Raw genomic sequence first — 57,671 nt, 5'->3', positions numbered from 1 at the left:
AGCGGCTTGTTAATCTGGAATTGGTCTCAAACGGTATTATTTAAATCAACGGCATTAATTACCAATCATAAGCCATTAATCAGGCAGCCAAATTTCCCCCCGGCAATTTTGCCGGTAGTCACGACGACGACGGGGCTCATTCACTTTTTCTTAGCATTGCCGGTGTTACTTATCTTTCTGGCAATTGATGGCGCTCCTCTGAATGCAGTGCTCTTGTTGTTGCCGCTACTGATGATTATTCAGTTTTTCCTGACAGTTAGTTTTGCTTATCCCCTTGCCGCTTTGAATGTCACTTTCCGCGACACTCAGCACACTTTGGGAGTAGTTTTGCAGATGCTGTTTTACCTGACTCCGATTTTCTACGACATCAGCAGCGTCCCGGACAAATTTAAGATTTTTTATTACTTAAATCCAATGGTGCCCCTGATTGAAGCTTACCGCGCCATACTTCTTAAAGGTATGCAGCCGGATTGGTCTGCTCTGTTAATTTTGAGCTTGGCTGTGGCGGCTCTTTTACCCATCGGACTGGGAATTTTTAGACGGCAAAGCGCTCATTTTGTGGAGGAAGTGTAAATGCGTGAAGCAATTATTGTCAAAGGTTTGGGTAAGCGTTTTAACCGCTACTCTACCGCGAAACCTCATACGATTATGGAAGCCGCTTTGTCCGGTTGGTGGAAGCTGAAGCCGGAGGCGAGTTTTTGGGCGCTGCGTAATATAAATTTTACTGTTTCTCCGGGCGAAATGCTGGGAATTCTTGGCAAGAATGGCGCGGGAAAATCAACGCTGCTGCAACTTGTCGGCGGTATTTGCCGGGCTGAGGAAGGCTCTATTAAAGTTAACGGCAGAATTGGCGGCTTGTTGGATTTGGGTGCGAGTTTTCACACGGATCTAACGGGCAGAGAAAACGTGTTTGTGGGTGCTGTGGTGGCCGGTTTGACTCGCCGGGAAGTGGCGCGCCGGTTTGACGATATTGTGGAATTTGCAGAGTTAAAACAGTTTATTGACAGCCCGATGCGGACTTACAGTACGGGGATGAAAATGCGGCTGGCTTTTTCGGTGGCGGTGCATACCGATCCAGAAGTGCTGTTAGTTGATGAACATTTGTCGGTTGGTGATGTTGCTTTTCAAACTAAATGTTTGAATAAGATAACTGAGTTTAAGAATCAAGGATGTGCAATTGTTTTGATTTCTCACACCGCGTCGCAAATTCAGAAAATGTGCGATCGGGCTTTGTGGCTAAAATCAGGTGAAATTGTGGCTTATGGGGAACCGGAAGTGATAGTCGGTCAGTATTTGTCAGAAATGCGATCGTCCACAGAAAATCGCAGTACCCTGCCTGCTGCGGAAGCTACAAGTAGCCAGTCACCACTGCTAGGTAATCAGAATCGGTTCGGTTCTTTGGAAGTAGAAATTAGCGATGTCAAAGTGTTTCCCAATTCGGAAATAGATAGCGGTGATGCTATTAGCATTGAAATTAATTATTCGGTGTCTCAGGAAATTTCGGCGGCTATTTTTGCTGTGACAATCAGCAGGGATGATGGTCAAAGTTGTTTTGAGACTAATACTAATCAAATGGGCAGACTGCTCCCACTGGTGAAAGGGAAAGGCAAAATCCGGCTGCAAATAGACAGACTGGATTTAGGAAACGGTCAGTATTACGTGAATGTTGGGGTTTACGAGGAAACTTTGGCTTACGCCTATGATTATCATTGGCAGGTTTATCCGCTGTACGTGCGATCGACTGTCAACCAAAAAACGATTCTTTGTCCGCCGTACCGCTGGGAATTTGAGGGCAAAATGCCACTTCTGGATTTACCGGAACCAGCCACTACAACTTACGATTTGAATAAAAATAATCCCGGCTACGTCAATGCTTCAAATCAGTTGGGACTTAAGCAAAAACCTGATTTTTTAATTATTGGCGCTCAAAACTGTGGCACGGAATCTCTCTACGGCTATCTCGCAAAGTACTTGCAAATTAAAGAAAATTCCCGCGAAATTCACTTTTTTGATGTGAATTATGAGCGTGGTGTTGATTGGTACAGCCAACAGTTGGCTCGCACTGTAACTGGTGAAAAGGTGTTGCTGTGGGAGATGACTGCTTATTATATTTATCATCCTTTAGTGGCCGAGCGGGTTTACAAGTGTTTCCCGGATGTTAAGCTGATTGTGATGCTGCGAAACCCGGTAAAACGAGCATGGATGCACTATCATTTAGAAGTGGCGAGTGGCTGCGAAAAGTTGGATTTTGAAAAGGCGCTCGCTTCTGAACCAGATCGGCTCAAAGGTGAGATTGAAAAAATGAAAGCCGATGAAAATTATTACAGTTTTAATCACCAGCATTATTCCTATTTGTCGCGGGGAATTTATGTAGAACAAATTAAAAATTGGCTTGATTATTTTCCCAGGGAACAGTTGCTAATTCTCAAAACAGAAGATTTTTACGCAAATCCCGGCCAAGTCTTTTCGGAAGTATTGAATTTCTTAGATATTAGTGAGAGTGCAATTAAAGAATATGAAATTAATCATGTAGAGCTATACAGCCAAATGCCGCCTGAACTCGAACAAGAATTGACTAATTATTTCACACCTTACAATCAGGAACTTTCGGATTTGTTAAAAGAAAATTTTACGTGGAGTTAAGCAAATATTTGAGTCCAGCTAAAAAAGAGATGTTGACAAATGATTTATAATCATACATCAATTAAATCTCTTTCTTCTCTTACTCTGTGGGCTTAGCGCTCTCTGTGTTTCCCTCAAAAAAATGTCATTCACAAACCATTTATGAGGTATAAAAATGAAAAGGATATTTTTAGTAGGCTCTCCGAGGAGCGGCACAACCATGCTTCAAAGTTTGTTAGCCGCTCATCCTGAAGTTATTTCTTTTCCTGAATCTAAGTTTTTTCACTATTTGCTGTACAAAAAATTTGTGCGAAAGTTTCCTAGTAGGATGGAAGCTTTTTTTAAGGATGAGATTAATCGCCCTGAACTTTTGCAAGGTTTTGATGATAGTCAAACTGTAGGCACTAAAGTTAGGTGGTTTGTCGAAATTTTGGATGGTTTGGCGACGGAACAAAACAAAAGTATTTGGTTGGAAAAAACGCCAGAACACATATATTTTATTGAGGATATACAGCGGTTGTTGCCGGATGCTAAATTTATACATATTTTACGAAACAGTATGGATACCATAGCTTCTCTGCATGAGGCTACTAGAAATTCTCATGATTTATGGGGGCCGGGTTGGGATTTAAACCACTGTATAACTCGCTGGAAAGAGGCGATGTTAATTAGTCACAAATATGCTAAAAAATCTAATCATATATTAGTCAAGTATGAGGAAATTCTAGATAATAAACTCAAAAAATTAGAAGAAATTTGTGATTTTATGGAAATTGAATATGATGATAGAATGCTAAAATTTTATCAAGAAAAAGCTGCTCATCTCAGTTTAAATCTACCTTGGCACCAAGGGATCGAGAGAGAGGTTAAAAGTAATAAAGTTCAGAAATATCATAAAATTTTTAAAAGCAATGAAATCAGATATATTTTAGATAACATTAAGCGAGTCAAGGGTGAAATTGCCTGGAAGTTGACGGTGGAAGTGAGCGAACCAATTTCCGATATTTGCGCTCTTCCGCAAATACACGATCGCCTGTGCTCTACGATCAAACTAGAAGGAATTAAACTCGGTATTATTGAATTGCCGATTTGCAATGGCATGGTGGCGGCTGCGGTTTTGACGGATGCGATCGCAGCCCAGTTTGCGTGGCAAATTCTCGATCGCTTCTTTCAACGCAATCGCTGCGAAAAAGGCAATAGATTGTGGCAAACTTTGCTGGAACCATTGCAGCCTAAACATGACTGGACGCTATTTTTGCAAGAATTATGGGGGCGTCCGCATTGGCATTTGGAGGATTTCTACAATCCTGAAATAGCTGAGGAAGTCCCAACAATTACGCTCGAAAAAGATTTGATGGCTGTAGAAGTTAGCGAGGAATTTACTAATATAAAAGTTGAGCTTCCTGAAATAGACGTGCTGGTGAAAGTAGGCGGCGTTGCTGTCGGTATTGTCAGTGTTGCGGTGGAAAATAATTTTGTTTCGGCTCAAAAATTGCGATCGACAATTACTCGAAATAGCGGTTTTGAGTTGTGCGTCGTCGCCGTGCGAGAAGCTTTGTTGGGAAAACCACTCAACGGCAAGCAAGGGCTGCGATCGCGCTTAGCCTCTTGTGCTCAACAAAGGTCGAATTTGCCCGACTGGTTGAATGCACCGGGTGCTGGGGGCATTTATCCCCAAAATGCGGTGATATTCGGCAGGCGATCGGGTGCGATCGGAACGAGTGTCAGCCGCCGAGCCGCACTCCCGGCGGCAGCGCTGCAGGAAATCGCGTCAGCGGCAGCAATCGCGGGGGAACCGACAATTGAAATTGCCCCAGAAAACGAGTTTCCAAAGCAAGTATTTTACGCACCGGAAATCATTGGCTCAAAATCTTCTTATCGGGAAGTTTCTCGCTCGGTGAAACCTCAAGTTTTTAACAATTATAGCGTTACACAAAGGCTGCCGATTCTCGCCTACCGTCGCATTTCTCCTGACGGTTTAGACGCAGTTACTCCGCAGGTTTTGGAACAACAGTTGCAGTATCTCAAAGATCGCGGTTATTATAGTGCGAGTTGGGAAAATTGGCAAAGTGCGAAACGGGATAAAACTCCTTTACCCGGTAAAGCTGTATTGATGACTTTTGACGGTGGCTATCTCGACTTTTTCCAATATGCTTGGCCTCTGCTAAAACGCTTTGATTTTACAGCGACTGTTTTTCTTGTAGCGGAGTCGATAGGAAAGACAAATAGTTGGGAAAAAGCCGAATTTGAAGAAGTGCAGTTAATGGGATGGCAGGAAATTCGGCAACTGCGGGATGCAGGAATTGAAGTCGGTTCGATGTCTGCTACTCATCAACCTCTTACTGCATTGTCGCCGACAGAAATTGTGCGGGAGGGGGCGAAATCCCGTGCTATCTTGGAACGGGGATTAGAGAAATCGGTTAAATCTTTTGCCTATCCTTATGGGGATGTCGATCCAATCGTAGCGCATTTAATTGGAGCGAGTGGGTATACTTTTGGTGTATCGTATAGGTCAAATTTTAGCAGTTTTGACGATGCTTTACTGTCGCTACCGCGCATTAAAGTTACAGCAGAAAATTTTCTATGGCAATTAGGTTTGTAGGGTGAGTCAGCCAGCGATATTTTTCCCTCAATTAACAATTTCTCAACAGACGCACCTTACAAGTGAAATCGCTTAATCAATCCCTTGATTTTCCGCTGCAAATAACCGCCTAACCCTCTGGAAATCTTCTCAAACTTATAATAAAATAAAATATCCATAACATCTTCAGTTTTCATATACTTTAAATAAGAAATCATTTTATCGGTCAGTTGATCGTTAACATCATCGATATATTTTCTCACCGCCAACCTTTCCGAAATATTCCATTTCTTATCAAACTTGCGGTGCATTTCCGTCTCATAATCCCGAAAATCTGAAATTTTCCCCTCCAAATAGCTTTGAATATATTTCCCGGCGATTTGGGCACCATCCATCCCGTGTCTAATCCCTTCCCCACCCAAAAAATTTACTGTCGAAACACTATCGCCGATCGCAATTATATTATCCTTACAATAAATATCCTTCAAACCAGGACTGTATTTCAGCGTCGAACCGTGTTTGTCAATAATTTTAAAATTTTTAGAATTCAGATATTCATCAATCAGTAAATCAATATATTTTTTCAGCGGCGACAAATGCTTCACCGTTTTCGGATCTAAAAAAATGCGCCCCGCACCAACTTTCAGCCTGTTTTGTTCCATTGGGAATATCCAGGAATAACCCTTCGGCATCCATTTATCGCCCAAAAAGAAGATTAAATCACCGCTGTATTTATTGTAAACTTCTGGCTCTACTTCAATTAAATATTCGATTCCGGTTCCCGACAAAAAATCTGGCTTATCATTCTCTTTTTCGTACATAATCGCCCTAGCAAAGCCAGTAGCATCAACCAATACTTTCGTGCTAACTTTGATAATTTGACCGTCGGATAACTGTTTGAATTCAACTATTGTTTCGCTGTTTTCTTGTGAGTGTCGAATGTAGCGATAACCAAGCCAAACTTCACCGCCAAATTCCTCAACTTCGCGTGCTAAAAATGTTCTAAATTTAGCAAAGTTGAGAACCACTCCCAAGCTTTCGGGAGACTCCCAAGTTTGACTGACTTTGCTAGTTTCAATAGTAAGTTTGTGCCAAAAACTGCCGATAACGGATTCGGGCAAATCAAATTTAGAGAGGGTTTCTAGAGGCGTGGCGGCACTAGAAAAGTCATTTTTATTAAAATTGTCGTTTTGCTCTGCCAGCAAGACTTTGTGACCGGATTTGGCTAGGATTCTCGCGCAGTGACCGCCTGCAGGGCCGGCTCCTACTATTACTATGTCAAAACTTTTTAAATTCATTTTGCTTTTAACTCGCTTCCCATGTCACAATACCTGCCGACATATCAACTACTAACCGCCGATTTTTTAGCCACTGGCGGCCGATTAAAATTTAAGGTACGATTTGGTTTCACGTTAGTCATTGTTTTTCTCCCTTATCCTCAAGTCTTCCTTCAATCCTGCTGCTCGGATCTCGAAGGGTAAGGTGCGCTAGGCGCACCCTACAATTCGAGCTATTTACACGCTAACAGGAGACTGTTTGCGGCTGAATGTGGCTAAGATACGATCGCACATTTGCGACGGATTTAATCCCAAACTGGCAAATGATTGTTCAGGCGTTGCATGATCTACCAAGGTATCGGGTACACCCAACCGCATCAGTGGCACGAGAACATTATTGTCGAGCAAAGATTCAGCTACTGCTGAACCAAAGCCGCCCATCAAACAGCCTTCTTCCATTGTGACAACTTTGCCGATTCGCTGTGCTAAAGGCAAGATTAATTCAGTGTCCAAAGGCTTGACAAAACGCGCATTGATGACAGTTGCTTCAATACCGTGCTCGCTCAGAATCTGGGCGGTTTGCATTGCCGGATAAACCATTGAACCGTAACCCAAGATCAGCAAATCGTCGCCGTTGCGGAGAATTTCGGCTTTGCCGATCGGCAATTCTTCCCAACCTTCCTCCATCAAAGGTACGCCGTAACCGTTACCGCGCGGGTAACGCATCGCGATCGGGCCGCTGGTGTGGTTGATTCCTGTGACGACCATCCGCTGCAATTCTGCCTCATCTTTTGGCGCCATAATTGTCATATTTGGCAGACACCGCAAGAAAGAAATGTCGTACATTCCTTGGTGGGTGGGGCCGTCAGCGCCAACTATTCCGGCGCGATCCAAACAGAAGAAAACTGGCAAATTTTGGATACAGACATCGTGAATTATTTGGTCGTATCCCCGCTGCACAAATGTCGAGTAAATTGCCACAACCGGGCGCATTCCTTCGCAGGCTAAACCAGCGGATAAAGTCACGGCGTGTTGTTCGGCAATGCCGACATCAATGTACTGTTTCGGCAGTTTTTCATGAAGTTTATCCAGACCTGTTCCGGTTGCCATTGCAGCGGTAATGCCGACAATTTTGGGATTATCTTCTGCTAGCTTGACCAGGGCGTGGGCAAAGACTTTCGAGTAAGCTGGAGGCTTGGGTTTGGTGGAGGGAATGCCTTTGCCGGTGGCTAAGTTAAAGGGATTTTGGGCGTGATATCCTACTTGGTCTTTTTCGGCGATCGCATATCCTTTGCCCTTCACCGTCACAACGTGAACCAACACCGGCCCTTGAATGGTATGAGCTTGTTTGAAAGTGGCAATTAACTCTTCCAAATTGTGTCCATCTACCGGGCCCATGTAAGTAAAGCCCAATTCTTCAATTACTGCTCCAACTTTCGAGACTGCCAAGCGTTTCATCCCTTCTTTGAGGCGTTCCATTTCTGGAGTAAAAGTTTCGCCGACAAAGGGAATGTGTTTGAATTGTTCCTCTAAGTTATCTTTGAGAAACTGCACCGGTGGCGACAATCGCATCTTGTTCAGATAGCGGGTAATTGCGCCGACGTTGGGCGAGATTGACATCTCGTTGTCGTTGAGCACAACTAACAAATTGGTTTTCGGCATATGGCCCGCGTGGTTAATCGCTTCGAGTGCCATGCCGCCCGTCAAGGCGCCGTCGCCGATGACTGCTACAGTTTTAAAGTTTTCTCCCTTGAGGTCGCGCGCCATTGCCATTCCTAGTGCTGCGGAAATGCTTGTGGAAGCGTGACCTGCACCGAAGTGGTCAAATTTGCTCTCGCAGCGCTTGAGATAGCCTGCAACGCCGTCTTTTTGGCGCAGGGTGTGGAATTGGTTGTAGCGGCCGGTGATTAATTTGTGAGGATAAGCTTGGTGGCCGACATCCCAAGTAACTTTGTCGCGATCGAGGTCGAGTGTTTGGTAGAGTGCTAAGGTCAGTTCGACTACACCCAATCCTGGGCCGAGGTGGCCGCCGCTAGCGGCTACAGTTTCTAAATGCTTTTCTCGAATTTGTCGGGCAATTTGTTCGAGTTGATGAATCGAGAGGCCGTGTAATTGGTTTGGGTGAGTCAGTTCGCTGAGATGCATATTTTAAAATCTTGCTCCTGTGAATCAGGACGAATCCTTAACAGATATAGGTTGTGCCTGCGAGGTTGGCTACGCGCAAACGTTAGAATAGTTTAACGGTTATTTGAGAAAAACTGTTAGGCGTAAGATTTTTGTTATTTTTGGCCTGGTAATTATAGTTAATAAATTGTGCGCCGTCAAGATAAAAAAAGCTTATGTTGTTAGTTGCTAATCGCTAATTGTTAGTTGAACTGGAATTATTAGGAATTTTAAACTGCTTTTTGTAGCGATGGCTGACTTTTTAGCCATCTTGTTTCTGCCAGCGGACTATGATACAAAATCATTAACTGTGATGGAGCATCTCATATTTGTAAAAACACTTCTTCTGGCTCCTTCCTTCTGCCTCTTTCCTTCTGCCTCAAATTAATTCAATAGACCTCTTGCAAAAATAATTAGGACGGGCTCTGGGGCCCATCAATTGAGGAAAAGGATTTTTGCAAGAGGTGTAATCTCCCTTACTCCGCTGATGGCGGAGTTTCCGTTTCTTCGGGTGGCGGAATTTCCGCAGGAGTTGATTCGGGCGACGGCGAGAGACTCTCGCTAGCGGGCGGCGGAATTTCCGCAGGAGTTGATTCGGGCGACGGCGAGAGACTCTCGCTATCGGGCGGCGGAATTTCCGCAGGGCTCGATTCGGGCGACGGCGAGGGACTCTCGGCACCGGGCGAGGGACTCTCCGAAAAACTTGGGGCGGGAGTTTCCGGCGGTGGCGGAAGTGGTGCGGGCTCTGGCTGGCGGCTTTGGAGGCTTTGCACCCACAAACCTAAACCGCCGCCGGCTAATATCAGCCCCAACACCCCCAGTAGGGGAAGCGGCAGCTTGGATCGCCGTTGTTGAACGGGTTCCGGGGCGGGGGAAGTTTCGGGGTATAACAACTGTTTGGACGATTCTGAAAGCTGAGATTCTGGAATCCTCCCGGACTTCTGGAGGGACCGCGGCAGGGACGGCGGCAGCGACACCGAGGCGGACGCTGGCGCTGACGCCGGCGCTGACGCCACCGCCGGATCAAACAGTACCAATCTCTCCGGCGACATCCGACAGTGAGTGGCCACCACCGAGGTGTTGTCATAACCGTTTTTCTCGTTGGCGAGACGAATCCAAGACTGAACTGCAGCTTCCAAAGACATTTTGCCATCGAGCACCTCTGGGCCGTAATTCTCCCAAGATTTCTCTACCCAGTCGTTGTCGCTCAAACCGTCGGAACACAGCAGCAGTAAGCCTTCCTCTTCGACAATAAATCGCTGAATCGTCGGGCGCAGGAAATCGCCGTCCCGCGTTCCCAAAGCTTGAGTCAGGGCTCCTGCATCGGCTCGCAGTTGAGTTTCCCAGTATAAACAGTGTCCTAGCTGGACTTCCCTTGAGGCTACGTCGTCGTCCACAGTCAGCCGGTGACAGTAATTTTTGCCAATCCAATAAGCCCGGCTGTCTCCAACATTGACCAAATAAAGTTCGTGACTGTTATTCGAGGGCAAATCCTCGGAAATTTTCACTTTTTGAGGCAACTGGAGGGCCATCACCAAAGTCGTCCCCATCCGCTGTCGCAACTCTTTTCCCTGCTCGTTATTTTGAGCGGAAATCACATTATTCACAACTTTCACTATTTCTTCGAGTTGCTTGATGACCATTGTAGGCGTCATCAACTCTTCTTGTTCAGCAATTTCTGCGAGCAAATTTTGGATTAAAGCTTTCATGGACTGGACGGCTAATTGACTGGCAACTTCTCCTCCTTCGTGGCCTCCAACCCCGTCGCAAACCATTGTCAAGTAAGGAATTAGTTTCTCGCCCCCTGAAGTTTTGCTAAATTGAAAATCAGTAGCAACCGGATAGCAACTGTCTTCATTTTTGGAGCGCTGCGGCCCGGTATCGGTCATGCCGACTACTTCTAAATGTAGAGGCAATTTAGCGGCTTGTTCTAATAATAAATCGTTTAGTTCCAGGGCGATCGCGTCGAAATTCATGCTGCTGCGGCGCATAAACTGACAAATCTCTCCGAGTTTCGACTGCACCTCGGGTTGCGCTGATTCCACCAAACCTGACCACACATCTCCCAAATCCCGCAGCGTCGGTACAAAATTGCCCCGGTGCAGTTCCAGCAGGCGTACCCGCCAACCTTCCACCCGCAAATTTTCCGGTACCAGCAAACTCGAAGCTACTCCTTGTTCCGACAGCGGCGCCCACAGTTGGAGCATTTGCCACAGCCAGTAAACTTGGCGCGCGGCGCTTGTCCCCGACCAAGATTCTAAAATAGAAGGATACAGGCGACCGAAATTATTGATGGGCACATTTTCCAACAACAGCACCTCTGTCGCTTCCGGTGCTTCCCCTAGCGCACAAAAACCGTATACTTCCGGCGTATGCAGCCGTTGGGGATACAAATGCAGGTAAGGCATAATGCTATCCGGCAGTTGTTCCGGGACGCTGGGAGGCACAACTGGACGGCTGTCGAGCCAGATTTGGGGTGCAATGACAAAGTATCGATCGGCTATTACCTTACCCACCGGCACTTCCTCGGCTGCTTGCCCCACCACCCACACATAGCGATAAATTAAATCGGTTTCGCAAGCTGCACAGTGCTGGCGGCCAAAGGTATTGCGGGGATCGGCACAGCTAAGATTCGGGCAATAAATGGGTTCGGAGAAACTGCTGATCATATCGAAATAGTTTGTGTAAAAACATTCTGAAGATATATGATTCGCAAGCCCAAATTCATGAGCTTGAGAATAAACTGATTTTAGCCCCTATCAATTTCTTAACTGCCTTTGGGCCCCTAGAAATTGTAGTTTCTGCCAGTCTGCACCGGCTTAAATTGTAATTTAAGTTAGTGAACTCTGACTTGGAGTAGGATGGAAGCCTCAACCTGGTAAGGCAGCGCGAAAAATCGCTCTGAGCGGCTGCAAGTCGCAAACCCTTGCACAGTCAGTTGTTGGCAATTCTTAAATCTTAAATTTCCAATCTAAGATCTAAATAGTATCACCTATTCTTTTTATGATCTTGACTCCGACGCTCCTTTGGCTGCTAGCTGGGTCTTTGCTCTGTTTGGCAGAGCTATTTCTCCCGACTGCTTTTGTCGCTTTTATGATGGGACTGAGCGCCTTCGCCGTAGCTGGATGCTCTCTAGTTCTACCTTACGTTAATTTACAAATATTCCTGTGGATGGTTTTTTCGACAGTTTTTGTGATGCTGTCTCGGCGGTTGATACCAAAAGGCACCGCAAGGGCGATCGCAGATTCTCAGGAAGCAAAAACTTTGACAGAAATTCCCCCCGGAGAAGCCGGCAGAGTCATTTATGAGGGGAATTCTTGGCAAGCTCGCTGCGAAGACACGAAGGCCACTATCCCCCCCAACCAAAACGTAATTGTCGTGGGACGGAAAGGCACTACTCTGATAGTTTTGCCAGAAAATCTCTTGCATTCTTAAACAAAATGCGTAATTAATCACAGGCAATTAGTAGTTAGTCATCAGTCATTAGTCAACATAGAACAGTCAACAGTCAACACTCTATATTTATAGGAGACGACCGTGGAACAATTTTTTTTACTTGTATTTTTAGCACTCGGCGGCTCAGCCCTCGCAGGTTCCGTCAAGATTATCAATCAGGGAAATGAAGCGCTGGTGGAAACTTTAGGTAAATACAGTGGCAAGAAACTGGAACCCGGTTTGAATTTTGTCAAGCCGTTTCTCGATCGCGTCGTGTACGAGCAAACAATTCGGGAAAAAGTCTTAGATATTCCTCCGCAAGCTTGTATTACCCGCGACAACGTTTCCATCACCGTTGATGCTGTGGTTTACTGGCGCATTGTAGACTTGGAAAAAGCTTGTTACAAAGTAGAAAATCTCCAGTCAGCAATGGTAAATATGGTGCTGACTCAAATTCGCGCCGAAATGGGTCAACTGGATCTCGAACAAACCTTTACTGCTCGTTCTCAAATTAATGAAATCTTGCTCAGAGATTTAGATATTGTTACCGATCCTTGGGGAGTGAAAGTAACGCGGGTAGAATTGCGCGATATTATCCCTTCTAAAACTGTACAGGAATCGATGGAATTGCAGATGGCAGCCGATCGACGCAAGCGGGCGGCAATTCTGACATCCGAGGGCGAACGCGAGTCAGCAGTTAACAGCGCCAAAGGTAAAGCAGAAGCGCAAGTTCTGGATGCAGAAGCGCGCCAAAAAGCGACTATTTTGGAAGCGGAAGCTCAACAAAAGGCGATCGTCCTGAAAGCTCAAGCAGAACGCCAAAGTCAGGTTTTGAAAGCTCAAGCTACTTCTGAGGCCTTGCAAATAATCGCCAAAACTCTGCAAAATGACCCCACTGCTCGGGAAGCTTTACAATTTTTGTTAGCTCAAAACTATCTGGATATGGGTCTAAAAATTGGCACCAGCGACAGCAGCAAGGTGATGTTTATGGACCCGCGCAGCATTCCCGCTACGCTCGAAGGAATGCGATCGATCGTTGGAGAAGGTAATAATAATGAGGTGAAAAAGTAGGGGAGCATCTCATATTTGTAAAAACACTTCTTCTGGCTCTTTCCTTCTGACTCTTTCCTCCTGCCTCAAAACTCCAATTTCTAGTTTGGCTGCTTTCATTGAGATGCTCCCAAAAGTAGGGGAGCATCTCATATTTGTAAAAACACTTCTTCTGGCTCCTTCCTTCTGACTCTTTCCTCCTGCCTCGAAGCAATAGAGCCTCCTGCCTCAAAACTCCAATTTCTAGCTTGGCTGCTTTCATTGAGATGCTCCCCTTGGTATTTGGTATCTATTTAAACATCGATATTCAGGCAAATTCTCTTCGCCGTTAACCTAATAACTCGACACAGTTAAAACGATCGCCTCCCTATCTCCCAACACCAAACCATACTCCAAACCCTCAACAACCGCCTGATAAGAAGCATCCAAAATATTACCAGAAACCCCCACAGTCGTCCAGCGGTCTTGACCGTTGCTAAACTCAACCAAAACGCGAGTTTTAGCAGAAGTTCCCGCACATCCGTCCAGAATTCGCACCTTATAATCTGTTAAGTTAAAATCAGTAATTGCCGGATAAAAATTCCGCAAAGCCTTCCGCAAAGCCGCATCAAGTGCCGAAACAGGCCCGTTCCCTTCCGCGCATTCCAGAATATCTTGACCGTTAACAGTCACTTTCACGGTTGCTAAAGAATTAACTGTCTCCTCCTTACCTTTATCGCAGTGAACTTGGAAACCTTTGATTTCAAATAAATGCTTGCGCTTTCCCAAAGCCTCTCGCATTAACAATTCAAAAGAAGCCTCAGCACCCTCAAATTGATATCCCTGGCTTTCCAAATTTTTCAATTTTTCCAAAATTTGGCGGCAAGCAGGATTTTTGCGATCGAGATCCATTCCAAAAGTGCGCGCCTTCGCCAAAACATTGCTCAAACCGGCTTGATCCGAAATCACAATTCGCCGCCTGTTGCCAATTTTTTCCGGTTCCAAATGTTCGTAAGTTAACGGATTTTTCTCAACAGCCGATACGTGGATTCCGCCTTTGTGAGCAAATGCCGAAAGACCGACAAAAGGAGCACGATCGTCAGGAGCAAGATTGACAATTTCACTAATCGAGCGACTTACTTGAGTTAATCTAACTAATTGCTCGTTTTCAATGCAATTATGACCCAACTTTAGCTGAAAATTAGGAATTAAGGAACATAAATCGGCATTGCCACAGCGTTCGCCGTAACCGTTAATAGTTCCCTGTACCATCGTCACTCCTTCCCGCACAGCAGCCAAAGCATTAGCAACCGCAACTCCCGAGTCGTTGTGAGTGTGAATTCCTAATTGTAAAGATTTTTCGCGATCGGTTCCTAAAGCTTCTAAAACATCGCAAACAACCTGACTGACTTCGTGAGGTAAAGTACCCCCGTTAGTATCGCAAAGCACTAGCCATTCTGCACCGGCATCGGCAGCTACTTCTAAAGTTTTAATAGCATAATCTGGATTGTGTTTGTAGCCGTCAAACCAGTGTTCGGCATCGTAAATAACGCGCCTTCCCTGACTCCGCAAATATTCAATTGTATCTCGAATCATCGCCAAATTTTCTTCTAGTGTCGTCTTCAAACTTTCAATAACGTGCAAATCCCACGACTTGCCAAACAGCGTCACCCAGCGAGTACCGGCGGACAAAATAGCCTGCAACATTTCATCATTAGCTGCTGTAGTTCCCGGCCGCCTAGTCGAACAAAAAGCTACAACTTCTGCTTGAGTTAGGGGCTGTTCTTTGAGACGCCAAAAAAATTGTACGTCTTTAGGATTCGCCCCCGGCCAGCCGCCTTCAATAAAGGGAATTCCTAAACTGTCTAACTGCCGAGCAATTCGCAGTTTGTCTTCGAGAGATAAGGAGAGTCCCTCACACTGAGCACCGTCTCGCAGCGTGGTATCGTAGATCCAGAGCCGATTTGTCATGGGAAATTGCGATCGAGAAATTGGTAATATATCACTTACCATATTAGATGAATTTATTTGAATTTAATGCGATAATATATAGGAAAATTAACATAAATCTAACTGGGGTAAATAGCTGTGGTCAAGGTACAAGCGCAAGGCAAAACATTTGAGTGCGATCGCGGAGCGAATCTCCGTGAAGTATTGCTCAAAAACGGCATCGATCTCTACAACGGCAACGCCAAAGTCATCAACTGCCACGGCCTCGGCACTTGTGGCACCTGCGCCGTCACCGTCGAGGGCGAAGTTTCCGAGGCGCAGTGGCGCGAAAAAGCCCGACTTTCGGTTCCTCCCCATTCTCCCGCCTCCAACCGCCGTTTGTCCTGCCAAACCAAGGTTTTAGGCGATATTAAGGTGACAAAATATGACGGTTTCTGGGGTCAAGGTTCTGAAACTGTCTGGAAACCCCAAGCATAGATTTTTTGTTAACGAAGGCAGATAGGACGATCGCCTTGCCAGATAATCTGTAAGACTTGTGCAAGAATTCTCACTGTAAGGTGCACGCGGGGCACCTTATCATAAAGAAATCCGAGAGGTTAAAAAAGCCAGAAAGTCCATATAAAAGTTAATGAATTCATCTAAAGATATTCTGATTATTGGCGGCGGAATAATTGGTCTTTCGCTAGCAGTAGAACTGAAATTGCGAGGGGCATCTGTCGCGGTTCTCACCGCCGATTCTAAACAACCGACTGCCCGGGCTGCCGCGGGAATGCTTGCCCCGCAAGCCGAACGAATTCCCCCCAGTCCGATGCTGGATTTGTGCTTGCAAAGCCGCGCACTGTATCCCGCCTGGGTGGAACGGCTAGAGAATATTACCGGATTGAAAACGGGATATTGGCGATCGGGAATTCTCGCACCAGTTTGTCAAAACGATCCTCAAGAAAAGCCACTTTTGTCAAATCTTAATTATCAATGGTTGGACAGAAATACTGTTCGCAAACACCAGTTTGGATTAGGTCAAGAAGTAATTGGCGGTTGGTGGTATCCTGACGACGCTCAAGTAGACAACCGCGCTTTATTTCGGACGCTTCAGGCCGCAACTAAAGAATTGCAGATTGAGATTATTCAAGGCAATGCCGGGGAAATTATTCGGCAGGGAAACCTAGTTTTTGGAGTGGAAACAACGGCAGGAAAATTACAAGCTGACCGTTATGTTTTGGCTGCGGGCCCTTGGTCGGAGCAGTTATTGAATGTTCCTGTTTTTCCAAGAAAGGGACAAATGCTGTCAGTATGTGTACCAGAAGATTGTGGAATTATCCAGCCCCTGCAAACCGTTCTATTCGGGACTGGCATTTATATTGTGCCGCGTCAAGATGGCAGAATTATTATTGGTGCAACTAGCGAAAATGTCGATTTTACGCCGGGAAATACGCCTGCGGGAATCCAAAGTTTGCTAGCAGGAGCGATTAAGTTATATCCCGAATTACAAAATTATCCGATTCTGGAGTTTTGGTGGGGATTTCGGCCGACTACTCCTGATGAGTTGCCGATTTTGGGTGCTAGTGCTTGGGAGAATTTGACATGGGCTACGGGGCATTACCGCAATGGCATTTTGTTGGCTCCGGTGACGGCTAAATTGTTGGCTGATTGGATTGGGAATCAGAAATTAGATCCGTTATTGGCTGCTTTTCATTATTCGAGGTTTGGATCTTCAGCACTTACTTAAACCTCTATACGTAGGGTGCGCACTGCGCACCTTTCCAGTGTAAGTAGCGCGTCAAACCATTTTTTTGCCTTAGTCCTGATTAGTTCGCATCCTGTTTTTTGGGTTGGTTCAATTCCCTGCATTTAGTGGCCGCCAAATCGTAAGCATTTTGGTAATCGCTACCGCCTAACATCAAATCGCCGTAATATTCATAAGGTTGATTGCCATAAATCGGCAGCGGGTCGTCTTCAGGATAATCTTCTTTTGATTCTTCTAGGATTGCTTTGAGTTTCTTGACGCTGAAGCGCTGGACTGGGAAGTAATGAATGTCTTGAGCGATGAAACCGAGATGGGGAAAGGTTGGGTCAACAATTCGCTCGTCGAGTTCAATCCAGCTATATTCGATGGGTTTATATGGCACTCCCGGCACGGCTAAAAAGCCTTGAACATAAATCGCGCCCTCGGTTGCTAACGCTGCTTTACAGGCGTTGTCAAAGCAGTTTTTACGGTTGCTTTTGATGCGAGCGGCCATTTCAATAGAAAGCGTCTCATCTAATAGTTCGGTCATAACCCATTTCTTGTCGCGTGTGCGATTAGATTGTAGCAAATCCGAGCTATCTCCGAGCACAAAAAACGCAGGCAATTGCGATCGCTCTTCAAATTATATTCTCAAGGAGTTGAGCCAAAATCCTCTGCGCTTCTGGATGTTGTGTCAGCTTTGGTTTCCGAGATTGGCGGTTTGTCGATCGCCCCTATCGCCCGCCTATAAAAAGTTTTCGCCAGTAGCCCAACTTTTGAACCTGCGATAGAGTTGGGGTAGATCCCGCAACGGTCAAGTATGCCACAGACGATGCAAGCAACAATAGCGGCATAAATCAATCACTGAATGGCGATCGTGCAACTAACAATCATATTAATGCCTTCGGGTGCAGCAATTTGCTCGGCGGCTGACAGGCTTTACAGTTTTTTCTGCACACAAACCAGAGTTGCAACAATTCTCGCTGAGACATGGGAATATCATCGGATTGGTAACAACCGGGAAATAAAGAAACCCCTGAAAGCATTTTTGAGTGGGAAATTAGAGACAGATTCTTTATTGCAGACTGTTCCCGCGCTGAAAAATATGGTAAAGTCTGCTACAGTGCTGCGGCAAGAAATCAATGCGAGTTGAAGATAACAAGCCGCAAGGTAGCTTTGGGTATTGACAGAATCTGTTCATTCACCAAAATATGCTGACTATTGAATACACTGCTTGAAATGGATTTTTCACGCCTGGTGATTTGTTATGTAGATCGGCCTATCAATACACCTGTGAAGTGGCAGGTTGATACGGTGCCGCATCACTTACAATTTATAACTGAATTGTCGCTCAAAGATGATTGGCAACGACAGTCAATAAAGCCATCTCCTCTCTCACATTTATTCAAATCATGGCTCCCTACAATCCCACCCAAGAAATTATTATCCTAATAGGTGACGGTCAAATAAAAATATATTTGCGGGAAGGATTAGCAATTACTCCGGCAGTTTGTTATGATAAATTACGTCAAAGCTGCGATAAATTTCCGCTTGACGAGACAATCTAAAGGAGGAGCTAATGAACTAAAAATTATCAGCAGATTGGTAAAGTATGGGTAAATTTTCAAACGAAATTTACCCCATTACCTGCAATAAAACAAAACCCCAAATAGCGAACCTCTCCTGATGCTAAGCTAAGCACTTATCCACACACCATAGACATACTGAATGAAAAGCGCGCTCAAAAAGTCGGATTTTGTGCTAACTCCTTATATGAAGAGCAACAACTTGAAAGCTAGTTGCCAAATACTCAATACAGTGATTCCTTATACATTTTTATGGTTTTTAGCATTTAAAGCTGCTGCCATTTCTGTATTCCTGCTGCCGCCGATAATGGTGTTGATGACACTTTTTTCAGGACGTTGTTTCTCTTTGATGCACGATTGCGGACACTATTCTCTTTTTAGTTCCAAAAAAGTCAATCGCCTGATGGGTTTTCTGCTAGGTATTATCAATGCGATTCCTCAGTACCCCTGGTCGAGGGGACACGCTTATCACCACAAACATAATGGTAATTGGGATATGTACCGCGGCCCTTCGGCGTTGATATCCACCGAACAATTTGCGGCGCTAAGTCCATTTAGTAAAAAGATGTATCAGTTACTCAGACACCCATTGATGCTGTTTCCCGGTGGTTTTTTCTATCTAATTATTAAGCCACGACTCGCGCTAATATTGGGAATTACTGGTTTTAGCCGACATATTTTTGCTGGTCTAAATGAAGATTTAGGCATGGGTTTATCTGCAATCATTGCTTCTTATAAATCCAAACATTGGTATACGACTGCTGAATTTTGGGATTTACTGTTCAACAATATTTGTGTTGTTGGTAGCTGGATTTATCTGAGCAACTTACTGGGGTTTGGCTTTTTCTGGAGTGTTTACTCAATTGTCATGACCTGTTCAGCAGCGATATTTATCTGTATTTTCTTTGTTCAGCATAATTTTGACGGTTCTTACGCTCATAAAGGGGAAGGTTGGGACTATCTTCTCGGCGCAATTGAAGGCAGTAGTTACCTAAAATTACCGACTATTCTCAATTGGTTTTCTGCTGATATTGCTTACCACAATATTCATCATCTTTCTGAGCGAATACCCAACTATAATCTTCAAGCTTGTCACAATGCTAATATTCACCTGCTGGGTAATTCAAAAGCCCTGACAATTGGCGATATTCCTAACTGCTTCCAATTCATTCTTTGGGATGCTGCTTCAGATAGTCTGCAATCGATTAAATTATTCCAAGAACAAGAAGAAATTCCCTTGAGTAATGTAGCTAATTAAAATCGGGGGCAATGAATCTGGTGGCTTTTTTATCAGCCAAAGGCTATGATGAGCGGTGCAGGTAGTGGGATCAATTTCAACCCTAACTTTCCTAGTTAAGTAGGTGGTTACAAATAAACATTAGATGGATCGGGCTGGTTTAACCGGGAGCTATACTAGCAGCCAGTTTATTCGGACAAAACCCGCCCTCCTCGCGACCAGTTTATTTGCACCTACCTATTTATCTAGGGTCTAACTCTAGATTACTCAAAGTATCGGTCACTGGTCAATGCAGCAATTCCTCTAATTTTTGCTGGTTCCACAAATACTGATAAAGCCCTGTTTCCCCTACCAATTCAAGGTGAGTGCCGCTCTGAACTATTTCTCCTCTCTCCATCACAAAAATGCGATCGGCACTAGCCGCCGCTGACATTTGATGCGAGATAAAAATTACCGTTTTGCGATCGGTTCCCGTTGCCAAGTTTCGCAAAATGTCGGTAGCAGTTTGATTGTCAACGCTGGAAAGAGCGTCATCCAAAATTAACACCGGGGCGTCAACTAACAAAGCGCGAGCAAGTGCAGTCCGCTGTCGCTGTCCGCCGGATAAAGTAATGCCGCGCTCGCCGACAACTGTTTTGTACTGCTGCGGGAAGTTGAGGATTTCGGCGTGAATTTGCGCTTGTTTTGCTGCGGCTTCAATCTCCGGCTGTTCCGCTAAAGGGTTTCCGTAGCGGATGTTATTCTTGATGGTAGTGCCGAACAGAAAACTTTCTTGGGGAACGTAGGCGATCGCCCCGCGCAATTCGGTCAATTTTACCTTGGTAATATCCTGTCCGTCTACAAATAACTGACCCGGATAGATATCTAGCAAGCGTGGCAGCGCATTAGCTAAAGTTGATTTTCCTGAGCCGATCGCGCCAACAATTGCGACAGTTTCTCCCGGTTTTATGGTAAAATCAACGTCTTTAAGCGCGGGTGTCTTAGCACCGGGATAAGTATAATTTAGATGGCGGGCGACTATTTCGCCTTTAACTGGAGTTGCCAGTTCAACTGCATGGGCAGCATCCTTAATTTGCGGTTCCACAGTCAGAATTGATTCGATGCGATCGACACTCACTTCTCCCCGCTGGTAAGCAGTAATTGTGAAACCCAACAGCGCCGTCGGAAACACCAAGCGCTCGACATAAATCAGCAACGCCACAAAATCGCCAATGCTAATTTGACCCTTAGCAATTGCCCCGCCACCTGCCGAAAGTAGCACCAACAAACTGATGCTTGCCAAACCGCCCAGTAGCGGAAAAATAAAGTTTCTAGTTTTTGCTAATTCCAAATTTGCTGATAGCAACTGTGCGTTGGAATTGCGAAAAGCTCGGCGTTCGTTTTCTTCTTGAGCGTAGATTTTAATTACGGACATCCCGCTCATATCTTCCTGAATCAAATCGCTCATCGCCGACAATTCCTCTTGCACGGCTAACTGTTGGATGCGAAGTTTGTCGCTAAATAACTGTACCAAAACCAGCATTAAAGGATAAACTGCGATCGCCAACAGCGTCAGCCTTACATTAATCCCCAGCATCACCGGCAAAGTCAAAGCATAAGCAAAAGCTGTATTCGCCAAACTCAGCACCGCAAACCCTACCAAGCGCCGAATATTGTCCAAATCTGAAGTAGCGCGGTTAATTAAATCTCCTACCGTATTGGCGGCAAAATAAGACGGTTCTAATGTTAATAAATGATTAAATATTTGCTGTTTGAGATCAAATTCGACTTGACGCCCGACGCCAAACAGCAAAATCCGCGACGCCATCCGAATCACCCACATGATTGACGCGAGAATCAGAATGAGTGCCACGAAGTTGAAAACTTCGTCAAATTTAGTCGCCACTTGGAGAGTGTCAACTGAATTCCGAATCAGCAGGGGAATATAAACGCCCACAGCATTGACAACTAATAGCGAAAAAACGCCCCAGAATGTTGGTTTCCAGTGCGGGCGCATATAAGAGCCGAGTTTTTGCAGTCGAGAATAACGAGCCATTTGTTAGTGCGTAATTTGAGATTGATGGAGGAAAGGAAGAAGGAAGAAGGAAGAAGGAAGAAGGAAGAAGGTAGAAGGAAGAAGGTAGAAGGTAGGCGCAATCTTCAGCTCATGTTTCAGCAATTAAGAACGTCCTAATAGTCTTGGCGGTTGCTATAGAAGGCAGAAGTTTGAAAAAAAAGAATAGAAGCTCTATCGAAAGGTAGATGACCGAAAACACAAGTTAAGAAATTTTTAATAAAAATTCTGCTTTGGGATGACGCGCCATCAAAATTAGGTTTTGGCCTCAACCAAAACCTGATTATATCGATATGTCACAAACCACATTATATCTGTGGGAACACGATATCTGTGGGGGCACGGCAATGCCCTGTCCTGAGCCACCCGGAACGATCGCCCAAATCCCAATCCGCCCCCGCAATCCCCCACAGCGTTGACTCGCGCTACAATCAAAAATCGATCAACTTAGCACTCAGACTCAGAGAGTGCTAAATTTGCTAATGTAAGCGATTGGAGACAAACATGACCAAAATAGTTGCATTTAGCGACAAATCTCGGCGGGCACTAGAACGCGGCGTCAATCAACTCGCCGATGCTGTCCGCATCACCTTGGGCCCGAAAGGCCGCAACGTCCTATTGGAAAAGAAATACGGCAGTCCCCAAATTGTTAACGACGGTATCACCGTTGCTAGGGATATCGAACTCGAAGATCCCCTGGAAAATGCCGGCGCTCGCTTAATTCAAGAAGTCGCCTCCAAAACTAAAGATATCGCAGGCGACGGCACAACAACCGCAACGGTTATCGCTCAATCCCTCATTCGCGAAGGTTTGAAGAATGTCGCAGCAGGCGCAAACCCAGTCGCGCTGCGCCGGGGTATTGAAAAAACGATCGCCCACTTGGTACAGGAAATCGAGAAATTGGCGAAACCCGTCGAAGGCAGCGCCATTGCTCAAGTCGCCACTGTGTCCGCCGGTAACGACGAAGAAGTCGGCGCCATGATTGCCCAAGCAATGGAAAAAGTCACGAAAGACGGCGTAATTACTGTTGAAGAGTCGAAATCTCTGACAACAGAATTGGAAGTTGTCGAAGGGATGCAGTACGATCGCGGATATCTTTCTCCGTATTTCGTCACTAACGGCGATCGCATGGAAGTTGATTACGAAAACGCTCGCATCCTGATTACCGACAAAAAAATTAGCTCGATTCAAGAACTAATTCCAGTTCTCGAAAAAATCGCCCGCACCGGTCAACCGTTCCTAATTATCGCCGAAGATATTGAAGGCGAAGCTTTGGCAACTCTGGTAGTCAACAAAGCCCGCGGCGTATTGAATATTGCAGCTACCAAAGCTCCTGGTTTTGGCGATCGACGCAAAGCTATGCTTCAAGATATCGCCGTGCTCACCGGTGGTCAACTGATTTCTGAAGAAGTCGGACTCAGCATCGATACCGCAACTCTAGAAATGCTCGGTACCGCCCGCAAAATTACGATCGACAAAGAAAACACGATCATTGTTGCTGGCGACGAACACAAAGCTGACGTGCAAAAACGGATCGAGCAAATCCGCAAGCAGCTAGAAGCGACGGATTCCGACTACGACAAGGAAAAGCTAACCGAACGCATCGCCAAACTCGCCGGCGGCATTGCTGTAATTAAAGTCGGCGCCGCTACCGAAACCGAGCTCAAAGACCGTAAACTGCGTATTGAAGACGCACTGAACGCTACTAAAGCTGCTGTGGAAGAAGGTATCGTTGCCGGAGGTGGCACGACCCTAATTCACCTGATTACAAAAATAGATGCGATCGCACATACTTTAGACAGCGAAGAACAAGTAGGCGCTGACTTGGTGAAGAAAGCTTTGGAAGCACCTTTGCGTCAAATCGCTGATAATGCTGGCGTTGAAGGTTCGATCGTCATTGAGCGAGTGCGGGCGAGCGAGTTCAACGTTGGCTACAACGCTCTCACCGATGTGTACGAAGATATGATTGCCGCCGGGATTATTGACCCGGCTAAGGTGGTGCGATCGGCTTTGCAAAATGCCGGTTCCATTGCTGGTATGGTGTTGACCACTGAAGCTGTGATTGTCGAAAAACCCGAGAAGAAAAAAGCCGGCGGCGACATGGGCGACATGGGCGGCATGGGCGGCATGGGCGGCATGGGCGGCATGGGCGGCATGGGTGGCATGGGCGGCATGGGCGGCATGGGCATGATGTAGTCTTCAGCCATTAGTTTGTACTCTGTAGAGTGCGCCATCAGCACCATTGGTGTCAACAAGCGCGTCTTATGTACTACCCGTCTACTGTTTGACCATTAAGACAGCTTATCCCCCCGGCGTCTCCTGATAGTCCGGGGGGACTTGAAGCTATCAAAGTCCCCTTCTTAAGGGAGATGCAATGGCGATCGGCATTAAGCTACAAGCCATAGTTTTCAGGGATTTTAAGCTTAAGTTGCCACCTATACAGTGCGCCCCCTCCCGGTCAACTAAAATCCTTCCCAGAAACCGCCTCTCCTCCTCTCCCCTGATCCTTCAAGACGACGGAGTTACATTGTTGCTGTGCAAGTCTTGAGGAGATTGAAACAGAGTTTCGAGATAAACTCTCGCAGCTTGGCGATAACTGCGCGAAGCTTCAGGCGTACCGCTATCGGCATTCTGCAACAAAAACAGCGACAGGGCCGCGCAAAATACTCGGTCTAGATCCCATTCGGGATGGGTTTCCAGGTAAGTTTTGAGAGAATCGTGCAGCGTTTCGGGAATTTCAGCAAAAATACTGACTGTTGGGTTCATCATTTTTTTTAGTCTCGCTAATAAATTGAAAACAGAACCCCCCCTTCGGCCGGATACAGGTGCAGGCACAGCCGAAATCAGAGCGCTTTTTTTAGGTCGGTCGCATCATTGTGCGCTATGAGGGGGTGGGTTTGTCAATGTTGCGAAATATTACAAAGTCCTTTAGATAAAAAAAAGGTTTACCAAATAATAAGCTTTTCAGGACATTTTTTGTTACATATCTTTATGTTTTGGGGGGTTTATGAGGAATTAGGCAGCAAGTTAAGGAAATCCCCAATTCCGCAGCAAGATGCTACCGTGCCGTTAATTTCTGTGGAAAACTTTGTCGGATCTGTGGAAAACCTCAGACTTGCCTGTGGAAACGCTGTGGAATGTTTAGGGAAAAGTCAGGGAAAAAATAAGAATTGCAAAGGGCATGGGGCATGGGGCATGGGGCATGGGGCATGGGTAGCAAATAACAAATGATTAATGACTACTGACTGCTGACTACTGACTAATGACTTCCTAAGTGCCACTGTGCCGCTTTTTGGCGGATGGTTGCCAATTCAGTCGGTGGCATTTTGTCGAGATTGGCTAAGATAAAGCTCATGGGATCGATCGACTGAAGTTTTTCCCGGTGGCGCGCTAGGAAATCCCTGTAGGGAAGATCGATCATCGGTGCGGTTGATAGCAGCTTGGTTCTGCCAAAGTTGATCGCCTCATATCCAAACGCCAAAAGTTATCTTTTACTTTTCATGAGGGCTAGTCGTTTATTCAGAAAAATTAATGGGCTGAAAAATCACAAATCCCAACTCATAATTTATCCGCTGGTGGCGAGAACGTACTAGAGCATAACATTGATTTCCAAAGATAGGGACACCGACCAGCAAATTTAAATTTTATGTCGGTGTATCCTTCAGATGTTAATAACTTGGTCAGCGTCTCTACTGAAAAAAATTTAATGTGACCGTTATCCCAAAGAACGGTAAAATGTTTATCTAGTTTGCCAGAAACCGCTAAAGCCAGATTTTTTAAATAGCCGTGATAGGGTGTGGAAATAATTAGTTTCCCTCCCGGATTGAGGCATATTTTGGCGGTTCTTGCTAGTTCTTTAGGATAAAGCAAGTGTTCGATTACTTCAATAGCTAAGACAACATCAAATGAGTTCAGAATATCGGTATTTGGGAGGTCGTAAATATCTGCTTGGATAAACTGACAATCGGGGAAACTTTGACGGGAGATGGCAATTCCGGGCGCAGAAGTGTCAACGCCGACCACTTCGCAGCCGTGCTCTGCGATAACGTGACTGAGACTGCCATTGCCACAGCCGAGATCCAAAACTCGGAGTTTTGTCTTGCTGGTCTGCTGAAGTGTCGCCAGCATTTCTAAAAGGGGAGATATCAAATAAGCGTGATGATATCTCGGACGGTTGTTTGTGTAATAATACGTATAATTGCTAAAGTTTTTTTTCATCGATTAAGCTATGGAGATTATTTCCGAGACCGCGAATTTACGGAGCGTGGGTGCACTATTTGGGCCAAGGTTCCCCACATTAGGGTTGTCAGAGTCGATCGGCAGCTCGATCGTCTCATTCTTTTTGTTTGACCGGTGAATTATTGTCACCGAATCAACCGGATGGCAAAAGAAATCTTGGACAGGTTGCAAAATCTTGCATCGCCCATCTCTGGCCCATCTCTCGAAGGCATTCCGAAAGAAAAAGTCCGATCGAGCAAGAATTCTCTCTGTACACTAGCCGGAAACCGAACTTTTTGCCTGTTAATTTGGGGCGAGTGCATCAATGCGATTCTAGCTTCAAGCAACTGCGGTATGTCCACCCGACGCTTTTTGCAGCCTGAAAAATGTGCTCAGGGGCGATCGGATGCCAGTCGCTCCGAGAATTGAGAAGGGAAGTGTGACCGAAATCACAGCCATGTGCGAAACAAATTGCTGAGCATCTTTGGGTTCACACACTTAGAATCGAGATTACTACAGTGGCTCCTATAATTGTGTTTAAATGTTGTTCTGAAGCTGTGTTGTCGAGTCAGCAGAACCCCCTAGACAGATTCATGCTTTCGGTCTGGTTTATTTCACTTTAATGGTCGCTGTTGGGTGTTGCACCTTAATTTAGATATTTCCTATGGTTAAGTTAGGTCAATCCTCCTTTCGCCGTATTTTACTGTCGCGGATTTTGTTGCTCAGCGTACCTGTTCTACTGGTGGGGGAGTATGTTACCTATCGCAAGGCACGCTCGACGCTTCTGGAAACTGCTCGTCAAAACTTGACAGAAAGTGCAGTCAGAAAAGCAGACACTATTGAACAGTGGGCGAAATCGCTGAAGTCAAATCTGATCGGCGCTTCGGAAAGCTCGATGTTGCAGTCGGTAGATCCGAAGGATTATCAAAAGTTTATCGCCCAATTAGGGCAGCGGTTGCCAGCGCAGGTTGATTGCTTGCAATTGACTAATTTAAAGACAAATCAAGTGATAGCAAGCACTTGCGGGCAGCAGCCGATTCAGTCGTTGCCGGCAAAATTTTGGCCGCCCGTACAGCAGCAGCAAACGCTGCTGGACGACAAGAGCGTTTACATCAGTCTCTCCTTACCTAAGCAGCGACAGGGGACAGCCAACGATCAGAATGTGGGTTTGGGGGCTGAGGATTTTCCCGATGCGGGTAAAGAAGGCCGCGATAGCCAAGCGAGTTTGGTGTTGAGCGCTCCTGTTTACATTCGTCGGGGCAATACCCTGCAGTTGAGTTATGCTTTGAGTTTGCAGTCGGCCTTGCCTGTGCAAACCAGTGCTCCCAAGGGTTCTTTAGCCGGCTATACGGTGGCGATCGACCAAGATGGGACGATTTTGGCGCACCCGAATATCAACCGCGTGGGCCGCAATATTGACCAAGAGGCAGATGCCGCTCGACTAAAAAGTATTGTCAGAAGGGCGATCGCAGGCGGAACAGCTTTTCTCCACCTATTTTCCTTTGAAAGAAATGGTGTAGAGTTGCTAGCAGGATACGCCGCTATTCCGAGTCCTTCAACTACACAGGAGAACAGCAAGTGGATTATTTTAGCTGTCTCTCGCTTAGATTACGCTCTGTCGGGTTTGGAAGAAATTCAGCAAGTTTTATTTAATTTAATTGTAGGTTTGATTGCTGCTAGTATCATCGCGACTTTATATCTGTCTCGCGACTTGGCGCGTCCTGTGGAAAAACTGAGAGACTACGCGATGAAAGTAGATACGGAAGCGTCGCAGACAGTGCCCCAAGATTTCCAAATTAGGGAATTTAATCAACTATCAGAAGCACTCAACAGCATGGTGCAGCGCCTCAGATCCTGGGCCAGAGAATTGGAAGTCGCAACCAAAGAAGCGCAAGTTGCCAATCAATTAAAAAATGAATTTTTGGGGAATATTTCTCACGAATTGAGAACGCCGCTCAACGGGATTATTGGTTTTATTCAAATTGTGCGGGACGGCTACTGCGATGACCGAGATGAAGAAATGGAATTTTTACAGCGTGCCCACGATTCGTCAATGCAATTGCTCAATATTATTAATGATATTTTGGACATTGCTAAAATAGAATCCGGCACGTTCTCCATGATGTTAGAAGTAGTTGACATTACTCAGGTACTTGAAGACGCGATTGATTTGCAAGCGAGTCAAATTGAGGAAAAAGGCTTGAAGTTAAGTTTGCCAGAACCTCATGATCCGATTATCGTTCATGCCGATCCAGAGAAGCTAAAACAGGTGTTTTTAAATGTTTTGAGCAATGCCGTTAAGTTTACAGAGTCGGGCAGCATTAATATATCTGTGCGGCTAGAATCGAGGACTAATGCTGGTAGTTTTAACGGCAGTGGGGAAAGTATGACGGGTCCCAGCGGTCAAAGCGATTGGGTGGTGGTGACAATTAAAGATACGGGAATTGGTATTGATCCCGAGCACCAGCAGAAATTGTTTCAACCTTTTGTGATGGCTGATGGTTCTACAACTCGCAGGTTTGGCGGTAACGGTTTGGGCTTGGCTATCTCGCGAAGGATAATGGAATCTATGATCGGAAGCATTACCCTCCACAGCGCGGGCGTGAATCAAGGTACTACGGTGATGATTTCTTTGCCTGTCAATCAGCAGTCAAGTTTTTATTTTCACAGCCCGGACTTAGTAACGGAAAAGGGAAATTTCAAAAGTTGAGGAGTAATTTTCCCAATCTAAAATCTAACATCTAACATCTAAAATCTAAAATGGTATTAGGGGCTGTCCGCCGAGTTCGAGGGATTTGCTCAAAGTGCTCAGAATGCGGATTAATTCGACGGAGGCCGCGCCGGATGAGGTAGGACAGGGGGTATTTGTTTGCACGCAGTTGAGGAAGCGATCGCACACTCGCCGCAACGGTTCTACTTGTTCTAAACTCAACACTTCGCGGTGTCTGAGACTTGTTGGCTGCGGTGCGATCGTCTTCGTTGGCGTAGCCCCCGTAGGGGCGGGCTTCGCTAACGCACTTTCAAAAGAGTTATTATCTTCGCCTCCCCAATCTGGATTGCCACGCTGCACAATCAGAAGAGTTTCTGGCGACATTTCGTCAAAAATCAAGGTTCCCAAACTGCCAACAACTGTTAAGCGCCGTTGTTTGTCGGGATTTAGCCAGCACAGATGAATAAATGCTTGAAATCCGTCGGGATAGGTAAGCGTTACCCAAACTAAATCTGCTAGTTTTTCTGCAGGCTTACTAGCCAGCAGTGAAGGATCAAATTGATTTTCAATTTCTGCTGCTTCTTGATTTATTCCTTCTTCCTTTTTCCCTTTTCCTGATTCCTTCGGAAATACAGTGCCGATCGCTCTTACTTCAATTGGCGTTTGTTCCAACCAACTATTGAAAATAGCGATATCGTGAATAGCCAAGTCCCAAAGGGCATCAACGTCATGGCGAACTGGTTCAAAATGGGTGCGCTGGGCGTAACCGTAGCGCAATTTTCCGAGTTGATGCTGTTGAATAATTCTTTGGCCTCGATCGACTGCTGGATGAAACAGATAAGTGTGGTCAACGAAGAGTTGCCGCTGCTGTTTTTCGGCTAATTGGCAGAGTTCTATAGCTTCAGTGAGGTTAAGGGCGAGGGGTTTTTCTGCTAAGACGTGGTAGCCTTGTTTCAGCGCTGCTGCTGCGAGGGTGTAGTGTGTGGAAGCTGGAGTGGCGATCGCCACAGCTTGCAGTCCCGGCAAGGCTTGCACTCGAGACCAATCGGTAGCTAGAATCACCGAGGCATCAAGATTAAACTGTTTTTGAACGGCCGCCAATGAATCTCGATTCGGGTCTACCACCGCTAAAACTTCGCTGTTGGGATGTTCGAGAAAGTTGCGAATTAAGTTAACTCCCCAGCGACCTGCACCCAATACAGCTATTCCGATTTTCATTAATTATAATTTCAAAAATCGCACAGGAATTATAGCATATTTTGTTATTATTATCTATGTTTTAATTCACAAAAATCACTGTTAACTGTTCGCAGTCGTGATTGGTTCTCAGTTATTGGTAGCAGCCAACAAATAACCAATAACTGATAACACCAGTCTACTGACTACTGACTATTAACTAATTTATTGAAAGCTGCCTGAGCCGCTGCTTGTTCTGCCGCTTTGATCGATCGACCTTTTCCCTCTGCTACCAACTTTCCCTGAATCAGAACTTCTGCGGTAAAACGATCCTCCCCGCCCTGCACTGTCCCGGTTTCTTGCACGCTATATTTGGGCAAAGTTTTGTATTTGCCTTGAGTCAATTCTTGGAGAGCAGCTTTGTAGTTTTGGCGGGCAGGATCGCTGCGGATTTCCGCCGCTAGGCGTTGAAAGTGAGAATCTAGCCAAGGGCGAATTAATTCTAAACTGTGGGTACTCAAATAAAGCGCAGCCAGTACCGCTTCCAAAGCATCTGCCAGTCGGGGTTCAGCGCCTGTTTTGTCTGCGGCGGCGCTGCTGGAAACAATTAAATAGCGATCGAACCCGTAACTTTCAGCGATTTTAGCAAGAATGCGATCGCTCACCAAGATCGATCGAATAGCAGCAAATTCCCCCACTGTACAGTCGGGATAAATCTCAAACAACAATTCCGACGCAGCCAGCCGGACAACTGCATCCCCGACAAACTCTAGTTGCTCGTAATTTGCCTTAGCTGACGCGCTCGCATGAGTCAAAGCTAAATCGAGGAGATGCCATTTTATCGCATCATTCTTTGGCAGTCCCAATTTTTGAATTAATGTTTCAAGTTGCTTTTGGCGACCCGGATAAATCATACCATTTTAGATTTTAGATTTTAGATTTTAGATTTTATAATTAATTGCGAATGACGGATGACTATCCGGGCTTGGAGCTTTTCTAAAGTTGCATGATTTTTTGAAACTGGTATCAGATTCACATCACTAAAAAGCTTTTTATTAAAAAACTAAATAGTCCTTCTGGTGCTTATAGTCCGATCTGTCAAGGTGGTGAATAAGTGCCTCAAACGCGGGAAATCTCTGCTTCGGGCGATCGATAAATCTTCTTTATTTCTTCTTTATTTGATAGATGATTAGCAATAAATAACATATCAAGAATAAAGATCAACGCTTACGATGACGCAAACACCTCAACTACACCTTGACAAGTCTGCCCATAAGCACCTTACCAAAATTTGGGTGGGGAAAAAGTCGGACATAAGCCGGGTTCTGTTCTCTCAACTGCAAGCAGTTTTCGAGGGCAGTTATCTATCTGGGACGCCTGTTACCAGACGCCTCAAGCGGTACCAAAAAACGGAACTGGTAAAAAACCAACCATAGTTCCTCCGACCTTGCTCCCAACTGGGGTTTACCGAGCCAGCACCTCTCGATGCTGCTGGTGCGCTCTTACCGCACCTTTGCACCCTTACCCCTAACATTTTGGGATTTTCGATGCTTGATTTTTGATGCAATCTCCAATCTCCAATCTCAAATCTCAAATTGGGGGGCGGTATCTTTCTGTGGCACTATCCTCACGATCGCTCGCACTGGGCGTTACCCAGCAAGTTTGGTTTTTCGGGAGCCCGGACTTTCCTCAGACAAGCTTTCGCTAATCCGCAACCGCCTGCGCCTACTTTTTCCCCAGATTTATTGTACGCGATCGTTCGTCAATCAATTGGGGATTTGAGATAGAATTTTTTAACTTGTCGCCCGCTTAATTTGGACATTTGTGTTTATTCAAACTCTTGTACGGTCTGCCCGAAAGCCCGCCCAACAATTAAATTACCATGCAAATCCCCTTAAATTCACTCACGGATGAATCAGGGGGCTGAAAAGTTGGGAATTATGATGCAAGGATTTATGGCACGGATTCCACTAGGGGCAGGAAACCTTTTTACCTAACATAATTTTTAATTATTCAATCTTCAATCCCCAATCTCAAATCTTCAATTCCGTTACTTTAATGAGTCATCTTTGATAGTAGAAAAATTATCAAACCAGCCGCGCCGCCAGAAGAAGTAAACTAAACCAGAGGCGATCGCTACCATAATTGCCCAACAAAGGGGATAGCCAAAATACCAATTTAGTTCCGGCATATTCCAGGGCGATTTCTCTGTATTGAAATTCATCCCGTATACTCCTGCAACAAAGGTTAGAGGAATAAAAATACTCGAAATCACCGTCAGCAGCTTCATGATTTCATTCATTTTATTACCAACCGAAGACAAGTAAACATCCATCAAGCCAGAAGACAACTCTCGATAGGTTTCCACCATATCCATCACCTGCACCGTGTGATCGTAACAGTCCCGCAGGTAAATTCTTACCTCTGGACTAATCAAATCACTGCTATCTCGAATTAAAACATTAATTGCATCCCGCTGCGGCCAAATGGCGCGGCGCAGCGTCAACAATTCTCGCCGGATTTTATAGATTTTTTCCAGGGTTTTGCGGGTAGGGTTCAGCACCACTTCATCCTCTAATTCTTCAATGCGCTCTCCGTAAACTTCTAATACAGGGAAGAATCCATCTATAATCGAATCTAACAGAGTATAAGCCAGATAATCAGATCCGTGTTTGCGAATTATTCCTTGTCCTTTACGAATGCGCTCGCGCACTGGTTCAAAACAATCATAGTCAGGTTCTTCCTGAACAGTTAACAGGTAATGCTTGCCCAAAATCAAACTTACTTGTTCTTTATGAAAAGTATCTAATTCTGGGTGGAGCATCACCATCCAAGCAATGATTAAAATGTGTTCTTCATAGTCTACTACTTTCGGTCGCTGGGGAACATTAACTACATCTTCTTGAGCCATTAGGTGTAAATTAAACACTTCGCCCATTTGTCGCCAAGTTTCTTTGTTTCCCAATCCCAACATATCAACCCAAGAAACAGATGCTGTATCTAAATACGCAGCAGCTTTTTGAGGATTTGCCAATTTGGCGCGAGTTGCGGCTGTTTCGCAATAGTCAATTAATACAATCTCCGGAGGCAGCGCATCTGGTTCTAAGTCGAGAGTTCCTGGCGGAGCCCCCGGATCGTCATAAAAATAGTCAACATAGGAATCATCATCATCTTCTTCTTTAATTTGTTTTGCAACGGCACTAGAAGTATGTATGCTTTTGTATACCATGCTAATATTCCTGACTTTTAGAACCTTTAATTAGATTATCATTTTTCTGGTGCAACTACCAATTATCAATGACTCCTTACCTCTGCCGAATGGGAATCTCGATCGCAAATTCAGTTCCCTCTCCCGGCGCGGAAATGCACTGCAGCGTCCCTCCGTGTCTTTCCACCACAATCTGATAGGAGATAGACAGTCCTAAACCAGTATTTTTGCCCACTGGTTTAGTAGTAAAAAACGGGTCAAATATCCGAGACTTAACAGACTCTGCCATGCCAGAACCGTTATCTGAAATTACGATCGCCACCCGATTGTTCTCAAGTACCTCAGTGCGAATCCGAATCCACGGCAATGTGTCGCAAGTTAAAGGTAAATTAGCAAAATCTTGCCCTTCCTCTTCCGAATAACTCCCCAGTTCCAACTTCCTATTCCTGACATCCGTTAAAGCATCAATAGCATTATTTAAAATATTCATAAACACTTGATTTAACTGTCCCACGTAGCACTGTAGCGGCGGTAATTTTCCATATTCTTTAATTATTTGAATCTGACGATTCCTGCCATTTTCTTTAATCTTGTGTTGCAAAATTAACAGAGCGCTGTCTATTCCCTCGTGAATGTTAACACGCTTAATATCTGATTCTTCCAGCCGGGAAAAGTTACGCAAAGACAGAACTATTTGACGAATTCGCTCGGCTCCGGTTTGAATTGAAGTCAGCAGGTGCGGGAAATCCTCTTTCATGAATTCTAGTTCTATTTCTTCGGCAAAATCTTGGATAACAGCAACAGGTTCCGGGTAGTGTGCGTGGTACAAACTGCACAGTTCCAGCAAGTTTTTGGCATACTCACTAGCGTAAGTGATATTACCGTAAATAAAACTGACAGGATTATTGATTTCGTGAGCAATTCCAGCCACTAGCTGTCCCAAACCCGACATCTTTTCCGCTTGAATTAGTTGAGCTTGAGTCCTGCCTAATTGTTTCAATGTTTGCTCTAGCTGGCGATTTTTATGTTTTAATTGAGCTTCGGCTTGTTTGCGCTTGGTAATATTGCGGGCTAGAATAATAATCTGATCTGAATTAAACGGCAACAGTCGGGCTTCATAAGTTTTTTCTCCTTCCGACATGGAAAGCGAATATTCTATATCGATTGAATTTCTTGTTTCGGAAATTTCAAAGATTGCTTGGGAAAATTGGCTGGCGACATTGTGTGGCAATATGTCTGTCATTCGTTGGCCAAGAAAATGTTCGGGAGGTACGTATAAATTCGAGGAAGTTCCTGACAAATAATCCACGATTATACCGTCAGCATCTAGCCGAAAATACAAATCAGGCAAAGCGCGAAAAACTGCTTCTAACTCTAAAGTTTTTTGGCGCAATGCTTCCTCGGCGTAGTACCGATCGCTAATATCAAAAATCACCCCATCCAAATAGCAAACGTTTCCATCTGCGTCGAACACAGGAGAACCTTTATCCCACACCCATTTAACCGTACCGTCTGCTGCTAGCAAGCGATATTCCAAGTTATAAGACTCTTTCTTTTCTATACCTTGCCGAATAGTTGCTTCTACTTTTGCCAAATCGTCCGGGTAAATAATACTAGCAAAAGTCCTGCCTCTCCTGTCCAAACGCAAAATAAAATCTGTCGCAGGGTAGCCGATTAATAAGTAAACGGCATCGCTAATAAAATTAGTCGAAAAATCGCACCTCCAGCGATAAACCACTCCCGGAATATTAGCTACCAAAGATCTAAATCTTGATTCACTCCTACGCAAAGCTGATTCCGATTCATGTCGTTCGGTAATATCGTGAGCGAAAGCTAGAACTGCAAATACATTACCTTCTGCGTCGCGCAGGGGAAGTTTTTGGGTATCAAAAATATTTACTGAACCGTCAGCAATAGTTGCCGGATCGCAGCGATTGTGGATGATTTCGCCGGCCAGTACAGCAGAGTCGTCTGTGCGGAAGCCTCTGATATTTTTGGCAGAATTCCCAAACACTATATCTTCTGAAAATCCTAACTCTAAATCGGATTTGCCAATTATTTGTTCGACTGTTTTGCCGATCGCTTGAGCGAAACTACTGTTTGCCAAAATATAGCGAAAATTTTTGTCTTTGGCAAAAATCCAGTCGCAGGTTTCGTCTATTACTGTGCGTAGGAGTTGTTCGGATCGTTCGGTTTTTTCCAACGACGCCTGCAGTTCTATTTCTAGGCACTTGCGAGCAGTAATGTTTTCAAAAGCAACACCGACGCAGTTGTTGGGTAACGGAAAAGCTTTAATAGAAAAAGCGCGAGTTATTCGACCCCCTTCATCGCAGTCAATATCTTCAAGTTCTACGGCTTTCTGACTGCGAATTACCGCAGCAAATGCTTGGGGAATGTTTTTCGATCGCAGATGGGGAAAAATCTCGTCGATTGTCATTCCCAAAACATCCGCCATTTCTAATCCGGTAAATATGGTAGCCGCGGGGTTTGAGGCGATCGCCCTGAGAGTGCTGTCATCGTCTATATTTTCTAAATGATAGACGTACAAACCAATTTGCATATTCTCCACAATTTGGTCGTAGAGGCGCACGCTTTCGTCTACCTGCCTGCGTTCGGTAATATCTTCAGTAATACCTAAAACGTACTGAGGACGGCCTGCGGAGTCGAGAATTGGCACTTTGCGGGTGTGCAGTATTCTCATACCTTTGTGGCGAGTTTGAATCGGCTCTTCGGCTATGTCTTTAACAGTAGATTGGTTGCGTTCACCGGTCAATATTTCTCTGTCTTGAGCAGTAAAAACATCAGCTTGTTCTTTGGGGTAAATATCGTAGTCATTTTTGCCGATCGCCTCTTGAGAGGTAACACCTGCGATCGTTTCTCCGGCTTTATTCCACAGCACAAATTTCAGCGAAGAAGCATCTTTAGCAAAAACTCCCACCGGCAGATTTTCTACTACGGAATTCAGAAACCCTCTAGCTGATTTTAATTCAGCTTCTGCACGCTTGCGTTCGATGCCTAAAGCGATGACATCGGCAACCGATGCTAAAGTTTCCTGAAAAGGTGCTGTCAGCGGCTGGCAACTGATAATTACCATGACTCCCACCAGCCGTTCTTCGACTATCAAAGGGTAGCCGGCGAAAGTTAGAATTTCCTTGGGTATTGGGCAATTTCTCGGCTTTTGGCTGGTGTTGAGAAGTGCTACTTCGGAACTTTGCGCGTCTGTTTCTTTCGCGGATTCTTCCTCTGGGAGTCCAAAATTATTCAGTTCAAATCCGCAGTCAAATTCCGGTTTTTTCTGTTTGGCGATCGAGTTAACCTTACTTTCAATAAACCTAGCCCGATCGTCTGTGCGGCTGTAGATTTCAGAGGCTGCTTGCAGTTCCCAAACATTCTGTTGAGAGTTGAAAGTCCAAATTTCAGCAGAAGCGACATCAAGATTCCGCACCATTGCCTCGCAGCAGGGAAGCAGGATATCTTGAGGGTGTTTGGTGAGGGCAATACCCACATCGGCTACCATTGCTGTGAGGCGAGAAGCTTGGGCTTTTTCTGCTTCCAATCGTTTGCGATCGGTGATATCTTCCACCAAAGAAAGCACGGTAAAAGTGTCGCCGCTGCGAATAATTGAATTGAACCAGCGACACCAAATTACCTGTCCGCTTTTAGTATAGTTGCGGTTAATTGAAGTATTGCCGTTGCCAGTGGCTAGTTCGATCTCGATCGCGCTTATAGCCTCTCTATCTTCCTCGCAAACCAAAGCCAAATCGCCGAACTGCTTGCCCATCATCTCATCGGATGTCCAGCCAAAGATTTCCTCGGCGCGTTTCGACCACTGAACGATCCGAAAATCTTCATCCCAGCCCACCATTGCTAGGGGACTGTTAGCTGCATTCAACCACAGTAAATGGTTCGATCGCCGCAACTGTTGAGTTTTCTGCTGCTGCCAGCGGTAGTGCCTGGTGATATCTCTACCAATACCCAAAACCCGCATCTGCTTGCTAGAGGCATCCACCGCTGGCGTGTAAGCAGTTTCGTAAATTTTAATCCCGCCGTCTGCCGTCGTCACCTCATGAATTGCCAGCCGTTTTTCCCCGGTAATAAATACTTGTTGCAGGCAGGAATCAATCTGCGAAATTATATTTTTGATCGCAGAATTATTAGGATATAATTTCAATAATTCCTGATTAGTTTTGTTGAGTATTTCATCAGGCTCTAATCCCATCCAAGCCGCAGCAATAGGATTGATCGATAAATAATTTTGCTGTCGATCGCACTCTAGGAAAGCATCAACAGAGTTAGACAAAAAAGACTGAAACGAGTTGATAACTTCCTGCATGGCTATTTTTTCATGAGAAAAGCTTAGTATTATGAAAACCTCGTATCTTTAGACTCATATCTTGCGCCATTTTCAATATGCTTTCATGGGCGGGCATCCTCCCCGCCCTACCAGAAATTAAATCTTTGTGGAACAGGCCGGAAAGCCTGTTAAGCGAGAATGGTGCAAGATGTGAGTTGACCGATCGAGGCAGCACGCATCAGGCAGTTTTAACCGCCTTGAATATTGATTATTGCTACACAGGACTACTTGGTCGCTTGGTACTTTTATGATCTATTTTCAACGGAACAATTACCGTTTCAAATATTTCACCCGCGATCGCATAGCAGCTTGAGCTTACACCCAGAATTTTGATAACGTAATCAGTTAAGACGATAGCAAGTCAACTCTCTCTTTTGATTAGGGCATAAAGCCCCATCTCTTCAGAGCGGGGTGCTAACTTGCTTAACCTGTAAAATTTTCCTAAAGTTAGTTTAACCCACTCAAATCTTTTTGGGCACTGTACTGCTGCGTTTCCCGGTGCAATTTTCGGCGCTGTTCCCTATAATACAAAAATTTTAAATAATATAGTATTTTGGGGAATATAGCTTAATTACAGCAGATCCTCTTTTTTTAAACCAGACCCAGCGGATACAAAAGCGAGATGGAGAGACCCGGAGACGGGAATGTGGGCAGAGGTTAATCAACAACCTGCGAGAAAAATGCTTCAGAAATGCCGGACAGCTTACCGATTCCCAATTCCCAATTCCCCATTCCCAATTCTCGATTCGCAATTCCCTATTCGGTAATCTGAAAGCGGTTTGGCAGTAAGCCCAGCAAAGAACGCAAGCCGTGCAAAGCCATGTAACATAAAGATTGCGATATTTTTCTATGTAATATGGAACTATTAGATACCTTGATTGTGGGTGCGGGTATTAGCGGTTTGAGTTTGGCGCACGCACTTGACAAGGAAGCAACGAGTGCATCACCGCTGAAGATTTTAGTCGCTGAGAGTCAGGGACGTGTGGGCGGGAACATCACCACTGTGACAGCGGAAGGGTTTCTCTGGGAGGAGGGCCCGAACAGTTTTTCGCCGACTCCCGAATTGATGAAGTTGGCGGTGGATGTGGGATTGAAGCAGGAGTTGATTCTTGCCGATCGCAAATTGCCTCGTTATGTTTATTGGCAAAAAAAGCTGCAACCGGTGCCGATGAGTCCACCGGCGATGATTCAGTCTCAGTTACTGAGTTTTCCGGGGAAACTGCGGGCGTTGTTCGGGGCTTTGGGGTTTGTCGCACCGGCAATGGGTATTGGACTTTCGCAGCAGGGTAACGAGGAAACTGTTTCTCAATTTTTCCGCCGTCATCTCGGTACGGAAGTGATGCAGCGGTTGGTGGAACCTTTTGTTTCTGGGGTTTATGCCGGCGATCCGCAACAACTTAGCGCGGCGGCGGCTTTTGGCCGGGTAGCAAAGATGGCTGATGTCGGTGGCGGGCTGGTGGCGGGGGCGCTGCTTTCTGCTAGGAAAAGACCGAAGAAATTGCCTGCAGACCCGAATGTTCCGTCTACTAGACCGGGGGAGTTGGGTTCGTTCAAACAGGGGTTGAAGGCTTTGCCAGAGGCGATCGCTGCTCAATTGGGCGATCGTGTGAAACTCAATTGGCATCTGACTCGCCTCGATCGTACAGAACGCCAAACTTACATTGCTGTATTCTCGACGCCCGACGGACAGCAGGAAGTTGAGGCCCGCACCGTGGTTTTGACCACACCCGCTTACGTTACAGCCGATTTGTTGCAGCCTCTGCAACCGGAAGTTAGCAGTGCTTTACAAGCTTTTACTTATCCTACGGTAGCCTGCGTCGTATTAGCATATCCGCAGTCAGATGTCAAGGAAAAATTAGTAGGTTTTGGAAATTTAATTCCGAGGGGGCAGGGAATTCGCACTCTGGGGACGATTTGGACATCGAGTTTATTTGCCGATCGCGCGCCTGCTGGGTGGCAAACTCTCAGCAGTTACATCGGCGGGGCTACTGATTCGGAAATTGGCAATCTCGACTCAGAACAAATCGTTCGGGAGGTGCACCGAGATTTGTCTCGGATTTTGCTGAAACCAGATGTGCCACAGCCAAAAGTTTTAGCGGTGAATGTGTGGAAGCGGGCGATTCCTCAGTACAATTTGGGGCATTTCGATCGCCTGCAACAAATCGATGAGGGCTTAAAATCTTTGCCTGGGGTGTTTTTGTGCAGCAACTACTTTGGCGGCGTGGCTTTGGGAGATTGCGTGCGAAGGGGTTTTGAGCGTGCACGAGAAGTGGGCGAGTATTTGAATGATAATTTTGAGTTTTGAATAGTCTGTAGGGTGCGCATTGCGCACCTTACCTATTGCCTGGGGAGGGCCGCTGGACAACGATCGAGCAGGTGAATCCGAGATATTAGTGAACCCGCCCCTCGATCCGAATGGCGAATGCTACTAGGTTGTTGGCTCAAACTTGTAACCCACGCCTCGGACGGTTTGAATCATCGAAATTTGAGTGGCATCTGGTTCAATTTTGCGGCGAATTTGACCTATATGGACATCCACCACGCGATCGGCTCCTACATACTCGTAGTCCCACACTTCATGCAGCAATTCCGATCGCCTCCATACGCGACCGGGTTTGCTGGCCAAACAGTACAGCAGGTCGAATTCTAAAGCAGTCAAAGCAACTATCTGACTGCCGAGAATTACCTCGCGGCGAACCGGATCTATGAGTAGCTCTCCAAAAGTAAGAGTTTGTTGTTCGGCGGGAGTAACAATGCGTTTGCGCTTCAAAATTGCTGCAACGCGAGCTCCAATTTCTACAAGACTAAAAGGTTTAGTAATGTAGTCGTCAGCACCTTCGGCAAACCCTTTCATTTTGTCAGCTTCATCGGTTCGGGCAGTCAGCATCAACACAAACACGCCCGTGCGTCTTTGCATTTCTTGACACAGTTTGTAGCCAGTTGTATCAGGTAAATTTACATCTAGAACTACTAAGTCAGGATTGAGTTGCTCAAATAATTCCAGACCAGTCTGACCGTCCTCGCCAGACTCAACTTGATAACCTTGCTGGCTCAAAAAACGGTGAATTAAATTTCGGATTGCCGGGTCGTCATCAACCACAAGGATTTTTACAGGGGCCATGACCACAAGTTTGCTTGAAGAATTAGGCAAGAAGATTCAGCCATAATAATAGAAAACTGGATACAAATCTCGAAAAAATTGAGCTTTTAATAGTTATAGCCATATTTATAACCTACGCAAGATTTCGGGCAATAAATCTCCGGGAACTTTGGATAAGGCTAAATTTTGGCCTGGCAGCCCACATTCACTATAGAAAGCTCTAATCGTTTTGACAATATAGCTCAATGCTGTTTGCCTGGAATCAGCAGCTTGGGAGTTTGCCGGGGCTTGCAGGTTGAGTTTATCCCCATATATTAACCCTTTGTCATTGAGATATTGTCCCCATTCGGCGCACACTTGCAACTGGTGCTGCAGTGCTGCTTCTAGATGGCTTGTCTGTGCAGCTTTATTAGCGGCAAAATCTGGGTCTGTGGCTAGTTGATAGTGGGCTAGTCCGAGATTGTTACGGGCGGCCAAGGCGTCAAAGGTAAGTTGGGTTCGATCGAGCTCTCCGGCGATATCCAAGGCGGCTTCGTAGGCGGTAATCGCCTGCTGCAATGATTCCGTCCGCGCTCGTTTCTGCTGAAACTGGTTCGCCAAATGCCAATAAGCGGTACCGAGATTATTGTAGGTGGCTGCTGCTGCTGCGGGTACTAATTCTCTGGTGCGGTATTTCAATGCTTCGCGGTAGGCGGAAATCGCCCTGACTAGCAGGGGTTCTGAGGGTTCGTGCTGGGCGAGGTTCCAGCAGGCGGTACCGAGGTTGTTTTGTACTCCGGCATAATTCAGGGGTTCTCGTTCGGGACTGTAGCAGGAGAGGGCTTGGGTGTAAGCTGCGATCGCGCTTTTGAGATATACGATCGGCTCACCATCTTGAGCTAAATTCCAGTATGCTGTCGCCAAATTATTCTGAGCAGCAGCGTACTGCTGAGGCTCCACGGCGGGATCGAGATCCAGCAGCGCTTGTTGATAAGCTGCAACTGCGTGCTGCAAGTTCTCTGTCTTGTCTTGATAGCGGGCTAAATCGGCCGAGGCGATTCCCAAATTTTTGTTTAATCTAACGCGGGTTTGGGGTACGGTTTCGGCATCTGTTCGGTTCAAACCTTCAAGGTAGAGGGCGATGCTGCGTTCAAGGTTGGATACCGGATCTGATGCGTTATGCTGCGTGCGATCGCGCGATAGCATCCAATAGAGAGTGCCGAGATCGTTAAGCAGATCGGAAATTGGCGGTAGGCTGTTGGACTCCTGGGCGTACTGAGTTAAATTTTGTGTCAATTGGGCAATCAGCCGCGCGCATTCCTCAGTTAGTGGTTGATTTTGCTGGGAGTTGCTGTCAACGTCGAGATATGCAATCACTTGTTCGATCGCGCCAATGGCTATTGTCAAGTTTTGCTCTGAAACGTTTCCGCCCAGAATGCGATCGCGGTAGTAATTCCCCAAACTGTGATAAGCCAAAGCCAAAGCTTCGCAAGAACACTGATGTTCTTGCAGGAGTTCGATGTATTGCAGAGTTTGCAGCGGCAGAAAATTCTCCTCTGATGTGGCATCATTTTCTGCTTCCAACTCCTCAGAAGCCGCTGCTAGCACCAAATCTGCCAGTTCGACGGATTTAGAATCTGGCGCTGGGGACGGGGGATGGGAAATTGGGGATGGTTCGTCATCTGTCAGTTGGACGGATTTAGAATCTGGCGCTGAAGACGGGGGATAGGAAATTGGGTATTGTTCATTGGGAATTGGGGATTGTCCAGATACAGAAGATATTAAAAGTTTGTTGCCAAAGTCTCCGCTGTCCCGCAGGTTTCGCAAGTCTCCCGAGTGCCCGAAGTCATCAAAGTGCCCCAAGTCTCCCTTAGCTGGAGTTGGTTCGCCTTCAAACTCAAATACTCCGGTCCGCCAGTGCCAAAATTCCGGGGCCGATTGCTCGATCGAACTTAGCCAGGGCCGCGACACCCACAGCAACAGAGTAGACTCGCACATTTGCAGGTTTGCTTCGATGTCTCTCAAATAGCTCAGGAACGACCACTGCACGGCTGCTGACTGCCTGGTCAGGTGTTCTGCCCCAAGAATTTGAAATCCCGGCAAAGGGCTGTAGCTGCCCCTGTTTTGTGGCGGTGGGTGTTGGGTCAGCCACGCGGCGATCGATCCCCAAGGATTTGGATTGCTCAAGTCGAGTTCCAAACTGACAAATCGGGGGTAGTCGATCGGGGAGCGAGGATCGGAGCCAGCGCTCTCTGCGGTTAATTCTGCGTGCAAGCGGGCTGCCAGACAGTCCCGCAGCCACAAGTCGTCGCAGGCGGCAATAAAAATTTGACGGCGTAAATTGAGGTCGATCGCCTGTTTCAAGCGTTGGTAGATCAGCTTGTTCGAGCTAGAAACTTTTTGGGAAGGAATAGACATCAGGAGCAGCCGATTTTAGATTTTAGATTTTAGGTTTTAGGTTTTAGATTTTGGATTGTAGATTTTAGATTGTAGAGTTGAGAGTTGAAATCTCGATCGCTCATAACTCACAACTTGCGCCCCGAAGGCAGTCAATCGATTTTAGATTTTAGATTTTAGATTTTAGATTGAAGCCTTGACCCCACGGATAAATTCGGAGGCTCCTTTATCGGATACAGGTTTTTTATTTCTGGACGGATGAATCCGGGGGCTTGTATCCTGGATGCTTGATTGTCAATCGCACCGATGATGACTAAAGGATTGTAGATTTTCAATTGGCAATTTTATGTGGGTGGCGAACCAGTGTGATTAAGTGCAACCCAAGTCCCTGAACCCTACAGCCAAGAGGAAAACACCCAATTTATGCTGGTCTTATTTAGCTTTCCGGCTTGCTCGGCACGCTTCAGGATTGTCGCAACTACCTGCTTTGTATTGAAACACAAAAACCATGTTTCCATTGGTTGGAAAACATGGTTTGTTGAATGATTATTTAAAATTGCGATTTGAATCAGCTTTGAGTCTCAGCCCAGCTTTTAGACGGAAGCAGCCACAAACACCAAACCCGCGACCAACATGGCTGCTGCAATTCCCATGATGATATAGTTCCGTTGCTGATTTTTGTTGGGAGGTACGGCTTCATACACCTTCGGCTCTTTAGCAAAGTTGTTCAGGCGTCCATCGTCATCTTTGATGTAAGGCATCAGTCACAATCCTTAATATTTTTGATGTTTACAACTGTACCAAAAAAGCGCCCAGGAAAATTCGGCCATTTATTTGGAGGTGACGGTGCCTGTTTGGGGGGAAGAGGCGATCGCGTAATCTTTGATCGGCATTCTACCTGCTAAGTACGCTATCCGCCCCGCTTCTGCTGCCATGGACATTGCTTTTGCCATTGCCGGGGAATTTTGGGCATTGGCGATCGCGGAATTAATCAACAGTGCATCGGCTCCCATTTCCATTGCTCGGGCTGCTTCGCTGGGCGTTCCGATCCCCGCATCGACTACCACCGGAACATTTACCGTGTCAATAATTATTTGAATGTTGGCCGCATTGTTGATCCCTTGCCCTGAACCGATGGGCGAACCTAAAGGCATGACTGTCGCACAACCGACTTCTTCGAGGCGTTTTGCCAGCAAGGGATCGGCATTGATGTAGGGCAAAACGGCAAAACCTTCTTTGACTAATTGTTCTGCAGCTTCCAAAGTGCCGATCGGATCGGGCAGCAAATATTTAGCATCGGGAATCACTTCTAACTTGACAAAATTATTGTCTTCTTGCCCTAAAAGTTTCGCCATTTCCCGGCCCAAACGAGCTACTCTAATCGCCTCATCCGCAGTTTGACAACCGGCAGTATTTGGCAGCATCCAAATTTTAGTCCAATCAAGAGCCTCTGCCAATCCTTCATGGCCGGGAGCATTTGTTTGCACTCGCCGCACAGCCACAGTCACAATTTCGCACCTGCTAGCGTTGACACTTTGCTGCATTTCTGCAATGCTGCGATATTTTCCCGTCCCCGTCATCAAGCGAGAATGAAAAGTTTTGCCGGCAATCACCAGAGGTTTATCAAAAGATGGCATTGCGGTATCTACCGGATAGCCAAAAATGCTGTACTCAAGTGCTTCTTCCCACTGTTTTCTACCACCCATCATCTCTTCAAGCTGCAAACCTTCTTTATTTGTCAGCTCATCGCGCGTAACTGCATATAAAATTTGCCCAAGTGTAATCAATTTGGCATCTCGCGGCATATGATTTTTTAAGCCAACTTGTATGGCTTCTTCAAACTCATTAAAAACGTCTTCCATTTTCCCATTCCTCCCTAGCAATATTTTGAACTTCTTCGCTGTTGAATACTAATATAATTGCTTTAATCAGTTGAGCTTCGTCCCAATAAAAAGCTTTTCTGATACCGTCGTTTATCTTCCAGAACTCATATATTTCTCGATTTACGTGAATAATAACGGCTGCTGCACCTTGATTTTTTGCTCTACTGATTCCTTCTTGAACTCGATACCTGATATTTCTAGTAGATTCTGTTAGCTCCTTAAATTCACAAATCCGACCGTCTATCTCAGCATCTGGCGTTCTCACACCCTCTGCTGCTTGCTCGCTCAAAAGTGTAACTCTTTTTCCTATTTTAGCCAAAACTTCAGCAATAAAGATTTCCGAATTATTAAGATTGTGTTGTTGGTGGATGAGTACAAATCCGCCAGCTACCTCATCAAAATAATATCGCTGATATTCCGGTTCTGCGTTTTCGTAGATGGCTCTGCTGGTCTCGATATATTGTGAATTCACCGTTATTATACTCTGAATGGACTCCGATCGCCTAAAATTAAATGTATGAAAGCAACTGTCGAGCAACTGGCCGAAATTGGGATATTTGCCAGCTTAAACCGAACTGATTTAGAGCAATTGCAAGAACATACAGCAATTCGGAGTTACCGACAGGGAGAAGTTGTGATGTATGAGGGCGATCGCATCCCCGAAAAATTATACACTCTTTTGAGCGGTTCTCTGCGGGTTGCAAAAACAGCGGCGGCGGGCAAAGAAACAATTCTCCGCACTTTATTTCAGGGAGATATTTTTGCTGCACCTGCTTTGCTAGGCAACGGCATTGCCCCCGCAACGGTGACTGCTGAAACTGATGTGGAAGTTATTACCACAGAACGGGAATTTTTGCTAGCAGCAATTCGGGAAAATCCTGAGATTGCGTTGCGAATATTGGCGGTTTTTAATCAGCGGTTGCAACAACTGCACGAGACTGTGCACGGTTTGGTGTCGGAAAGGGCGATCGTGCGGCTGGCCCGATTTATTCATTACTTTGCCGTCGAGCAAGGTACAAAGATTGCGGATAATAGTGTATGCTTAGAAAAACGTTTTCCCTATTATCAAATTGCTCGCAGTATTGGAATTACCTACGAAGAATGCGTGCGGTTGTTTAAGAAACTCAAGCCGTTTGTATGCTACAGTCGAGGCGGTAAAATTATTGTATTGGATTGGAAAAAATTGGAGGAGGTCGCCTCTGGAGATGAAATAGAATAAATGTTAAAATCCCAATGCTCGTAGGGGCGGGTTTTACCAACAATTTACGTCTCAAACTAACAATCTCGTAAACCCGCCCCGCCCCAACTGATGATGCTACGGGACATGATTTCACAAACAATATTTGACTGCAACTCACTATCTACATAAACCCGCCCCGGTTCATGGGTTGTGGAGGGCGGGTTTATGAGATTATTGATTGTAGGCAATTATGGTGGGTAAAACCCGCCCCTACAGCAATATTTATGGGATTAATGAGGCTCGGAAAGTGTCAAAATAAACGCCAAATTTTCTTCAGCTTTCAAAGCGTGAAGAGCTTGACCAGGCATGAAGACAAATACCCCCGGTTCCAAAACAATATCCTTGCCTTCCAAAGTCAAAATACCCTTTCCTTCTATGACATTAACTGTGGCATTCCGTGCCGAAGAGTGTTCCGAAATTTCCGTTCCTGCAGCCAGGCAAAATAAACTGTACTGACAATTTTTGTCTTTGACTAAAATTTTGTTCAGCACTCCGGCGGCGGGATATTCAATTGCGTCTCGGAGTTGGATTGCTGAAGATTGTAGCGGTAAAAGAGTAGTAGTCATAGTTTTTGACAGTTAATTAATTTGGTCACAAGCCCCCGGATTTATCAGTGGCTTCACTTTCTTCCATCGAAAATCGAAAATCGAAAATTGATTGACTCGGTTAAGATTGTTTTTTGGCAGACATAACGATGTAGCCTAGATCCTGTTGGTAATGCTGGAAAACTCGACGCATTGCTAAGATACGATCGCGCATTTGCGATCGGCTTAATATATTCCACAAAATCCGCACAGTACCCACAAACCCTTCATCTTGCAGCATTCGCTGCAAATTTAGGAGGCCCATCGCCCCGGTTTGAGACTTTTCTACTTGCAAACCCGCGTTTTGGCAAACAGCAATCCAGCCCGACTCAGACAAAGGCGTTGAATTAGCCCGAGTTACTTCTGATAAAGCTTTGTGAATTTCTGATTCTCGGTTTCGGGCTAAAAGTTCGTGAGAAAGAAACTTGCCGCCTGGTTTTAAACGATCGCAAATTCCCGATACAATTTTAGCTTTCCCCGACGGCGACTGCATTGTCAGGATAGCTTCAGCCAACACCCAATCAAACTGTTGGGAAATCCGATCCAAGTGAAAAATATCTCCTTCCACAATTTCTACTTGATCGCTCAAACCGGCTGCTGCAACATTAGCACGAGCGCGGGCCACACTCTCGGGATTTTTCTCAACTCCCACTACTTTTACGCCAAAACGTTCAACAAGGGCGATCGAACTATATCCAAAACTAGCAGCCAACTCCAAAACAGTCTCCCCAGGCTGAAAATCCGCCCATTCAAATAACTGTTCCGTAGCAAGTTTCCCCCCCGGCCTCAGCATTTTCTTGCCAGCCGCCGCGAGCACTTCATGTCCGGGTGCAGTCTTAAAATTGAGAGTAGTATTGGTCATTAAATTGACCTCCTATTTAACCTTACTCTCAGTTTGCCAAATTTTCCCAAATCTTTCTATGATCTAGCTCATATTCAAATTATCATAGGCTGACGAACCCTACAATATCAGGAAGTATATCATGTCCGCCCCTCAACACTTCGCACTGTTTTTGATTGCCAACACGGAATCTAACAAGGAACGAAAAATTTGATGGTTTTAGGACTTACGCAAAATTTCCACATAAGCGGGACAATCACATGGATTATCCCTACAAACATCCTATTAAGAAACAATTTTCTCATTCCGATCTTGAAAACATTGCCGCAACACAGAAACAGGCAGCTCATTCAATTGACCCGCGCGCACAAATTCAGCATAAGTATCAGCCTCTATTGCCTGCAAATCCCCTTCGAGTTTGTCGATAGTCATCTGCCGCAGTTCAGGAGATCGATCGTACATTTGATTGATTTCTGCTTGCAGCAAGTTTAATTTTTCTTGAAGCTGACTCACGAGATGATTGGAAAACTCAGGCTCGATTTTACGATCGCCCGATACTTCAGATAGATGCTTGAGAACCCGATTGAGAGCAACACGTTGGGCGATCGCCTGCAGATACTGCTGGCGCAACTCCTGGTTCTTCAATAACCCCAATTTTTCCAGCAGCGCCTTGGTGGTTAAACCTTGTGCTAGCAGCGTAAATAAAACTACGCCAAACACGATCGCAATAATTGTTGGTCGATCGGGCAGAACATGGGGTACGCTCAAAGCTAAAGCAATCGAGACAGAACCCCGCAATCCTCCCCACCAAATTACAGTTTGATCGGGCAATGAAATTTCAGAGTGTCCTAACCAATTGCTCAACCATCCTAAACCAAAAATAGCGATCGCTCGCGTCACAAACATCGCCACTACAGTTATGCCAATCACTCCTAAATTCGCTCCCAAATCAGCAAACCTTATCTGATCGCCAATCAGCAGGAACATGATCGAATTTACAAAAAACGCCAAAAAATTCCAAAATTGTGTTACCGCAAGTCTGGTACTGGGTTGCATACCTATCTGAGAGCCAAAATTGCCAAATATCAAGCCCATCGTTACCACCCCAATCACCCCTGAACCGCCGAGCTCCTCCACAACTATATAAGTGCCGTAGGCTGAAACTAGGGTTAACGATTGCTCAACCAAAGGTAAATCAAATGGTTGAGTCAGATAAGAAACTCCAAAACCGATTAAACTGCCGACAACAACCCCAATTCCCACAAAAGCTAAGAAACGCGCAATCAGAATTGGGATGCCAACTTCATCAGTACCTAGAGAGAATCCCACCAAAAAACTAAAGGCAACAATAGCAATGCCATCATTAAATAAACTCTCACCCTCCACCAGTAACGCTAGCCGTTTTTCAACTCCCAATTCCCGGAACAATGCAATTACAGAAACAGGATCTGTAGCAGATATACTAGCTCCTACCAACAGAGCGATCGCTAAAGAAACTCCCGCTATTTGGTTGAGAGCAAAAGCCACGCCAGCAACAGAAATAACGACGCCCAAAACCGCATAAAGAGCGATCGGCACTAAATCCCGCTTGAGTTTAGGCCATTCCAAATTCCAAGCAGCTTCAAACAAAAGAGGCGGCAAAAAAATCAACAGAATTAGTTTCGGTGAAAGCGTCACCAGCCGCACATCTATAAAAGCCAAACCCAACCCGACAATTACTAACAGCAGCGTGTAGGGAATTTTGCTCAGCCACCCAAAGATTTGTGGCAGCGTCGCCACAGTTAAGGAAACCGCTAGCACTAAGAGAAATTGCTTCAGATTACCCTCGATCGTCACTTGATTAATTAGAGTTTCTGGGGTCATACAATTAGGGATAAAATAGTTAAGGTTTCGGTTTCGATCGGGACTTATCCGCCGTTGACCCCCGCACTTCTTCAACTTGACTGACTTGAAAAATCAGGGTAAATTTTTGGCCCATTTCTTTTTCGACAAATGCTTCTAAAAGCTGCACCTGTTTGGGTGTCAAAGCTTCGCTGCTGCGAACAATCAAACGAACCTCCGGCGGTTTTGTCAACCAGTTAGTATCAGTTGCAATCAGTTCCACCCGTTGAAAAGTAATAGTTCGGTTAAGCAACGCCCGCTTCAGACTGGCTTCTAGTTGGGCTTGCTCGATCAATTCCGCAAAACTCACGGCCAGAGGAATTACAAGTATAGCCGTCAATGCTAGCGCCCAAAATAGGGCTTTACCGGCGCGATGTAGGGGGGTGTAGCCAGCCATTAAAGAGGTTAGCATACAGGAGAGAGTTATTCCCAGCAAATTAGTAAGATACAGGAGGCTTGCTCCCAAACTGAGCGACCAATTAGCTTGAGATAAGCCTAAACCTATAACACAAATTGGCGGCATCAGAGCCACCGCTATTGCAGTTCCCGCCAGAGTAGCAGAAACTTTGGGCTGAACTTTCGCATAGCCACTGATTCCCCCAGCGGCGATCGCAATTCCTAAGTCTAGTAATGTAGGTTTAGAACGAGCTAGAACTTCGCTTCCAAAGTCGGGAAGTTGTACCAAAGCTCCCAAAAAACAAGCTAGAAAAATTGCTAGCAGCGTCCCTACTGATAATGCAATTAAACCTTTGCGGAAGAGGATAACGTTACCTTCTACCGCTCCAAAAGCTAACCCTCGGATTGGCAACATCAGAGGCGCAATGATCATAGCACCGATAATGACGGCTGCGCTGTTGGCAAGCAGTCCAAAGGTGGCAATTATACAGGAGCCTAGAATTAAGACAAGATAGTTAATATCTAGGGTTGATTCTTCCAACAAGTCAACTCGTATTTGCTTTAGATGCTCTCGAGGAATCCTGCTCCTGGTGAAATATTTAAGACGGTCTCGAATAGGGTTGAGCAAAATAATCTCCTTAAATTGGGGGCTTGTATCTGTCAATCGATTTTAGATTTTAGATTTTAGATTTTAGATTTTAAATTCACTCCACACATTTTAGATTTTAGATTGATTCGACCGATGAATATGGGAGCTTGAACAAAAGTCTAAAATTTGGGGTAGCCCAGTCGATTTTAGATTTTAGATTTTAGATTTACTACACCGATTTTAGATTCGAGATTTTAGATTTACTACACCGATGAATCTAGGAGATTGAACTAAAGTCAAAAATTTGGGGTGGCTCACGACAAGAGTCGGGGGCTTGTATCCCTGTGCAGGTGCGAGCAAAAGAATCAAAATCCCAGCCCGCAAGTTTTCGAGGATGTCCCGGAACTCTAAAGCAATTGCCGCGCCACTAATACCCAGCAGTTGAATCACATCCCTTGCCTTGAATGACTGGATGGCGATGAATGACCCGATCGACAATAATTGATTTATAATCAAGATATCTACTCCAACCCAATAATACCGAATCATGCTCGCAGAAGCAAACGCGACACTTTGGCCTAGTCTAATTACTGTTTCAGCATTAATTCTCTACTTCGTTGTTACCATCAACGTCGGAAGAGCTAGATTCAAACACAAAGTTTCTCCCCCGCAGATGACAGGAAACCCAGACTTTGAGCGAGTGGTGCGAGTTCAGCAAAATACCTTAGAGCAAATGATCCTATTTTTGCCCTCACTGTGGCTATTCTCGCAATTTATCAGCCCAATTTGGGGCGCAGGTATCGGCGCAGTTTGGATAATTGGACGCATTTTGTTTGCTTGGGGTTACTATCAAGCTGCCGAAAAAAGAGCGGCAGGATTTGGCATTAGTACCTTAGCTACTTTAGCTTTGCTTGGGGGTTCATTAACTGGCATAATTATGTCGCTGCTGAAGGTTGGAGCGTAACTTGCGATCGACATAATTGTTTTTCTACTCGTTTCCAGGCTCGGCCTGGGAACCAGTTAAATGTAATAAATGTTAGGAGTAAATATGTCAGAAACCAACAAACCCGTATTTGAAATTAACCCGAAACTTTTTCAGCAGCTTGTCGAGTGGCAAGAAAAACTTGAACGAGAAGATGAATTAGCAAGCGAGTCAGAAAACGAGAAACCAACTGAGGTAATAACTCCTCCCGAAAGTGATGAACAGCATTCTCAAACAGATAATTTCTAGCTGGTGGCTAGCAGCATCTTTGGGATTTCCGGCTGCTGTCTCGGCTCAATCGCTGACACCCAGCCAAATTCAGCAAGTCAATAGCGGTTTGTTTCGTTCTAACTCTCAAGATTTCTTTCAGCAAGGCTATCGCCAACTGGAAAGGGAAATCGCAATTTTGTTACAAAAAAATGTCGCTTCCGAAGACCGGATTCTGGAGATTGATGAAAAATTGCTCTCTCAGCTTTGCAGCGAAGAATTTAAAATCTCCTCGCGGCATTCTGATACAATAAGTGCTGCTGAGATTTCGGATTTTCAGAGCAAGTTAAAAGACATTTGCAGACACAATTAAAATGAAAGTGAGGTCAATATTCAAAGTTTAGTGCTAATGGATAAAGAGGCAATGGCTAAGTTAAAAACAGCCATGCTGGAAGCGGAAACCGCTGCTCATTTGGCGGCAATCATTATTGATTATACTCATGAGGAAATGATGGTAGTTTTTTATGAGCTAGAATGGGAACAACAGGATAGGATTAAGAGTGTTTGGAAAACAGTTAGTTAAAGTAGATTGGCCAAAATCAGAGGTTTTAATTTTTAACCGCAGATGTAAGCCGATAGACGCGGATGAACGCAGATTGAATTTTGTTAGTGTTCGCTGTGTATAAAAATCTGAATTTGTACACAGCGAACAATGACCTATCTAAACTAGGGATTCGAGGCATAATTGGCGGAAATGATCGCCCCGTTGCTCGAAGTTTTGGTATTGATCGAAGCTAGCACAGGCTGGGGAAAGCAGCACTACTTTAGCGTTGTTCTGTTTGCCTAATTCGGCCGATCGCGGGATTGCTCTTTCCATTGTTTCGACTATTTCCCAAGCGCTGTAATTTGCTTGTTCGAGCCGATCGGCAAAAATACCTGCCGCATCCCCAATTAGCAACACCGCAGCAGCTTTCGCCTTGATTGTATCAATCCAAGCGCGATCGTCCCCTTCTTTGGCGTCGCCGCCCGCAATTAAAATCGCCGGTGCGCTCACAGAAGCCAACCCGACTTGGGCGGCGTCATAATTAGTAGCTTTGCTATCGTTGATGAAATCTATGCCTTCCCAAGTGCAGATGTGTTCTAGGCGGTGCGAAACTCCGGGGAATTTAGCGATCGCCCGGGCGATCGCGCTTTTATCTATCCCCGCCAAGTTAGCCGCAGCCACCGCCATTAACAAATTCTGCAAATTGTGTTCTCCCACCATCCGCAAAGAATCAGCAGGCAGAATTTTATCGCTTTGAGCTATTACCCAACCGTTTTCGATGTACGCTCCAAAAGTGCGATCGCCCAACAGTTCTTTTTCACCTTTGACACTCGTCCAACACGCATCCGGCCAAATGTCAACTCCTTGCTGCCGCAAACAAGGATCGTCACCGTTAATTACTTGCAATTCCGACTTTTTCAGCAAATGGGCTTTAATGTTGTAGTAATTTTCTAAAGTTTTGTGGCGGCTGAGGTGATCCGGCGTCAAAGTCGTCAAAACTCCGATTCGCGGTGCTACAAACGGCGAGGATTCTATCTGGTAGCTGCTGATTTCTGCGATTACCCAATCGGGCTGTTTTTCGGCTAAAGCTAATTCACACGCAGCATAGCCAATATTACCGCAAGCGGGAGCGTAAAGCCCGGCCTCTGCAAAAATAGCAGCAATTAAAGCAGTCGTGGTAGTTTTGCCGTTAGTGCCGGTAATTCCCACCCAAGGAGATTTGAGGTAACGCCACGCGAGAGCCATTTCTCCAATTGTTTCAATCCCTAACTCTCGGGCGCGCACTAATGCTGGACTGTCCCAGGGAACGCCCGGACTTACTACTATTAATTCTATAGATTCGTCAGGTTCAAAAGATTTACCTAACTCCACATGAATTCCTTCGTTAGCGAATTCCTGTTGCTGTTCAAGCAAATTTGGGGAAGATGAGCGATCGCTCAACGTTACTTCCCATCCTTCGCGTTTGAGCAGTCTGGCGGCGGCAATTCCTGATTTTCCTAGTCCAATGATATGAGCGATCGGCATAAGTTGTGTGTGTGATGGAGCGAATTTCCCTGGTTTTATAAGTTTATATTTTAACCTGGGATCTGTTGTTGGCTATTGGCCATTTTGCTTAAATTATGACTGTTTTGACAAAGTTATCGTAAGGTGCGCAATGCGCACCCTACCATTATGATAGGCTTATTGGATAAATCTTTGATAGATAGGGAAACCGCAGATAAACGCAGATACTTTCAAGATAGTTTACGACTTTTGCAATATTGTCTAATTTACTATCATGATGATTTACCCCGATTTTTTTTGTCGCATAAAGTGCGCATTGCGCACCCTAGCATGATGATTTACCGTGAATTTTTTAACCTTTCACGATCGCCCCAAAGTCAGCCAACACCCGCGCGTGATTCCGCAGCAAACCCAGTAAATTCAACCGATTTTGCTTAATTTCCGGGTCAGAATCCATCACCAAAACGCTTTCTGGCCCGTCGAAAAAGTTGCTGACAGTCGGAGCAATTTCCGTCAAACTATCTACTAACTGCTGGTAATTGCGAGTTTGTTTGGATAACAGCGTTTGCGGCACTAACTGCACGACTGCATCGTAAAAAGCTTGTTCAGACGATTTTTGAAATAACTCTGGTTTCACCGCATTTTTCGGTTCCAATTCAACTTTATCCAAATCTCCTTGAGCCGCCAAACGAGTTGAACGGTTGACTGTTTCGTAAATTAGATCCAAAGTCTGATTATTGCGGATTTCTTGGAGAAAAAGTGCTCTTTCCAGTGCGTCCAACAAATCTCTCAATGCTCGTTCAGTATATTCTGGGTCGTTTTCTCCCAAAACTGCATTCACCAAATCGTAATCTACATTCTTTTCTTCTTGCAACAAAGTCCGAATTCTTTGTAAGAAAAAATCGTATAACTGTGATAGCAACTCCGCAGGTGTTTCTGGGCGTGCTGCGGTAAATTCGGAAACAACTTCTGCAAGCAACTGGTGCAAATTGATGGGCAATTGAGCCGCCCAAATAATGTTAATTATTGCATTAGCGGCGCGGCGCAAAGCGAAGGGATCGGATGAACCAGTCGGCAACATTCCCAAGCCGAAGATGCTGACTAAAGTATCTAATTTGTCGGCTATTCCGACAACTTGACCTGTGAGAGTTTGGGGCAAATTGTCGCCTGCACCTTTGGGCAAATAATGTTCAAAAATCGCTGTGGCTACTTCTTCCGATTCGCCACTTGCTAAGGCGTATTTCTGCCCCATGATTCCTTGCATTTCGGGAAGTTCGTAAACCATTTGGGTTACGAGGTCTGCTTTGCAAAGTAAGGCTGCTCTTGCTATGTAAGCTTGTTCTTCGCCTGTGATTTGCAGTTGGTTGGTGATGAGGCTGGCAATCTTGCACAGCCGATCGACCTTTGCGCGTACTGTCCCCAAATCTTCCTGGAAAGTAACTGTTGCCAACTTGGGCAAATAATCCTCTAGAGGCTTTACCAAGTCTGCTTTGTAGAAAAACTGACCGTCTGCCAATCTCGCCCGCACTACTCGCTCGTTACCGGCGGCAATAATCGCCGCTTTAGCGGGATCTCCGTTGGAAATTGTAATGAAATAGGGCAGCAGTTCTGGAAAATCCGGGCTTTTGAGAATCGGAAAATAGCGCTGGTTTGTAACAATAATTGTGGTGATTACTTCCGGTGGCAATATCAAAAATTCGTCGTCAAATTTCCCGACAACTGCGTTCGGCCATTCTACTAAGTCGGTGACTTCTTCTAACAAATCTTCGGTAATGTCGGCGTAACCGCCTTGTTTTGTTGCTGCGGCTTCTACTTGTGCTTGAATTTGATTTTTCCGCTGGGTTCGATCGACCTCCACGCAAGCAGCCCGCAGACATTCGACATAATCCTCGGCTTGCGGAATCGAGACAGGCTGCGGATGTAACACCCGGTGTCCTTGGGAAATCCGATCGCTCTTGACGGTATCCGAACCACTCACCAATGTAATTGGCAGTACACTATCATCTAACAGTGCCACGAGCGATCGAATCGGGCGCGGAAACTTCAAATCTCCGTCGGCCCACCGCATAAATCTTTTGCCTTCTAACTTATTAATCCACTGCGGCACAAGTTCCGTCAAAATATCCGCTGTCATGCGCCCCGGAATCTTTTTGAGCACAAACACAAAATCGCCTTTATCGGTAGCGCGAACTTCCAAAGCATCAATTTCGACGCCTTGCTTTTTCGCAAAACCTTCGGCTGCTTTCGTCGGTTTGCCATCTTTAAAAGCCGAACTTGCGGGCGGCCCTTTTACCTCTTCTTCTCTATCTAATTGCTGAACTGGCAGCCCTTTCACGAGAACGGCCAAACGCCTCGGAGTAGCGTATACATTAATAGAGTCATTTGTCAAGGATTCTTCTGCCAGCGTTGCAGGTACAAGTCGCTGCCACTGCTGGGCGCTGCCTGCGACAAAAGATGCGGGCAATTCTTCTGTACCGAGTTCTAATAAAAAGTTAGGCATATCGCACCGTAATGGAATTTTGTTTAGGGTAATTTAAGGTAATTTATCCGATCGCGCGCTCGTATATCTGAAAAATACTCAAAAATTCAGGATACCACGTAAAATCGGGGGTGAAAGACAATATTCTCGACAGCCCATGACCTTGGCCCAAAGACTAGGACAAGATTGGAAGTCTCGACTCGAACAAGATTGCCCGCAGGAGAGTTCTAGCACTCGCGAGAGTGTTGTCCGCTGGCTGTTGGGAGACAAGCCCGAAAGATTTGACACTCTTAGCCCAACTCAATTGTCTGTTGCCTCTGGGGCGATCGACTTTTTATATCGAATTTTGATTTCTCGGTATCTGGGAGTACCGCCAGAAAAAGCTTACCGCAACTTGATCGGGCGGCTCGGCGGCTTGGTTGTGCTCCGCCAAAAAATCCAAGCGTGGGTTTCGCTGAGTCGGGACAGACAGCGGAGTGCGGTGGAGGTACTGCAAGAAGTGATTCAGGAAATGCTCAATTCCGATCGCTACCTGCAGCAGCAAGTCGCCTGGATTGCCGAATGCACCTCAGACAGACGCCTGCGAAATGCTTTGCTGCTGGCGAGCACAGAAGAATACTGCTTGCGGCCGATCCGCAACCAGCCCCTGCTGGTGTACCGTTTTGTCAACTACCTGCGGCGTGCTCAGCGGGGCGGGTTGACGCAGGTGCCTGCGGGAGACTGGGTGCGGCTGGTGTCGGAACAGGTTCTACCCGAAGATACAGACGAACCGCTCAGCCTGCTAGACGAACAGGCAATGTCTGAGTATCGAGAAAATCAAGCTTGGGAAGAGCAGCAAACTCAGCGGCAGATTGTCCAACAAGAATTTGAGAATTACTTGGCCGCTGAAGTCGATCCGCTGGCTTCCCGGTGGCTGCGGCTTTACCTGCAAGGTCGTTCCCAAGAGGCAATTGCCGAGGAGTTGAAGGTTCCGATCAAGCAAATTTACCGCTTGCGAGAAAAAGTCAGTTACCACGCGATTCGGGTTTTTGCGGTCAAACAAGCACCGGAATTAGTCGCCAACTGGTTGGAAACTTCGCTCCAAGAACACAGTTTGGGCTTGACTCCGGCTCAGTGGCAGCAATATTTACAAAACCTCACGCCGGTGCAGCGGCAGTTGGTAGAATCGCTGAAAGCAGGGAAAAGTGTAGAGACGATCGCATCTGAATTAAAGCTGAAAACCAATCAAGTCATCGGCGAGTGGAGCAAACTCTATTTAGCAGCTCAATCGCTCCGCAACGAGTAGATTGGTCATGGGTGGCGGGTAATTGCTAATTGTTAATTGGCGGTAGCATTTTTTGGAATCCGCGCTACAAATCAATTCCCCAAAAGCCACAGAGTGCTGCGAGTTGCCCCGTGGAAAACCGCGCGATGCCCCTTGTATCAAATCAGGTTAGATCGATCGGGATGTTGTAGCGGTGCCGTGACAAGCGAGTTTCAAAGGTGGTACCCGCCACGTGATTTATCCGTGGAATCAATCCAAAATCGAAAATCTAAAATCCTCAAGCCCCCGAATTTATCCGTGGGGTCGCCTCTAAAATCTAAAATCTAAAATCTAAATCGGGATGTTGTAGCGCTGCCGTGACAAGCGAGTTTCAAAGGTGGTATCCGCCACGTGATTTATCCGCGGAATCAATCCAAAATCGAAAATCTAAAATCCTCAAGCCCCCGAATTTATCCGTGGGGTCGCCTCTAAAATCTAAAA

At 45.7% G+C, this 57,671-nt stretch carries 47 protein-coding genes and 1 other RNA gene (1 of these 48 cut by a window edge); 22 read left to right on the top strand and 26 right to left on the bottom strand.

Annotation, left to right across the window (positions count from 1 at the left end):
• The 3 genes from QUB77_RS24275 to QUB77_RS24265 form a co-directional block, all read left to right on the top strand.
• Positions 1-573: the 3' portion of an ABC transporter permease gene (locus QUB77_RS24275; RefSeq protein WP_333172234.1), read on the top strand. Its footprint begins 219 nt before the window's first position; 573 of the gene's 792 nt are visible here — the last part of the coding sequence; its start codon lies off the left edge, out of view; the stop codon is at positions 571-573.
• A complete protein-coding gene (locus tag QUB77_RS24270) occupies positions 574-2,643 on the top strand; it encodes a Wzt carbohydrate-binding domain-containing protein (RefSeq protein WP_333172232.1) in 2,070 nt (689 codons plus the stop codon).
• Positions 2,644-2,797: 154 nt separating this feature from the next.
• Positions 2,798-5,224 carry a sulfotransferase gene (locus QUB77_RS24265; protein WP_333323567.1) on the top strand — a complete coding sequence of 809 codons (2,427 nt, stop codon included), beginning with the start codon at positions 2,798-2,800 and terminating at the stop codon, positions 5,222-5,224.
• A 56-nt stretch (positions 5,225-5,280) separates the two neighbouring features.
• On the opposite strand, the gene QUB77_RS24260 is transcribed toward QUB77_RS24265, so the two are convergent.
• The 3 genes from QUB77_RS24260 to QUB77_RS24250 form a co-directional block, all read right to left on the bottom strand.
• On the bottom strand, positions 5,281-6,501 hold the full coding sequence (locus QUB77_RS24260; protein ID WP_333323565.1) for an NAD(P)/FAD-dependent oxidoreductase: 1,221 nt from the start codon (positions 6,499-6,501) through the stop codon (positions 5,281-5,283).
• 216 nt (positions 6,502-6,717) lie between these two features.
• Complete coding sequence (gene dxs, locus QUB77_RS24255) at positions 6,718-8,625, bottom strand: 1-deoxy-D-xylulose-5-phosphate synthase (RefSeq protein ID WP_333323563.1); 1,908 nt, start codon at positions 8,623-8,625, stop codon at positions 6,718-6,720.
• Positions 8,626-9,119: 494 nt separating this feature from the next.
• Positions 9,120-11,312, bottom strand: coding sequence for a protein phosphatase 2C domain-containing protein (locus QUB77_RS24250; protein WP_333323561.1), 2,193 nt, complete (start codon positions 11,310-11,312; stop codon positions 9,120-9,122).
• 334 nt (positions 11,313-11,646) lie between these two features.
• Between QUB77_RS24250 and QUB77_RS24245 the strand changes: the two genes are divergently transcribed.
• Positions 11,647-12,078 carry an NfeD family protein gene (locus QUB77_RS24245; RefSeq protein ID WP_333323559.1) on the top strand — a complete coding sequence of 144 codons (432 nt, stop codon included), beginning with the start codon at positions 11,647-11,649 and terminating at the stop codon, positions 12,076-12,078.
• A 102-nt stretch (positions 12,079-12,180) separates the two neighbouring features.
• Positions 12,181-13,149 (top strand): SPFH domain-containing protein, encoded by a 969-nt coding sequence (locus tag QUB77_RS24240; protein WP_333323557.1) that lies wholly within the window; start codon positions 12,181-12,183, stop codon positions 13,147-13,149.
• 312 nt (positions 13,150-13,461) lie between these two features.
• Here QUB77_RS24240 and cimA read toward each other — a convergent pair whose 3' ends face one another.
• Positions 13,462-15,120 carry a citramalate synthase gene (cimA, locus tag QUB77_RS24235; RefSeq protein WP_445251898.1) on the bottom strand — a complete coding sequence of 553 codons (1,659 nt, stop codon included), beginning with the start codon at positions 15,118-15,120 and terminating at the stop codon, positions 13,462-13,464.
• A 75-nt stretch (positions 15,121-15,195) separates the two neighbouring features.
• On the opposite strand from cimA, the gene QUB77_RS24230 reads away from it, so the two are divergent.
• Entirely contained in the window at positions 15,196-15,534 is a 339-nt protein-coding gene (locus QUB77_RS24230; protein WP_333172211.1) for a 2Fe-2S iron-sulfur cluster-binding protein, read from the top strand.
• 151 nt (positions 15,535-15,685) lie between these two features.
• Positions 15,686-16,783, top strand: coding sequence for a glycine oxidase ThiO (thiO, locus tag QUB77_RS24225; RefSeq protein WP_333172209.1), 1,098 nt, complete (start codon positions 15,686-15,688; stop codon positions 16,781-16,783).
• 79 nt (positions 16,784-16,862) lie between these two features.
• On the opposite strand, the gene QUB77_RS24220 is transcribed toward thiO, so the two are convergent.
• Positions 16,863-17,330, bottom strand: a complete 468-nt coding sequence (locus QUB77_RS24220; RefSeq protein ID WP_333172208.1) for a hypothetical protein — start codon at positions 17,328-17,330, stop codon at positions 16,863-16,865.
• Between the two features lie 327 nt (positions 17,331-17,657).
• Here QUB77_RS24220 and QUB77_RS24215 point away from each other — a divergent pair, with 327 nt between their 5' ends.
• From QUB77_RS24215 to QUB77_RS24205, 3 genes are all read left to right on the top strand, one after another.
• Positions 17,658-17,933 (top strand): hypothetical protein, encoded by a 276-nt coding sequence (locus tag QUB77_RS24215; RefSeq protein WP_333172206.1) that lies wholly within the window; start codon positions 17,658-17,660, stop codon positions 17,931-17,933.
• Between the two features lie 208 nt (positions 17,934-18,141).
• Entirely contained in the window at positions 18,142-18,348 is a 207-nt protein-coding gene (locus QUB77_RS24210; protein ID WP_333172204.1) for a hypothetical protein, read from the top strand.
• 250 nt (positions 18,349-18,598) lie between these two features.
• Positions 18,599-19,624 carry a fatty acid desaturase gene (locus tag QUB77_RS24205; protein WP_333172202.1) on the top strand — a complete coding sequence of 342 codons (1,026 nt, stop codon included), beginning with the start codon at positions 18,599-18,601 and terminating at the stop codon, positions 19,622-19,624.
• 265 nt (positions 19,625-19,889) lie between these two features.
• Here QUB77_RS24205 and QUB77_RS24200 read toward each other — a convergent pair whose 3' ends face one another.
• Entirely contained in the window at positions 19,890-21,638 is a 1,749-nt protein-coding gene (locus tag QUB77_RS24200) for an ABC transporter ATP-binding protein (RefSeq protein WP_333172200.1), read from the bottom strand.
• A gap of 6 nt (positions 21,639-21,644) precedes the next feature.
• Here QUB77_RS24200 and QUB77_RS24195 point away from each other — a divergent pair, with 6 nt between their 5' ends.
• Positions 21,645-21,776 carry a hypothetical protein gene (locus tag QUB77_RS24195; protein ID WP_333172198.1) on the top strand — a complete coding sequence of 44 codons (132 nt, stop codon included), beginning with the start codon at positions 21,645-21,647 and terminating at the stop codon, positions 21,774-21,776.
• Positions 21,777-22,160: 384 nt separating this feature from the next.
• Entirely contained in the window at positions 22,161-23,852 is a 1,692-nt protein-coding gene (gene groL / locus QUB77_RS24190) for a chaperonin GroEL (protein WP_333172196.1), read from the top strand.
• A 312-nt stretch (positions 23,853-24,164) separates the two neighbouring features.
• On the opposite strand, the gene QUB77_RS24185 is transcribed toward groL, so the two are convergent.
• Positions 24,165-24,422 carry a DUF2811 domain-containing protein gene (locus QUB77_RS24185; RefSeq protein WP_050813024.1) on the bottom strand — a complete coding sequence of 86 codons (258 nt, stop codon included), beginning with the start codon at positions 24,420-24,422 and terminating at the stop codon, positions 24,165-24,167.
• Between the two features lie 210 nt (positions 24,423-24,632).
• On the opposite strand from QUB77_RS24185, the gene QUB77_RS24180 reads away from it, so the two are divergent.
• The gene (locus QUB77_RS24180; RefSeq protein ID WP_333172195.1) at positions 24,633-24,887 is read left to right on the top strand and encodes a hypothetical protein; all 255 of its coding nucleotides are present in this window, start codon (positions 24,633-24,635) and stop codon (positions 24,885-24,887) included.
• 28 nt (positions 24,888-24,915) lie between these two features.
• Here the strand turns inward: QUB77_RS24180 and QUB77_RS24175 are convergent, their stop codons facing one another.
• Positions 24,916-25,137 (bottom strand): hypothetical protein, encoded by a 222-nt coding sequence (locus QUB77_RS24175; RefSeq protein WP_333172194.1) that lies wholly within the window; start codon positions 25,135-25,137, stop codon positions 24,916-24,918.
• A 77-nt stretch (positions 25,138-25,214) separates the two neighbouring features.
• Positions 25,215-25,874, bottom strand: a complete 660-nt coding sequence (locus QUB77_RS24170) for a class I SAM-dependent methyltransferase (protein ID WP_333172192.1) — start codon at positions 25,872-25,874, stop codon at positions 25,215-25,217.
• A gap of 162 nt (positions 25,875-26,036) precedes the next feature.
• On the opposite strand from QUB77_RS24170, the gene QUB77_RS24165 reads away from it, so the two are divergent.
• Entirely contained in the window at positions 26,037-26,303 is a 267-nt protein-coding gene (locus tag QUB77_RS24165) for a hypothetical protein (protein ID WP_333172190.1), read from the top strand.
• Between the two features lie 235 nt (positions 26,304-26,538).
• Positions 26,539-28,584, top strand: coding sequence for an ATP-binding protein (locus tag QUB77_RS24160; RefSeq protein WP_333172188.1), 2,046 nt, complete (start codon positions 26,539-26,541; stop codon positions 28,582-28,584).
• A 45-nt stretch (positions 28,585-28,629) separates the two neighbouring features.
• On the opposite strand, the gene QUB77_RS24155 is transcribed toward QUB77_RS24160, so the two are convergent.
• From QUB77_RS24155 to QUB77_RS24135, 5 genes are all read right to left on the bottom strand, one after another.
• Positions 28,630-29,802, bottom strand: coding sequence for a Gfo/Idh/MocA family oxidoreductase (locus QUB77_RS24155; protein ID WP_333172186.1), 1,173 nt, complete (start codon positions 29,800-29,802; stop codon positions 28,630-28,632).
• A 164-nt stretch (positions 29,803-29,966) separates the two neighbouring features.
• Positions 29,967-30,674: a ribonuclease III gene (gene rnc, locus QUB77_RS24150; protein ID WP_333172184.1), complete on the bottom strand. Its 708-nt coding sequence runs from the start codon at positions 30,672-30,674 to the stop codon at positions 29,967-29,969.
• A 385-nt stretch (positions 30,675-31,059) separates the two neighbouring features.
• Positions 31,060-31,492: RNase P RNA component class A (rnpB, locus tag QUB77_RS24145), an RNA gene on the bottom strand.
• 318 nt (positions 31,493-31,810) lie between these two features.
• Positions 31,811-32,989 (bottom strand): magnesium/cobalt transporter CorA, encoded by a 1,179-nt coding sequence (gene corA, locus QUB77_RS24140; protein WP_333172182.1) that lies wholly within the window; start codon positions 32,987-32,989, stop codon positions 31,811-31,813.
• A gap of 76 nt (positions 32,990-33,065) precedes the next feature.
• On the bottom strand, positions 33,066-37,301 hold the full coding sequence (locus QUB77_RS24135) for a PAS domain-containing protein (RefSeq protein ID WP_333172180.1): 4,236 nt from the start codon (positions 37,299-37,301) through the stop codon (positions 33,066-33,068).
• An 877-nt stretch (positions 37,302-38,178) separates the two neighbouring features.
• On the opposite strand from QUB77_RS24135, the gene hemG reads away from it, so the two are divergent.
• Positions 38,179-39,627: a protoporphyrinogen oxidase gene (hemG, locus tag QUB77_RS24130; RefSeq protein ID WP_333172178.1), complete on the top strand. Its 1,449-nt coding sequence runs from the start codon at positions 38,179-38,181 to the stop codon at positions 39,625-39,627.
• Between the two features lie 123 nt (positions 39,628-39,750).
• On the opposite strand, the gene QUB77_RS24125 is transcribed toward hemG, so the two are convergent.
• The 5 genes from QUB77_RS24125 to QUB77_RS24105 form a co-directional block, all read right to left on the bottom strand.
• Positions 39,751-40,443, bottom strand: a complete 693-nt coding sequence (locus tag QUB77_RS24125) for a response regulator transcription factor (RefSeq protein ID WP_333036365.1) — start codon at positions 40,441-40,443, stop codon at positions 39,751-39,753.
• 105 nt (positions 40,444-40,548) lie between these two features.
• Positions 40,549-42,819, bottom strand: a complete 2,271-nt coding sequence (locus QUB77_RS24120) for a hypothetical protein (protein WP_333172176.1) — start codon at positions 42,817-42,819, stop codon at positions 40,549-40,551.
• A gap of 572 nt (positions 42,820-43,391) precedes the next feature.
• A complete protein-coding gene (psb34, locus tag QUB77_RS24115; protein ID WP_015177107.1) occupies positions 43,392-43,559 on the bottom strand; it encodes a photosystem II assembly protein Psb34 in 168 nt (55 codons plus the stop codon).
• A gap of 69 nt (positions 43,560-43,628) precedes the next feature.
• The gene (locus QUB77_RS24110) at positions 43,629-44,435 is read right to left on the bottom strand and encodes a thiazole synthase (protein ID WP_333172406.1); all 807 of its coding nucleotides are present in this window, start codon (positions 44,433-44,435) and stop codon (positions 43,629-43,631) included.
• A 208-nt stretch (positions 44,436-44,643) separates the two neighbouring features.
• Entirely contained in the window at positions 44,644-45,153 is a 510-nt protein-coding gene (locus QUB77_RS24105; RefSeq protein ID WP_333172174.1) for a CdiA C-terminal domain-containing protein, read from the bottom strand.
• A 45-nt stretch (positions 45,154-45,198) separates the two neighbouring features.
• On the opposite strand from QUB77_RS24105, the gene QUB77_RS24100 reads away from it, so the two are divergent.
• Complete coding sequence (locus QUB77_RS24100) at positions 45,199-45,900, top strand: Crp/Fnr family transcriptional regulator (RefSeq protein WP_333172172.1); 702 nt, start codon at positions 45,199-45,201, stop codon at positions 45,898-45,900.
• A gap of 251 nt (positions 45,901-46,151) precedes the next feature.
• On the opposite strand, the gene QUB77_RS24095 is transcribed toward QUB77_RS24100, so the two are convergent.
• The 5 genes from QUB77_RS24095 to QUB77_RS24075 form a co-directional block, all read right to left on the bottom strand.
• Positions 46,152-46,487 carry a cupin domain-containing protein gene (locus QUB77_RS24095; RefSeq protein WP_333172170.1) on the bottom strand — a complete coding sequence of 112 codons (336 nt, stop codon included), beginning with the start codon at positions 46,485-46,487 and terminating at the stop codon, positions 46,152-46,154.
• Between the two features lie 100 nt (positions 46,488-46,587).
• The gene (locus QUB77_RS24090) at positions 46,588-47,367 is read right to left on the bottom strand and encodes a class I SAM-dependent methyltransferase (RefSeq protein WP_333172167.1); all 780 of its coding nucleotides are present in this window, start codon (positions 47,365-47,367) and stop codon (positions 46,588-46,590) included.
• 264 nt (positions 47,368-47,631) lie between these two features.
• Entirely contained in the window at positions 47,632-49,209 is a 1,578-nt protein-coding gene (locus tag QUB77_RS24085) for a sodium:proton antiporter (RefSeq protein WP_333172165.1), read from the bottom strand.
• Positions 49,210-49,228: 19 nt separating this feature from the next.
• Positions 49,229-50,164, bottom strand: a complete 936-nt coding sequence (locus QUB77_RS24080; protein WP_333172163.1) for a DUF389 domain-containing protein — start codon at positions 50,162-50,164, stop codon at positions 49,229-49,231.
• Positions 50,165-50,452: 288 nt separating this feature from the next.
• On the bottom strand, positions 50,453-50,728 hold the full coding sequence (locus QUB77_RS24075) for a hypothetical protein (protein ID WP_333172161.1): 276 nt from the start codon (positions 50,726-50,728) through the stop codon (positions 50,453-50,455).
• Between the two features lie 31 nt (positions 50,729-50,759).
• Here QUB77_RS24075 and QUB77_RS24070 point away from each other — a divergent pair, with 31 nt between their 5' ends.
• From QUB77_RS24070 to QUB77_RS24055, 4 genes are all read left to right on the top strand, one after another.
• Entirely contained in the window at positions 50,760-51,176 is a 417-nt protein-coding gene (locus QUB77_RS24070; protein WP_333172159.1) for an MAPEG family protein, read from the top strand.
• A gap of 84 nt (positions 51,177-51,260) precedes the next feature.
• Positions 51,261-51,443: a hypothetical protein gene (locus tag QUB77_RS24065; RefSeq protein WP_333076843.1), complete on the top strand. Its 183-nt coding sequence runs from the start codon at positions 51,261-51,263 to the stop codon at positions 51,441-51,443.
• Complete coding sequence (locus QUB77_RS24060) at positions 51,412-51,774, top strand: hypothetical protein (protein WP_333172156.1); 363 nt, start codon at positions 51,412-51,414, stop codon at positions 51,772-51,774. Before QUB77_RS24065 ends, QUB77_RS24060 begins: the two co-directional genes overlap by 32 nt.
• Positions 51,775-51,810: 36 nt before the next feature.
• Entirely contained in the window at positions 51,811-51,984 is a 174-nt protein-coding gene (locus QUB77_RS24055) for a hypothetical protein (RefSeq protein ID WP_333172154.1), read from the top strand.
• A 138-nt stretch (positions 51,985-52,122) separates the two neighbouring features.
• Here the strand turns inward: QUB77_RS24055 and murD are convergent, their stop codons facing one another.
• Together murD and glyS are read right to left on the bottom strand one after the other, a co-directional pair.
• The gene (murD, locus tag QUB77_RS24050) at positions 52,123-53,469 is read right to left on the bottom strand and encodes a UDP-N-acetylmuramoyl-L-alanine--D-glutamate ligase (protein WP_333172152.1); all 1,347 of its coding nucleotides are present in this window, start codon (positions 53,467-53,469) and stop codon (positions 52,123-52,125) included.
• A gap of 331 nt (positions 53,470-53,800) precedes the next feature.
• Complete coding sequence (gene glyS, locus QUB77_RS24045; RefSeq protein WP_333172150.1) at positions 53,801-55,948, bottom strand: glycine--tRNA ligase subunit beta; 2,148 nt, start codon at positions 55,946-55,948, stop codon at positions 53,801-53,803.
• Between the two features lie 136 nt (positions 55,949-56,084).
• On the opposite strand from glyS, the gene QUB77_RS24040 reads away from it, so the two are divergent.
• Entirely contained in the window at positions 56,085-57,212 is a 1,128-nt protein-coding gene (locus QUB77_RS24040; protein ID WP_333172148.1) for a HetZ-related protein 2, read from the top strand.
• Positions 57,213-57,671: the final 459 nt, after the last annotated feature.

It is taken from the genome of Microcoleus sp. AT9b-C3, assembly GCF_036705485.1.
Taxonomy (GTDB): domain Bacteria; phylum Cyanobacteriota; class Cyanobacteriia; order Cyanobacteriales; family Microcoleaceae; genus Microcoleus.
Note: the sequence above shows the minus strand (reverse complement) of the source record. Positions and strands in the feature narration are given on the sequence as shown.

What these genes read in the sequence shown, in the direction of transcription:
- QUB77_RS24270 (WP_333172232.1), top strand. Translation starts at nt 574, where the DNA reads ATGCGTGAAGCAATTATTGTCAAAGGTTTGGGTAAGCGTTTTAACCGC.
- QUB77_RS24265 (WP_333323567.1), top strand. Translation starts at nt 2,798, where the DNA reads ATGAAAAGGATATTTTTAGTAGGCTCTCCGAGGAGCGGCACAACCATG.
- QUB77_RS24260 (WP_333323565.1), bottom strand. Translation starts at nt 6,501, where the DNA reads ATGAATTTAAAAAGTTTTGACATAGTAATAGTAGGAGCCGGCCCTGCA.
- dxs (WP_333323563.1), bottom strand. Translation starts at nt 8,625, where the DNA reads ATGCATCTCAGCGAACTGACTCACCCAAACCAATTACACGGCCTCTCG.
- QUB77_RS24250 (WP_333323561.1), bottom strand. Translation starts at nt 11,312, where the DNA reads ATGATCAGCAGTTTCTCCGAACCCATTTATTGCCCGAATCTTAGCTGT.
- QUB77_RS24245 (WP_333323559.1), top strand. Translation starts at nt 11,647, where the DNA reads ATGATCTTGACTCCGACGCTCCTTTGGCTGCTAGCTGGGTCTTTGCTC.
- cimA (WP_445251898.1), bottom strand. Translation starts at nt 15,120, where the DNA reads ATGGTAAGTGATATATTACCAATTTCTCGATCGCAATTTCCCATGACA.
- thiO (WP_333172209.1), top strand. Translation starts at nt 15,686, where the DNA reads ATGAATTCATCTAAAGATATTCTGATTATTGGCGGCGGAATAATTGGT.
- QUB77_RS24220 (WP_333172208.1), bottom strand. Translation starts at nt 17,330, where the DNA reads ATGACCGAACTATTAGATGAGACGCTTTCTATTGAAATGGCCGCTCGC.
- QUB77_RS24200 (WP_333172200.1), bottom strand. Translation starts at nt 21,638, where the DNA reads ATGGCTCGTTATTCTCGACTGCAAAAACTCGGCTCTTATATGCGCCCG.
- groL (WP_333172196.1), top strand. Translation starts at nt 22,161, where the DNA reads ATGACCAAAATAGTTGCATTTAGCGACAAATCTCGGCGGGCACTAGAA.
- QUB77_RS24185 (WP_050813024.1), bottom strand. Translation starts at nt 24,422, where the DNA reads ATGAACCCAACAGTCAGTATTTTTGCTGAAATTCCCGAAACGCTGCAC.
- QUB77_RS24170 (WP_333172192.1), bottom strand. Translation starts at nt 25,874, where the DNA reads ATGAAAAAAAACTTTAGCAATTATACGTATTATTACACAAACAACCGT.
- QUB77_RS24165 (WP_333172190.1), top strand. Translation starts at nt 26,037, where the DNA reads ATGGCAAAAGAAATCTTGGACAGGTTGCAAAATCTTGCATCGCCCATC.
- QUB77_RS24160 (WP_333172188.1), top strand. Translation starts at nt 26,539, where the DNA reads ATGGTTAAGTTAGGTCAATCCTCCTTTCGCCGTATTTTACTGTCGCGG.
- QUB77_RS24155 (WP_333172186.1), bottom strand. Translation starts at nt 29,802, where the DNA reads ATGAAAATCGGAATAGCTGTATTGGGTGCAGGTCGCTGGGGAGTTAAC.
- rnc (WP_333172184.1), bottom strand. Translation starts at nt 30,674, where the DNA reads ATGATTTATCCGGGTCGCCAAAAGCAACTTGAAACATTAATTCAAAAA.
- corA (WP_333172182.1), bottom strand. Translation starts at nt 32,989, where the DNA reads ATGGTATACAAAAGCATACATACTTCTAGTGCCGTTGCAAAACAAATT.
- QUB77_RS24135 (WP_333172180.1), bottom strand. Translation starts at nt 37,301, where the DNA reads ATGCAGGAAGTTATCAACTCGTTTCAGTCTTTTTTGTCTAACTCTGTT.
- hemG (WP_333172178.1), top strand. Translation starts at nt 38,179, where the DNA reads ATGGAACTATTAGATACCTTGATTGTGGGTGCGGGTATTAGCGGTTTG.
- QUB77_RS24125 (WP_333036365.1), bottom strand. Translation starts at nt 40,443, where the DNA reads ATGGCCCCTGTAAAAATCCTTGTGGTTGATGACGACCCGGCAATCCGA.
- QUB77_RS24120 (WP_333172176.1), bottom strand. Translation starts at nt 42,819, where the DNA reads ATGTCTATTCCTTCCCAAAAAGTTTCTAGCTCGAACAAGCTGATCTAC.
- psb34 (WP_015177107.1), bottom strand. Translation starts at nt 43,559, where the DNA reads ATGCCTTACATCAAAGATGACGATGGACGCCTGAACAACTTTGCTAAA.
- QUB77_RS24110 (WP_333172406.1), bottom strand. Translation starts at nt 44,435, where the DNA reads ATGCCATCTTTTGATAAACCTCTGGTGATTGCCGGCAAAACTTTTCAT.
- QUB77_RS24100 (WP_333172172.1), top strand. Translation starts at nt 45,199, where the DNA reads ATGAAAGCAACTGTCGAGCAACTGGCCGAAATTGGGATATTTGCCAGC.
- QUB77_RS24095 (WP_333172170.1), bottom strand. Translation starts at nt 46,487, where the DNA reads ATGACTACTACTCTTTTACCGCTACAATCTTCAGCAATCCAACTCCGA.
- QUB77_RS24090 (WP_333172167.1), bottom strand. Translation starts at nt 47,367, where the DNA reads ATGACCAATACTACTCTCAATTTTAAGACTGCACCCGGACATGAAGTG.
- QUB77_RS24085 (WP_333172165.1), bottom strand. Translation starts at nt 49,209, where the DNA reads ATGACCCCAGAAACTCTAATTAATCAAGTGACGATCGAGGGTAATCTG.
- QUB77_RS24070 (WP_333172159.1), top strand. Translation starts at nt 50,760, where the DNA reads ATGCTCGCAGAAGCAAACGCGACACTTTGGCCTAGTCTAATTACTGTT.
- QUB77_RS24065 (WP_333076843.1), top strand. Translation starts at nt 51,261, where the DNA reads ATGTCAGAAACCAACAAACCCGTATTTGAAATTAACCCGAAACTTTTT.
- QUB77_RS24060 (WP_333172156.1), top strand. Translation starts at nt 51,412, where the DNA reads ATGAACAGCATTCTCAAACAGATAATTTCTAGCTGGTGGCTAGCAGCA.
- QUB77_RS24055 (WP_333172154.1), top strand. Translation starts at nt 51,811, where the DNA reads ATGGATAAAGAGGCAATGGCTAAGTTAAAAACAGCCATGCTGGAAGCG.
- murD (WP_333172152.1), bottom strand. Translation starts at nt 53,469, where the DNA reads ATGCCGATCGCTCATATCATTGGACTAGGAAAATCAGGAATTGCCGCC.
- glyS (WP_333172150.1), bottom strand. Translation starts at nt 55,948, where the DNA reads ATGCCTAACTTTTTATTAGAACTCGGTACAGAAGAATTGCCCGCATCT.
- QUB77_RS24040 (WP_333172148.1), top strand. Translation starts at nt 56,085, where the DNA reads ATGACCTTGGCCCAAAGACTAGGACAAGATTGGAAGTCTCGACTCGAA.